The sequence below is a fragment of the Streptomyces sp. NPDC048002 genome (genome assembly GCF_040653275.1).
In the GTDB taxonomy this organism is placed as follows: domain Bacteria; phylum Actinomycetota; class Actinomycetes; order Streptomycetales; family Streptomycetaceae; genus Streptomyces.
The window spans coordinates 112,873-170,543 of the sequence record NZ_JBEZNL010000009.1 but is presented as its reverse complement, the minus strand read 5'-3'; the positions used below and the strand labels follow the sequence as shown (position 1 = coordinate 170,543).

Sequence of the window (57,671 nt, the reverse complement as noted above, 5' to 3'; positions counted from 1 at the left end):
CGGGGCCGGGTGAGCCGCGGGTCGGACGTCAGCCGGACCTCCGCGGTCACGGTGGCGTACTGGCGGGCCAGCTCGGGCACCGGTCCACGCCGCAGGTCGGCGCCGTGCAGCCCGGCCGAGAGGGCGGCCCCGGCCACGCAGAGCAGTACGGCAGCGACCGCCGTCCGGGGCCGCGTCCGCAGCAGGACGAGCGCGAGGACCAGGGCCACCACCACGACACCGGCCCACCAGCCGGCCGGCGCGCCCGGCAGCAGTGCGGCCGTCACCCACGCGGCGAGCGCGGGCGGCACCAGACGCAGGTCCACCGGTCCGTCCAGACGCGGATGGGAGGCCCCGAGCCGCTTCCCGGACGCGGCGTGCACCTCGGGCCGAGGGGGAGCGGCGTGCGCCTCCGGCTCACCCGAGGCGACGCGCACCCGAAGCCCACCCGGAGCAACTCGCATCCCCGGCCCACCCGGAGCAACTCGCATCCCCGGCCCTCCCGGGGTGCCCCGCGCCCGAGCCCCACCCGAAGCAGCGTCCGCCGCCGCCCAGCCCGGAGCAGCACCCGCCCCCGGCCCGCCCGGAGCGACACGCGACCCCGGCCCGCCCGAAGCGACACCCGCCCCCGGCCCGCCCGAAGCGGCGTGCGACCCTGGCCCGCCCAGGGCGACGCCCGGCCGAGACCCACCCGCAGCGACGCGCACCCCCGGCCCGCTCGAAGCAGCGTCCGCCCCCGCCCCACCCGGAGTGAGCCCGCCGCTCATGGCCGGACCAGGGTGCGCAACTCGGCGTAGCGTCGCTCGCCGATGCCGTTCACCTCACGGAGTTGCTCCACCGAGCGGAAGCCGCCACTGCGGGTGCGGTGGTCGATGATGTGCTGGGCCAGCACCGGACCCACACCCGGCAACGTGTCGAGCTGCTCGGCCGTGGCCGTGTTCAGGGAGACCGGCGCGGCGGGACCCGCCCCGGGGAAACCCGGTGGCACGGACGTGCCCGGTGGCCCGGCGGCGCCCTGCGCCGCTGCCGACGCCCCCACGAGCACCTGCTCGCCGTCGACGAGGAAGCGGGCCCGGTTGAGCCCGTCCGTGCTGGTGCCGGGGCGCACCCCGCCCGCCGCGCGGAGCGCGTCCTCGACCCGGGAGCCCGCGGGCAGCCGGTGGACACCGGGCTCCCGCACCTTGCCGCCGACATCCACCACGATCTCGGCACCGGCACCGGCGACAACCGCACCACCGGCACCGGCTACACCCGCCCCGCCGGCCTCCCCGGTCCCGTCCGTGAGAGCCCCCGCTCCCGCTCCCGCCTCCCCGTTCTCGGGCAGGACGGCGGTCCCCTCCGCCAACAGCTCCCCCGCCCGCACCACTTCGGGCGCCCGCACCTCCTGAGTACGCCCGCTCCAGAAGTGCTGTGCGGCGAAGCCCGCGGCCGCGACGAGCAGCACCGAGAGCGCGGCGACGCTCCGCCGCTCCAGCCCGCACCGGGTCTGCACCCACAACGGAAGCCGCTCACGCAGCGCTAGCCCCAGTCTCCCGCGCGGGCCGCTCGCCGGACCGTCGATGGGCGGGTCCTCCTCCGGGCCGACAGGAGACACCGCGGGAGCCCGCTCGGTGGGGCCCGGATCTCCGTACCGATCCTCCAGAGGCGGACCCTTGCCCGACTCCCCCTCCGTCTGGGCCCGTTCACCAAAGATCGCCTCCGCGCGCCGGCGCAGTTCGCCGTCCGGGGCCCGGCGCCGCCCCGGTCGGCCGCCGGGGCGGGAACGGCGGTGCCGGGTGCGGACGTCGGAGCGGGGGCCGCGGCCCGGCCCACTGGTCGCGGCAACGGAACGTGTGCGTGATCGAAGTGCCATATGCCGAGGATGGAACACTCCACCCATCGGCGATGATCTTGGTCAATTCCCGTGGACGCCCCACCGGTTGTGGACAACTCGGTCACCCGCACGAGTGGAGGACTCGGACGAACCACCCTTGTCACAAAAGGCCCCCCTCACCGGGGCGAGACCACGACCCCCAGCAATCCGGGCCCGGTGTGCGCGCCGATCACCGCGCCCACCTCGCTGACATGCAGGTCGGCCAGCCCCCGCACCCGCGTGCGCAGCCGGTCGGCCAGTGCCGACGCCCGGTCCGGGGCGGCCAGATGGTGCACCGCGATGTCGACCTGGGCGCCGCCCGCCCGGTCCGCGGCGATCTCCTCCAGCCGGGCGATGGCCTTGGACGCCGTGCGCACCTTCTCCAGCGGCTCGATCCGGCCGCCGTTGAGCTGGAGCAGCGGCTTCACCGCGAGCGCCGAGCCGAGCAGCGCCTGGGCCGCGCCGATCCGCCCGCCGCGGCGGAGGTAGTCGAGGGTGTCGACGTAGAAGTAGGCGGAGGTGCCGGCGGCCCGCTTCTCGGCTGCCGTGACGGCCTCGTCCACCGTGCCGCCCGACTCCGCCACCTCGGCGGCGGCCAGCGCGCAGAAGCCGAGCGCCATCGCGATCATCCCGGTGTCCACCACCCGCACCGGTACGGGCGCCTCCCGGGCGGCGAGCACCGCGGCGTCGTAGGTGCCGGACAGCTCCGCGGACAGGTGCAGCGAGACGATGCCGGAGGCGCCGGTTTCGGCCACCCTGCGGTAGGTCTCGGCGAACAGCTCGGGGCTGGGGCGCGAGGTGGTCACGGGGCGCCGCTTCTGAAGGGCCTGGGCCAGCGAGCGGGTCGAGATCTCGGTGCCCTCCTCCAGCGCCTCGTCGCCGAGGACCACGGTCAGGGGCACCGCGGTGATGCCGTGGCGCTCCATCGTCCGCGGCGGCAGGTAGGCCGTTGAATCGGTGACGATCGCGACATGGCGGGACATGAGCTGGAGGTTACCTGGCGTAGCGCCCTGGCGGCAGCCCGGCCCCTCTCACCTGGGCGGCCGTGGCCGGATCAAGTCGTGCTCTCGGGGCGGGGCTTCTTCTGCCAGGGGTAGGCCGGGCGCGGGTCGGGCGGGGTGATGGCCGGCTGGGTCGGTGCCTCGGCGGTCCGCCGCCGCGGCTCGTCGGGCCAGGTCTGGCGCGCGGTCGGCGCTTCGGCGGGCGGCGCCTCGGGCCACGGCGGAGGGGGCGTGGTGGCGGAGGCGGGCGGCTCCTCGGTCGTCCAGTGCCGCAGGGCGCCCGCCTCGACGTCGATCTGCGCGCTGAGCGAGTCGAGGTCGTCGTCCGCGAAGCGGCGGGCCCGGTCGCGGGCGGCCCAGCGCAGGGAGTCCGCGGAGGCGACGATCCGCTCGGTGCGCTCCCGCAGGCCGGGCAGTCGCTCGGTGAGGGTCGCCCGGTCCGGTTCGCTCTCCAGGCGGCGCATCTCGCCGTCCAGTTCGTGTCCGTGCGCGCTCAGCCGCTGGAAGAGGCCGAGGGACTCCTTCAGCGACTCGTCCTCGGCCGCGCCCGCGTGCAGCGCGTCCTGGGTGGCCCGCATCGAGGTGCGCAGCTTCAGCCGCAGCTGGGCCAGCTCGCCCGCCGGGCCGAGCTGGGCGAGGGACTTGGCGCGCAGGGTGTGGTCCTCGACCGTGCGGCGGGCCTGGGTGATCGTACGGTCCACACCGCGCTTGGCGGCGCCCACCGCCTTCACGGTGACGTACGCCCCGGCCGCCACGAAGAGCACGAAGAGCAGGGCGACGACGGCGATCACTGCTTCCACGAAGCTCCTCCTCGGACCCGGCGCGGCACACACCGCGCCGCTCTTCCAAGGTAAACGCTGCAAGCAGGCCCGGAGTTCCGACGGAACCCCGAACCTGCCCGTAGGGGACGCCCCGGAGACACCTCCCCGAGGAAGCCCCGGGCCGCACCCCGCCGACGCCCCCGCTACCGCCCCGGGCCACACCCCGCCGACGCCCCCGCTACCGCCCCGGCTACGCCGTAACGATGTTCACCAGCTTCGGCGCCCGCACGATCACCTTGCGGATGCCCGCGCCGTCCAGCGCCGCCACGACCTTGTCGTCGGCCAGCGCCACCTTCTCCAGCTCCTCCTCGGAGATGGCCGGCGGCACCTCCAGCCGGGCCCTGACCTTGCCCTTGATCTGCACCACGCAGGTCACCGTCTCGTCCACGACGTACGCCGGGTCGGCGACCGGGAAGTCCCGGTGGACCACCGAGTCCTGGTGGCCCAGCCTGCGCCACAGCTCCTCGGCGATGTGCGGGGCCAGCGGGGCAACCAGCAGCACCAGCGCCTCGGCGACCGGACGCGACACCGCGCCGCCCGCCTTGGTCAGGTGGTTGTTCAGCTCGGTGACCTTGGCGATGGCGGTGTTGAAGCGCATGCCCTCCAGGTCGCCGCGGACCCCGTCGATCGCCTTGTGCAGCGCACGCAGCGTGTCCTCGTCGGGCTCGGCGTCGACGACCGTGGCCTCACCGGTGGCCTCGTCGACGACGTTGCGCCACAGCCGCTGCAGCAGCCGGAACTGGCCCACCACCGCGCGCGTGTCCCACGGCCGCGAGACGTCCAGCGGGCCCATGGCCATCTCGTACAGGCGCAGGGTGTCCGCGCCGTACTCGGCGCAGATCTCGTCCGGAGTGACCGCGTTCTTCAGGGACTTGCCCATCTTGCCCAGCAGCCGGGAGACCTGCTCGCCCGCGTAGTAGTAGCCGCCGTCGCGCTCCTCCACCTCGGCGGCCGGCACGGCGATGCCGCGGCTGTCGCGGTACACGTAGGCCTGGATCATGCCCTGGTTGAACAGCTTGTGGAACGGCTCCGCGGAGGAGACGTGCCCCAGGTCGAACAGGACCTTGGACCAGAAACGCGCGTACAGCAGGTGCAGCACCGCGTGCTCGGCGCCGCCGACGTACAGGTCGACACCGCCGTGCGGCTGCCCCTCGCGCGGGCCCATCCAGTACCGCTCGATCTCCGGGTCGACCAGCTGCTCGGAGTTGTGCGGGTCCAGGTAGCGCAGCTCGTACCAGCAGGAACCGGCCCAGTTGGGCATGGTGTTGGTCTCGCGGCGGTACTTCTTCGGGCCGTCGCCCAGGTCCAGCGTGACGTTGACCCAGTCCTCGTTGCGGGACAGCGGCGTCTCCGGCTGGGTGTCGGCGTCGTCCGGGTCGAAGGTGCGCGGCGAGTAGTCCTCGACCTCGGGCAGCTCCAGCGGCAGCATCGACTCCGGCAGCGCGTGCGCGACGCCGTCCTCGTCGTAGACGATCGGGAAGGGCTCGCCCCAGTAGCGCTGGCGGCTGAACAGCCAGTCGCGCAGCCGGAAGTTGACGGTGCCGCGGCCGTGGCCGGTGCGCTCCAGCCACTCGGTGATGCGGGCCTTGGCCTCGACGACCGGCAGGCCGTCCAGGGAGACGCCGTCACCGGCGGAGTTGATGATCTTCGCGTCGTAGGACGCGAAGGCGTCCTCCCACGTCGAGGTGTCGGTGCCGCGCCCGTCGGTCGGCTCGACGATGCAGGTGATCGGCAGCTCGAAGGCGCGCGCGAACTCGAAGTCGCGCTGGTCGCCCGCCGGGACGGCCATGATCGCGCCGGTGCCGTATCCCATCAGCACGTAGTCGGCGATGAAGACCGGCACCCGCTCGCCGTTGACCGGGTTGGTGGCGTACGCGCCGATGAAGACGCCGGTCTTGTCCTTGGCCTCGGCCTGCCGCTCGACGTCGGACTTGGCGGCGGCCTGCGCGCGGTAGGCGGCGACGGCCTCGGCCGGGGTGGCGTGACCGCCGGTCCATACCTCGTGGGTGCCCTCGGGCCAGGCGTCCGGGGTGAACTTCTCCACCATCGGGTGCTCGGGCGCCAGCACCATGTAGGTCGCGCCGAACAGGGTGTCGGGGCGGGTGGTGAAGACGGTGATGTGCTCGCCGTCGATCGGGAAGTCGACGCGGGCGCCCTCGGAGCGGCCGATCCAGTTGCGCTGCTGCAGCTTGATGGCCTCGGGCCAGTCCAGCTCCTCCAGGTCGTCCAGCAGCCGGTCGGCGTAGGCCGTGATGCGCATGTTCCACTGGCGCAGCTTGGCCTTGAAGACGGGGTAGTTGCCGCGCTCGGAGCGGCCGTCGGCGGTGACCTCCTCGTTGGCCAGCACGGTGCCCAGGCCGGGGCACCAGTTCACCGGCGCCTCGGAGGCGTAGGCCAGGCGGTACTCGCTCAGCACGTCGGCGCGCTCGCCGGCGGTCAGCTCGTTCCAGGAACGGCCGCCGGGCACACCGCGCTCACCGCTCTCGAACTGGGCGACCAGTTCGGCGACCGGGCGGGCCTTCCCCGCCTCGTCGTCGTACCAGGAGTTGAAGATCTGCAGGAAGATCCACTGGGTCCACTTGTAGTACTCGGGGTCGATCGTGGCGAACGACCGGCGCTTGTCGTGGCCCAGGCCCAGCCGGCGCAGCTGGGCCTTCATGTTCTCGATGTTCGCCTCGGTGGACACGCGCGGGTGCGTGCCGGTCTGCACGGCGTACTGCTCGGCGGGCAGGCCGAAGGCGTCGAAGCCCAGGGTGTGCAGGACGTTGTGGCCGGTCATCCGCTGGAAGCGGGCGAAGACGTCGGTGGCGATGTAGCCCAGGGGGTGGCCGACGTGCAGGCCCGCGCCGGAGGGGTACGGGAACATGTCCATGATGAACTTCTTGGGCCTGTCCACCAGGGCGGGATCGCCCGCCAGGTCACCCGTTCCGGGGTTCGGCGCCGCGTAGGTGCCGTCGGCGTCCCAGACGTCCTGCCAGCGTGCCTCGATGTCCGCGGCCATGGCGGCCGTGTAGCGGTGCGGCGCGGCCACCTCGGCGGCGGCAGCGGGGTTCGTCTCGCTCATGATCCTCAAAGCTCCATCGATCGTCTCTGCCAGCGGCTGCGATTCCCGAGAAACGAAAAATCCCCTCGCACAGGAGGGGACGCCGCGCCGATGCCGGCCACTCTTCACGACGGTGGCCGGGATTGATCAGCGCGGCTCGCTAAGCAGAAGGCGTACGGCACGCATGGCGTCAGGGTACCGCAGCGCTTGAGCACGCTGCGACGCGCTTACGTATGACACCTCGGCGCGTGGCACCACGCGTCCCGGTCCCCCATGGAGCACTCCGGTTCACACCCGACAACACCTCGAGCAAGGCCGACACTTACTCGGCGTAACAACAGCTAGCAGGACATCGCACCCAGCGCACAGCCCTTTGATAACAACGCAATAACTCAAACCTCGTACCCCCCGGTAGGGCGCCGCCTAAAGTGCAGCAACGGGACCGCCTTCCCGAACGTTCGGAGTTGCCCCCATGAATCCTCCCCTTCACCGCAGCTCACCCCCCGGGCCGACCAGGTCGGCCCGGGGGGCCGCGAGGGCTGCCGCCCCGCAGTCCATACCCTCCGGCGTGACACCGGGGGGTACACGGTGACGACGGACAGCACGGCAGACGACACACTCCTGCACTTCCTCAACTTCGGCGCCGGCGTCCTGTCCCTCGTCTGCCTCACCTGCTCGGTGATCTGGGGGCTGGTGGCCCAGGACCGGATGATCCTCGTCACCCGCCAGCGGCTGGCCGCCCAGGGCGTGCACCGGGTGCTGGCGATTGCCTCCATCGCCTTCCTCGTCGTCCACATCGTGACCAAGCTGGCGCTGGAGCACACCATCTGGATCGCCGCGGTGATCCCCTTCGGGCTCCTCCTCGCGGGCGGCGACCAGGTCACCGGGAACGCCTTCCTGATCGGCCTCGGCACCCTGGCGGCCATGCTCATGATCTTCGTGGGGGTGACCGGCGCGCTGCGCAACCGCTTCGCGTCCCCGGCTCCCGTGGCGGCGCGCTGGCGCGCCATGCACATGCTGGCCTACCCGGCCTGGTGCGCGGCGCTGGTGCACGGTCTGCTGGCGGGCCGCTCCGCCAAGCCGATCTTCGTCATCATGTACTGCCTGTGCCTGGTCGGCGTCGGCGCCGCCCTGGCCCTGCGGGCGGCTCCCCGCCCGGTGAAGCGCAGGATCGCGGACCGCATAGCGACCCTCCTCGGGACCTCCGGGGAGCGCTCGGCCCGCGAGGAGCTGGACGCCAGCCGCGCCCGGATGAACGAGAGCACCGGCTCACTGCCCGGCTACGAGCCCCAGCGCGGCCCGCGCCGCGCCGAACCGCCGGCCGCCGAACCGGCGAACGGCTTCGCCGCCGCGTACCGCGCCGTCAACACACCTCCGCGCCCCCAGCAGTCCTTCGCCGAGCAGTCCTTCACCGACGACCGGACCGCGCGGATGGACCTGCCGCTGGACATGCAGCCCACCGAGGCGATGCCACGCATGGACAGTGGCGGCAGCACCTCCGGAAGCTGGCCGATCCCGATGCCCCCGCCCGTCGGCGAGGCGCCCCCGTCGGCCTACGACCCCCTCACCGACACCGGATACAACATCCCGACCTACGGCAATTCGGGCACCGGCGGGTACGGCGGGAGTGATGTGTACGACACCGGTGAGTCGAATCCGCTCTACGGCACGTACAACCCCAACGACACGTACAACAGCGGTCCCGCCAATGAACCACCCCCCGGTGAGTCCTTCGACGCACCGGGTTCGGGCGAACCTTGGAACATGCCTTCCGGAGGCTATAGGTGAACGAGGCCCTGCCCGACGTACCCGAAGTCCGCGTGGTCGGCCTTCCCCAGCTCACGTCGGGCTTCGACCTTGTCGAACGACTCGATCTGCCCATGCACCTGAAGGTGCACGGGCCGCTCGAACCGATGGGCGGCGAGCAGCTCGCGCAGCTCGCCGAACGCATCAGCCTGAAGGGCCGCGGCGGCGCGGGCTTCCCCTTCCACAAGAAGCTGCGCTCGGTCGCCGAATCGGCGATCAAGCGCGGTGTCCGGCCGGTCGTCGTCGTCAACGGAAGCGAGGACGAACCGGCCTGCCGCAAGGACACGGTGCTCATCAACCGTGCCCCGCATCTCATCCTGGACGGCGCGCTGCTGTGCGCCGAGGCCCTCGGTGCCCGCACGCTCGTGGTGGGGGTCACCAGGGAGTCGACGCAGCGCTCCATGGAGGCCGCGCTCGCCGAGCGCGGCCTGAGCAACGGCCGCCGCTCGGCGCTGCGCGCCCGCGTGCAGCGCAATCCCGTACGCATGGTGACCGGCGCGGCGGCCTCGCTGATCCGGTCCATCGACGGCGGCCCGGCGATCCCGCCCGGCCGCAAGATCAGCGCCTCGAAGAGCGGCGTGGGCGGCGCGCCGACCCTGCTGTCGAACGCCGAGACCTTCGCCCAGCTCGCCATCGCCGCCCGCATCGGCCCGGAGCGCTACGGCAACACCGGCCTCTACGACGAGCCCGGCACCGTGATGCTCACCGTCTCCGGCGCGGTGGCCCGCCCGATGGTCATCGAGGTGCCCACGGGCGTCCCGCTGCGCTACGTCCTGCAACTGGCCGGCGCGCCGCCGGTCCCGCAGGGCGTGCTGACCGGCGGCTACCACGGCAAGTGGATCGACGCGGCGACCGTCAACGAGGCGGTCGTCTCGCGCAACTCGCTGGACGCGGTGGGCGGTTCACTGGGCGCGGGCGCGATTCTGCCGATCACCCAGAACACCTGTCCGCTGGGTGAGTCGCTGCGGGTGGCGCAGTGGCTGGCCGAGGAGAGCGCGGGCCAGTGCGGCCCCTGCTACCTCGGCCTGCCGGCCGCGGCGCGCGGCCTGGAGGACATCCTCAACGGCGGCGGACCCGCCGCCCTGGAGGCGGTGAAGCAGGTCGCGAAGAACGTCAAGCGGCGCGGCGCCTGTTCGCACCCGGACGGCTCGGCGATGTTCCTCGAATCGACCATCAAGGCGTTCACCGACGACCTGGCCGCCCATGTCCTCGGCAACGGCTGCGGACGGCCCGTGGAGGGCGTTCTGCCGCTCTTCGAGGGGGGCAGGGCGCCGACCGGCATCCCCGGCGGCGGCGAGTCGGAGGAGAACGGCCCCAGCCGCCAGAAGATCTACGTCGACTGGACGCTGTGCCGCGGCCACGGCCTGTGCGCGGACATCCTTCCGGAGGTCTTCGAGCTCGGCGCCGACGGCTTCCCCACCGTCGCGCAGGCCCAAGTGCCGCGCTACGCGGAGGCGAAGGCGCTCCGCGCGGTCCGCCGCTGCCCCGCGCTCGCCCTGCGCCTGGAGGACCAGACGGAGCGCGCCCCGGCCCGCAACAACCTGCCGGTGCTCTCCCAGGGCCGCAGCCGCCGCGCCCTGGGCCGCTGAGGCGGCGACCCCGCACCACAGGGCCGTCCGGAACCCCGGGCGGCCCTGGGACGTCGTAGGCACCGCACACGCAAAAGATCCCGCCGGGTCGTCATGACCCGGCGGGATCTCACTGTGGAGCTAAGGAGAATTGAACTCCTGACCTCCTGCATGCCATGCAGGCGCTCTACCAACTGAGCTATAGCCCCTTGCTTTGGTCCGCCCGGTTTCCCCGGCGGCGACGCCAACATTACCGGTCGACCCCGCGCACCACCAAATCGTTTCCACCGGAGAGAATTTCGGCATGAAATGTCGGATTCGGCGCGGTGGCACGACGAGGCCGCAACGGGTGCCGTGACGGGCCCGCGACGAACGTCAGGCCGTGACGAAGGAGTAGAAGCGCTTGAGCGTGCAGTGCTCTTCGAGCAGCCGGCCGTAGATCGGTTCGCCCTCGAGTTCGCGGTACGTCTCGATGGGGTCGCCTTTTATGATCAGCGCCCGTGCGCATTCCTCGCACCAGTACTGATAGTCCGGATTGACCGGTTCCATGTCGCGGACGATCGGCGTGCCGCTGCCGCACCAATCACACTTCCGCCTGTGCGCACCCATCGATCAGCTCCAGCTGTGGCCGCAGGCCGTGCACACGTAGGAGATGCCACCGTTGTCACCGAGGACCTGGGCGACATGGACGGAGCCGCAGGAAGGGCAGCTGAGGCGGGTGACCGTGTCCCGTGTCCGGCTTGCGTCGGAGAGGTGGCCGACCTCTCCGAGGATGCTCGCAGGCATCACTGCTCCCTCCCGTCGGGCCGCGCCCCCTTCCGGCCGTTTGATTCTGCCACGGCCGGGCCAATACGGTCAGCGACGCCTCAGTACCAGTCGGGACACAGCGCGCCTCCACAGAGGTATACGCCTCCCGGGTCCCAAGTGACTCAAGGCCCTTCGGCATCAGTGTGCACGAAAAATCCCACCCCCCGGAGGGGATGGGATCCTGATCGTCGAAAGTCGATCTGTGGAGCTAAGGAGAATTGAACTCCTGACCTCCTGCATGCCATGCAGGCGCTCTACCAACTGAGCTATAGCCCCTTGTCCCACGCGACCTGAGTCACATGGTGTTTCGCCCCGCTCGGCGGGGCGAACAAGAAGAACTTTAGCCTGCGACCTGCCGGAAAGTGAAATCCGGGCTCCGGACGCTCCCGGACGGTCAGTCGTCGTCGCCGAGCACCGGCTCCGGCAGGGTGCCGGCGTTGTGCTCCAGCAGCCGCCAGCCGCGGGCGCCCTCGCCGAGGACGGACCAGCAGCAGTTGGAGAGGCCGCCGAGGCTCTCCCAGTGGTCCGGCTCCAGACCGAGCAGCCGGCCGATGGTGGTGCGGATCGTGCCGCCGTGGCTGACCACCACGAGGGTGCCGTCGTCGGGCAGCTTCTCCGCGTGCCCGAGGACCACCGGGGCGGCCCGGTCGGCGACCTCGGTCTCCAGCTCGCCACCGCCGCGGCGGACCGGCTCACCGCGCTTCCACGCGGCGTACTCCTCGCCGTGGCGGGCGATGATCTCGTCATGCGTGAGCCCCTGCCACACGCCCGCGTAGGTCTCCCGCAGCCCCCCGTCGTGCGCGACGTCCAGACCGGTCAGCGCGGCCAGCTCGGCGGCCGTGTGGGCGGCCCGCCGGAGGTCGGAGGCGACGATGGCGTCGGGCCCCAGCGAGGCGAGCAGCCGGGCGGCGCGACGGGCCTGCGCGACGCCGGTCTCGGTGAGGGCGACGTCGGTGGTGCCCTGGAAGCGGCGCTCGACGTTCCAGGAGGTCTGGCCGTGGCGCCACAGGATCACCCGGCGGCCGCGGCCGGGACGGCCGGCCGCGGGCCCGCCGGCGGCGCTCACCGCCAGTCCCCGCTCGGCTCGGCCGCGTCCTCGGCCGCCTGGAGCTTGGCGTGCTCCTCGGCCTTGCCGCGGGTGGCCTTGGCGTCCTCGGGCAGCTCCAGCTCGGGGCAGTCCTTCCACAGCCGCTCCAGGGCGTAGAAGACCCGCTCCTCGCTGTGCTGGACGTGGACGACGATGTCGACGTAGTCGAGCAGGACCCAGCGGGCCTCGCGGTCGCCCTCGCGGCGGACCGGCTTGGCGCCGAGCTCCTTGTTCAGCCGCTCCTCGATCTCGTCGACGATCGACTTGACCTGGCGGTCGTTGGGCGCGGAGGCCAGCAGGAAGGCGTCGGTGATCGACAGCACGTCGCTGACGTCGTAGGCGATGATGTCGTGCGCGAGCTTGTCGGCCGCCGCCTGTGCGGCGGTGGTGATGAGCTCGATGGAACGGTCAGTGGCGGTCACTACAAGGCTTTCCGTCGGCGGTCACTAGGACTCAAGGGTCTCACGACCGCCGACGGCACCCCACGTGATTGTTCCCGCCCCGGGCCCGGGCCCCGGCCCGGGACTACGGCGTGTAGTCCTGGCCGAGGATCACCGAGACGTTCGCGTTCGAGGTGACCTTGCCCTTCGACACTGCGCCGGTGGGCAGGCCCAGGGTCTTGGCGACCTCGGTGGCGTCCGCCTTGTCCGCCGCGTCCGTGTAGACGACCTTCGAGGCGGCCTGGGCCGCGCCGGCCGTGCCGCCGTCCAGGAAGGTGAAGCCGCCGTTGAGCAGCACCACCCGGGCCTTCTCCGTGTTGTCCTTCACACCGGTGGCGTTCTGCAGCGAGACCCGCACGGCCGCGTCCTGGTCGGGGCTCTTCGCGGTGCCGCCGAGGACGTCCTTGACCACGCTGGCGCTGGTCTCGGCGCTCAGTGTGCCGTCGCCCTGCACCGGCAGCAGCGCCGTCTTGTGGTCCCCGCCCTTGGCGAGGTCGGCCAGCTCGGCGAGGAAGGTGCCGAGGTCCTTGTCGGTCATCGACGGGTCGAGGATCTGCTGGAGCGTCTGCACGGTGACCGTGGCGGCCTGCGCGTCGGAGGACAGCTTGCGCAGTACGCCCTGCATGACCTGGCCGAACCGCTCCAGCTGGGCGTTCTGGGCCTCGCCGGAGCCGCGGTAGGTGGCGTAGGCGACGGCCATCTTGCCGCTGAGGGTCTGGTCCTCGCCCTTGTTGACCAGCGGCGCCGCGCCCTTGGACTTGGCGGACGGGTCGGGCACGTCGGTGTCGGTGTCGACGTCGATGTTGCCGACGAGGTCGACGAGGTTCTGGAGGTAGGGCGTGTCCAGCCGCCAGGTGCCCTGGATCTCGGTGCCGAGGACGGTGTCCAGCGCCTCGCGGGTGCCGGCCGAGCCGTCGTCCTCGACGGACTTGGCGAGGGTGGTCGTGGTGCCGTCGTCGCCGGTCAGGGAGAGCGAGTTGGGCAGCAGGACGGTGGTGGCCTGCTGGGTGGTGGTGTTGTCGACGAGCAGGGCCGTCGCGGTGTCGCCGCTCTTGGTGTCGTGCAGGTGGACGACGACGACGTCCCGCTTCTGGGCGCCGACGGCGGTGGCCGTGCCGGTCTTCTCCTCGGCGGAGGAGAGCCCCGGCAGCTTCCCCGCGTACCAGAGGTAGCCGACGCCGCCGACGGCGCACAGGGCCAGTACGACGACCAGGGCGACGATCCGGCTGCGGGCCCGGCGCCGGGCCTCCTCGCGGCGCTCGGTGCGGTTCTCGGTGAACGCCAGCCAGTCGATGACGTCCTCGGAGTCGCCGTCCGGCTCCTCCACGAAGGCGAACTGCTCGGTGCGGTAGTCCCGTTCCTCCGCCCGCGGCGGCGCCTGCGGCTCCTCGGCGGGCCCGGCCTGCTGCGGGATGTAGGCGGTCTGCTCGGCGACCCGCGGCTGCTGCCCGCTGGTGGCGGCCGTGCCGTAGGGGTCGTGGGCGGGGGCGGTGCCGCCCGTGCCGTAGGGGTCGTAGCCGTCGTACGGCGGGACCGGCTGCTGCTGCCCGGTCGCGTACGGGTCGTAGCCGTACCCCTGCTGTGCGTAAGGGTCGTAGGGCTGCTGAGGGGGCTGCTGCGGCGGGACCTGTCGGTAGACCGGCTGCCCGTACTCGTCGTAGCCGACGAGTTCCCACTGCTGGTCGGACCCGTACCCCGCGTCGTATCGGTCGTTCACCGGTGCCCCTCTCGGCTCACTCGCCGCGGTACAGCTCGCGCTTGTCGATATAGCGCACGACCCCGTCCGGCACCAGATACCAGACCGGGTCGCCCTTGGCGACTCTCGCACGGCAGTCTGTGGAGGAGATGGCCAGGGCGGGAACCTCGACGAGCGAGACACCGCCCTCCGGGAGTCCGGGGTCGGCCAGGTGGTGGCCGGGCCGGGTGACCCCGATGAAGTGCGCGAGGGAGAACAGCTCTTCCGTGTCCCGCCAGGTCAGGATCTGACCGAGGGCGTCGGCGCCGGTGATGAAGAAGAGGTCGGTGTCGGGGTTGAGCGCCTTCAGGTCGCGCAACGTGTCCGCGGTGTACGTCGGGCCGCCGCGGTCGATGTCGATCCGGCTCACCGAGAACTGCGGGTTCTCGGCGGTCGCGATCACCGTCATCAGGTAGCGGTCCTCGGCCGGGGTGACCTGGCGGTGGCTCTTCTGCCACGGCTGCCCGGTCGGGACGAACACCACCTCGTCCAGGTGGAACTGCGCGGCGACCTCACTGGCCGCCACGAGGTGCCCGTGGTGGATCGGGTCGAACGTTCCGCCCATGACGCCGAGCCGGCGCTTGCCGGGATTCGACGGGCCGTTGCCGGGGCCGGTAGGCATGTCCTGCTCTCCCATGCGTGCAGACCCTACCGGCCCGGCCCGTGGGCCACCGTCGCCGGACCTCCGGGTATCAACCGGACCTCCGGATCAGCGGTCGCGGTTGAAGCGCGTGGTGATCCACAGCAGGAGCATCAGGATGACGAAGGCCGCGCCGCCGGTCACCAGCGGTTCGAGGCTCTCGTGGTTGCCGCCGTGCTCTCCGCCCTCGGAGGCGAGGGTGGCCAACTGGGCAGCGGTGCTCTGGAAGCTCATCTTCGGCAGGACCTTCGGGTGTGGGCGGGATAAAGGTGTCGGCTCATCGTAAGCGGGCGGCTCCGCAGCGATCACGCCGACTCCGCCGTTGGGGCCGCGCGCGCCGCACCGGCCCCGCGCCGAGGCAACTTATCCGGCGCCTCATTCGTCCTTCGACTTGTACCCCCGCAACAGGAACCACGCGGTCAGGACAGAGCCCAGGACCATCACGATCAGGATCACGCGGAGCAGTTTCCCCGCCCCTTGCGTCTCGGCCGCGCGCGCGGCCTCGGTCAGCCAGGCGGCCGGGGGGTTGTGCTCCATGACGTGGGACTCCTTCGCTGTGCTGCCCGTCCAAGGTAACTCCGCGGTCGTGTCTGACCATTCCCGTCGTCGCCCGGAGGGCGGCGCCGCGGCGTCAGGTGCGTGCTCCCGGCGTGCCGGGCGCGGGCCCTCGGACTGGTGTCCGTGGGTCTGTGCCCGGTGCGGCGAGAGTGCGTGCATGACGCCGCGGGGCAGACGGGAATGGTCAGACACGGCCTAGGCTGGAGCCTGCTCCGGGGGCCCGCAGGGGCCGCAGACGGCCACAGAGACGCACATGGGGGATCACATGTCCGACGACGGCCACCAGCACAACGGGCACGAGAAGGTGCCGAGCAGGCAGCGCAGGCGCTTCCCCGGGATCTCCTCGCGTGCGTACGAGCACCCCGCCGACCGCAGCGCCCTGGTGGCGCTGCGCAAGCTGAGCGGATTCGACACCGTCTTCAAGGCGCTCAGCGGTCTGCTGCCCGAGCGCAGCCTCCGGCTGCTGTTCCTCTCCGACTCGGTGCGCGTCTCCGACCAGCAGTTCGCGCACCTCAACGACATGCTGCGGGACGCCTGCTACATCCTGGACCTGGAGAAGGTCCCGCCGATGTACGTCACCCAGGACCCGAAGCCGAACGCGATGTGCATCGGCCTGGACGAGCCGATCATCGTGGTGACGACCGGGCTGGTCGAGCTGCTCGACGAGGAGGAGATGCGGGCGGTCGTCGGGCACGAGGTCGGGCACGCGCTGTCCGGGCACGCCGTGTACCGGACCATCCTGCTGTTCCTGACCAACCTCGCCCTCCGGGTCGCCTGGATCCCGCTGGGCTCGGTGGCGATCATGGCGATCGTGACCGCGCTGCGCGAGTGGTTCCGCAAGTCGGAGCTGTCCGCGGACCGGGCCGGGCTGCTGGTCGGCCAGGATCTGACCGCGTCTATGCGCGGCCTGATGAAGATCGCGGGCGGCAACCACCTGCACGAGATGAACGTGGACGCGTTCCTCGCCCAGGCCGAGGAGTACGAGAAGTCGGGCGACCTGCGCGACTCGGTGCTGAAGATCCTGAACGTGCTGCCCCGCTCCCACCCCTTCACCGCCGTGCGGGCCGCCGAGCTGAAGAAGTGGGCGGAGTCCCGGGACCACCAGCGGATCATGGACGGCCACTACCCGCGCCGGACGGAGGACAAGGACACCTCGGTCACGGACTCCTTCCGCGAGTCCGCCTCGCACTACGCCACGCATGTGAAGTCGTCGAAGGACCCGCTGATGAAGCTGGTCACCGACATCGCGGGCGGGGCGGGCGACCTGGGCGGCCGGGTCCGGCGGGGCTTCGGGGGCTTCGCCTCGTCCGCGCCGGGGGACGGCGGCTCCGAGGACCGGCCGCCGAAGGACGCTCCGCGCGACAGGGACCGACGCGACGAGGACTGAGCGGAGGGCTCACACCCTGGGCTGGGCGCTCTCCGCGAGGGATCCGCACAGCGCCATGGCGTCGCCCGTCGCGTACGGGTCCGTGCCGGCCGGGCCGCCCGCCTTGGCGGTCTGGCCGGCCAGCAGCGGGCGCAGCCGGTTCGCGGCGTCGTCGGCGCAGGACAGCGGGCCCGCCTGGACGGAGGAGACGATCAGCTGGGTCTGGCTCATCCGCAGGTCGTCGTGGTCGAAGCGGAAGTGCAGCTCTCGGCGGACGGTGAAGAGGGAGGCCCGCGCCCCGTCCCCGGAGTCGGCCGGCCTGAGCGCGTAGACGAAGGTGTGGTCCGCGGTGACCTCCAGGGTGGCGGAGTCGGTCTCGGCGGCCGCGAGGGTGCCCTGGACCCGGATCCTGCGGTCGGCGAGCTCGACGCTGCCGGGGTCGAAGCGGACCAGCCAGCCGGTCGGGGCGTGCCTGCCGTCCGCCGCCGGGTGGTCGAAGCTCCGGTCGAACTGGTCGAGCTGGTCGGGGTCGATCAGCACCCGCACGGGCCGGACCTGCTCGCCGAGGATCACCTCGGGGTAGAGCGAGGAGCGGACGATGTAGTCCTTGGCGATGCTGAGCGCGTTGACGACCTGGCTGTCGGAGAAGTGGGCGGTGCGCCGGGTGGCGGGCAGCGGCACGCCCTCGGCGCCGATCCGGTACTGGGCGGCGGGGCTGCGGGCGAAGAGCGCCTCGGTGTCGGCGGAGCCCGGCACCTTCTCGGGCGGGGCGAGCGGGATCACGGTCATCCGGGCCGCTTCCACGGGCTCGGGGCCCGGCGGGTCCTGGTAGGGGTGGCGTACGCCCATGTAGACCGCGGTGCCGAAGGCGACGGCGATCAGCAGGACCAGGACCAGCGCCTGCCGGGACAGGCCCCGGCGCAGCGGCGGGCGGCGCCGGACGGCCGGCGCGTGGTCGTCGATGCGTTCCTGGGCGGAGAACTCCTGGAGCCGGGCAGCGCGGATGAACGACTCGTCGAAGACGACGGATCGGTACTCGTCCTCGCCACCGCCGGGTCCGCCCTCGGGGGTCCCCTCAGGTGGGTTTCCAGGCCCGCCCATATCTTCAGGGTAGGTCGCCGGAAGGCCGGGTAAACGCCCCGCTGTATGACAAGTTCTGACAGGTTCTCACCAGGAATGGCGGGTTCCGGCCAGACTCCGTTCAGGGCGTGCGCGGCACGGCCGATATGGCCGGCTGGGAGTGGTCGGCGGAGGCCGAGGGCGCTCCCGCCCCGCCCTGTTCCACCCCGGTCGTGGCGGGCGGCGGAACCTGGTCCCGGCTGCCGGAGGAGGCACCCCGGTAGACCGCGGTGAAGGCCAGTGCGACCATCCCGATGCCCATCACCAGGGCGAGCATCCAGGCGACGGGGCGGTGCCAGCGGGCGACCTGCTTGCCGTAGGGGCCCGGGGCTCCGTAGCGGCCTTCGAGGACGTCGTCGTCCGGGTCGTCGAGGTCGGCGTCGGAGCGGTAGCCGGCGGAGTCGTCGGGGCCGTACCCGTCGTCGTAGCGCTCGGCGCGGTGGCGGGTCCGGCGGGCCTCCGCCTCGGACGCCTCGGCTCTCGCCTGGGCGGCGGCCAGGAGGCGCTCGACGGCGGTCGGCTCGTGCAGGGTGGCCGCCGCCACGAAGGCCTCGTCGAAGACCACGGAGGCGAACTCTTCGTCCGACACCCCGCGGTCGTGGTCGTTGTCGGGATCCCAGCCGTCAGGGAACGGCGTACCCCCCACGTCCTCCGGCACGGATCCAGAGTAGACCTGGGGGGTCAATTTGGGCAGACGGTACGGAAATTCATCCGCCCTGTGAGACACCGCGCGGGCGGTGTCCGGCCGGTTCGGGCCGGTCAGCGGCGGATGTGTCCGTCGCCGGTCACGATGTACTTCGTGCTGGTCAGCTCGGGCAGGCCCATCGGGCCGCGGGCGTGCAGCTTCTGGGTGGAGATGCCGATCTCGGCGCCGAAGCCGAACTGGCCGCCGTCCGTGAACCGGGTCGAGGCGTTGACGGCGACGGTGGTGGAGTCGACCAGCTGGGTGAAGCGGCGGGCGGCCTGCTGCGAGGTGGTCACGATCGCCTCGGTGTGGCCGGAGGTCCACAGCCGGATGTGCTCGACGGCCCTGTCCAGGGAGTCCACGACGGCCGCGGCGATGTCGTGGGAGAGGTACTCCGTCTCCCAGTCCTCGGGGGTCGCCTCCACCACGGTCGCCCGGGAGTCCTTGGCGTGGGCCATCACCCGGTCGTCGGCGTGCACGGTGACCCCGGCGTCCGCGAGGGCGTCCAGGGCCCGCGGCAGGAACTCGGCGGCGATGTCCTGGTGGACCAGCAGGGTCTCGGCGGCGTTGCAGACGCTGACCCGGTGCGCCTTGGAGTTGACCAGGATGTCCACGGCCATGTCGAGGTCGGCCTGCGCGTCGACGTAGACGTGGCAGTTGCCGGTGCCGGTCTCGATCACCGGGACGGTGGACTCGTTGACGACCGTACGGATCAGCGAGGCGCCGCCGCGCGGGATGAGCACGTCGACCAGGCCCCGGGCCCGCATCAGCTCGCGCACGCTCTCGCGGCTCTGGCCGGGCACCAGCTGCACGGCGTCGGCGGGCAGCCCGGCGCCGCCGACGGCGTCCCGGATCACCCGGACGAGGGCGGAGTTCGACTCGTAGGCGGAGGCGGAGCCGCGCAGCAGGACGGCGTTGCCGGACTTCAGGCAGAGGGCGGCGGCGTCCACCGTGACGTTCGGGCGGGCCTCGTAGATGATGCCGACGACGCCGAGCGGCACCCGGACCTGGCGCAGGTCGATGCCGTTGGGCAGGGTGGAGCCTCGGACCACCTCGCCGACCGGGTCGGGCAGCGCGACGACGTCCCGGACGTCGGAGGCGATGGCCCGGACCCGCTCCGGGGTGAGCGTCAGCCGGTCGACGATCGCCTCGCTGGTGCCGGCCTCGCGGGCGGCGGCGATGTCCTTGGCGTTCGCCTCGACGATGTCACTCGTCCGGACCTCCAGGGCGTCCGCGATGGCGAGCAGCGCGTCGTCCTTGGCGGCCCGCGGAAGCGGCGCGAGGTCGGCGGCGGCGGCCTTGGCGCGGTAGGCGGCCTGGGTGACCGGGGTCATCGAGTCGTACGGCGAGAGCGTGGTCATGAGGGAAGGGTAGTGCGCCCCGGGAGGCCGTTCACCGGACGTCCCACACCGCGAGACAAGCCGTCCGAAGGTGACGCAAAAGGGGTCCTCCAGGGTGGCTCGACGGTTCGGGTCGCCCCGGCACCGGCGGCTCAGTAGGGATGGACGCCGACCGGGGTGGCCGGGAGCGGGCCGTAGCCCTCGGCGATGCGCTGGTGGTAGGTCTCGCGGCCGATGACCTCCAGGCCGACGATCTCCCACGGCGGCAGGCCCGCGCTCTGCCGGTGCTCGCCCCACAGCCGCAGCGCGACGGCGGCCGCGTCGTGCAGGTCCCGGGCCTCCTCCCAGTAGCGGATCTCCGCGTGGTCGTTGGCGTAGCGGCTGGTCAGCAGGAAGGGGTGGTCGTGGGCGAGCTGCTCAAGGGCCCGCCGGACCTCCTTCAGCGGGGCCTCCTCGCCGGAGACGCTGAGCGTGACGTGCCACAGCCGGGGCAGTTCGGCGGGTTCTCCGCCGCCGGCCCGCGCACCGGTCGCGACGCTGGTCAGGGCGCGCTCCTCGCCGGCCGCTCGGGAGGAGGGGCGGCCGACCCCACCGCCGGACGCCGCCGCCCCAGGGCGCACTCGTCTCACGACGGCCTCCTTCGTCCCACGGTCGAGCACTGCTCGGCGGTTTGTTTCCTCGAGACAAAGTTGAGCAGGCCGCAAGCGCGTCTGTGGCGGTTTTGCGGAACGTCCACCTCAGGGCGACCTCCCGGCCGGGGCGTTCACCCTGTTTTCGGACGGGTGTCAGGGCCCGGGTGCCGGGGCCCCGCATGCGGGGCTCTGGCGTCAGGGCTCCAGGAGCACCAGGTCGTCCCGGTGGACCACCTCGCGCTCGTAGGCCGGGCCCAGCTCGCGGGCCAGTTCGTGCGTGGAGCGCCCGATGAGCTGAGGGATCTCCCTGGCGTCGAAGCTGACCAGCCCGCGGGCGACCGCGCGCCCGGCGCCGTCGCGCAGTTCGACGGGGTCGCCCGCGCTGAACTCGCCCTCCACGGAGGCGATCCCGGCCGGCAGGAGCGACTTGCGGCGCTCCACGACAGCCCGCACCGCGCCGTCGTCGAGGGTCAGCGAGCCCTGCGGAGTGGAGGCGTGCTGGAGCCACAGCAGCCGGTCGGCGGAGCGCTTGCCGGTGGCGTGGAAGTACGTGCCGGTGTCGCCGCCCGCGAGCGCCTCGGCCGCGTGGACGGCGCTGGTGAGCACCACGGGGATGCCGGCGGCGGCCGCGATCCGGGCGGCCTCGACCTTGGTGACCATGCCGCCGGTGCCGACCCCGGCCTTGCCCGCGCTGCCGATCTCCACGTGCGCCAGGTCCTCGGGGCCGCGCACCTCCGCTATCCGCGAGGTGCCGGGCCGGCTGGGGTCGCCGTCGTAGACGCCGTCCACGTCGGAGAGCAGGACCAGCAGGTCGGCGCGGACCAGGTGGGCGACGAGGGCGGCGAGGCGGTCGTTGTCGCCGAAGCGGATCTCGTCGGTGGCGACGGTGTCGTTCTCGTTGACGACCGGGAGGGCGCCCATCGCGAGGAGCTTGTCGAGGGTGCGCGAGGCGTTGCGGTGGTGGGCCCGGCGGCTCATGTCGTCGGAGGTGAGCAGCACCTGGCCGACGCGGACGCCGTAGCGGGCCAGGGAGGCGGTGTAGCGGGCCACCAGCAGACCCTGGCCGACGCTCGCGGCGGCCTGCTGGCGGGCCAGGTCCTTGGGCCGGCGGCGCAGCCCGAGGGGGGCGAGCCCGGCCGCGATGGCCCCGGAGGAAACGAGAACAATCTCACGTTCCCCGCCGCTGCGGCTCTTCGCCAGGACGTCCACGAGGGCGTCCACGCGGTCCGCGTCGAGCCCTCCGGAGGCGGTCGTCAGGGACGAGGAACCCACTTTGACGACGACCCTGCGCGCCTCGGTCACGGCCTGCCTTGCGCCTGTCACCTGCTATTCCGTCCCCTCGCACGCCCTCGCACGTCGACTGTCCCGCAATCTACGCGAAGCGTGCGGTCCCTCGCGCATCGTCCCAGAGCCCGGACAGCGGGACGGTAGCCGCCCCCTCACGGTGCGCGCACGCCGAAAAGGTTGTACTGACCGCTTATAGAAAAGAACGCCCAGGGGAATTTAGTCTGACGTTTGTGTCATCGAATGTTCCCCCCGCGCGGCGCATCCTCCTCAGATCGGGGAAGAGCCCCTACGACGCCGTCCCCGTGGAAGAAGCTCTCCACCGCGACGTCATCGCCACCAACTCCGGCAACCTGATCTTCAGCGACGCCACTCACAAGCTCCTCGAACTGCCGGGCACCGAGGTCGTGTCCAACGGCATCAGGACCAACGTGCAGGCCGCGGGGAGGATCAACGAGCAGTACGACGCGTTCGTCGTCCCGCTCGCCAACGCGTTCCGTCCGTCGTTCGAGCCGATGCTGGACCGCCTGACCCGGCTGATCTCCAAGCTGCGGATACCCGTGGTCGTGGTCGGCGTCGGTGCCCAGACCGGCCTCAACTACGACCCCGCGCGGCTGAAGCCGATGGAGCCGTCGGTGCGTGCCTTCGTCTCCGCGGTCCTCGACCGCAGCGCCTCGATCGGCGTGCGCGGCGAGTTCACCGAGCAGTACCTCAAGGACATGGGCTTCCGGGACGTCGAGCTGATCGGCTGCCCGTCGATGTTCATGTACGGCAAGGACCTCACGGTCACCAAGCGGGTCCCGGAGCTGACCGCCGACTCGCGTATCGCGGTCAACGGCTCGCACAGCGCGGTGCAGAACCAGGGCATGGACCGGGTCATCGCCGCCGCCCACGAGCGCTACCCGAACCTGCGCTACATCGGCCAGAACCTCAGCGACGCCGTGCAGCTGCACTGGCGGGACGTGTCCGGCCCCAACGGCCGCATCAAGGCGATGCCGACCCATCCGGACCACCCGATGTACCGGGAGGACAAGGCGCGCGTCTACATCGACCCGATCACCTGGATCGACGATCTGCGCGAGTTCGACTACTCCTTCGGCTCCCGCATCCACGGCAACATCGCGGCGCTGCTCGCCGGCACCCCCGCGACGGTGCTGTGCAGCGACTCGCGGACGCTGGAGCTGTGCCGGTACTTCGACATCCCGCACCAGCGGATCGACCAGCTCGCCAAGGGCGAGGTCGTGGACCCGGCGCGGCTGTACGCCGAGGCCGACTTCGGCCCGCTGGTCGACGGCCACCACGAGCGGTTCGAGCGCTTCACCGGGTTCCTGGACCGCAACGGCCTGCAGAACACCTTCACCCACGGCGACGGCGGTGCCGCGTTCGAGGAGCGCATGCGCTCGCTGTCCTTCCCGGCCGGCATCCGCCCCTGGAACGACGCCGACCCGGTCGCCATGGCCACTCGCTTCGGCTGGCTCCAGAGCCGCATCGCCAAGCTGACCGCGGACAACGCCAAGCTGAAGCAGGAGGTCGCCAAGAACGGCACGAAGAGCACGAAGGCCACGGCCACCGAGACCGTGCAGCCCTCCGTGTACCGCCGGGCCCGCCGGGTGGTCGGCCGCCCGCTGCGCAAGGCGCTCCAGTCGGGCAAGCAGTAGCCCCCGGCTAGCTGCCGTTCTCTCCGTAGGTCTCCGGACGACACCCGCGTGTCGTCCGGAGGCAGGCGGGCGTTAACCCCTTCGCCCCCCTGCGCCGACCCTGGAGTGACCGCAGTGCCCGTACCCCTCCTCCGCCCGCGCCGCCTCGGAATCCCGGCGCGGGCGCCCGTGGCCGCCCTGCTGGCGGGCGCGCTCTGCGCCCAGGCCGTGGCCGCCCTGCTCCCCCACGTGCCGCTGCTGATCGCCTCCACGGTCCTCTGCCTGGCCCTGGAGGGCGTCCTGCACCGCTGGCAGCGCGGTCTGCTGCCGCTGTTCGCCAAGGCGCACCTGGACATCACCGTGCGCCACGTGCTGCGGGACCTGTTGCTGGTGGTGGCCCTGCTCAGGCTCGGCGGACAGGAACGGGAGTCGTCCTACGCCCCGCTGGTGGCCGCGCTGCTCGGCTGCTACGCGCTGCACTGCGCGATCCAGGCCGTCTCGGTCCTGGTCCGCCGCACCCGCACCCTGCCGGTCGTGACCCGGAACATCGACGCCTCCGCGCTGCGCCTGTCCCCCGCCCCGCCGGTGCTGCTGCGCCGTCCCGGCCCCCGGCTCCTGGTGCACGGCCTGCCGGCGACGGCCGGTCTGCTGGCCACCGCGGCCACCGCCGACCACCGGTTCGCCGCCCTCGGCCTGGCACTCGCCCTGGGTCTGGCCGTCCTGGGCCTGTGCGCCCTGCTGCTGCGGCTGCTGCCGGGCCGGCGCCCGGCGGGCGAGCGGGAGGCCCTGGAGTGGCTGGACGGGTGGCTGGCGGAGTACCGGCCGACCGTGGGCCTGTACTTCTCCGGCGGCACGTCCTCGGCGTACCAGGCGAACATGTGGCTGGAGCCGCTGTCCCGGCTCCAGGGGCGGCCGCTGATCGTGCTGCGCGAGCGGTTCATGGTCCAGAAGCTCGCGGCGACCGACGTACCCGTGATCTGTCTGCCGAAGGTCTCCACGCTGATGCGTCTGGAGCAGTCCACGCTCCAGGTGCTGATCCACCCCTCGAACTCCGGCAAGACCTCCCAGGTGCTGCGCATCCCCACGCTGAAGCACACCTTCGTCAACCACGGGGAGAGCGACAAGCTGTCGTCCTGCAATCCCTACGCCAAGGCGTACGACGAGGTCTGGGTGGCCGGTCCGGCGGCGCGCGAGCGGTACGCGCTGGCCGAGGTGGGCGTGGAGGACAAGGACGTCGTGGAGATCGGCCGCCCGCAGCTGGACGCCGTGGAGCCGTACGCGGGTCCGCCGCGGGGGGCGTACACGACGGTGCTGTACGCGCCGACCTGGGAGGGCTGGGACGGCAACCCCGGGAACACCTCGGTGGTCGAGGCGGGCGAGAACCTGGTGCGGGCGCTGCTGGCGGACCCGGGGGTGCGGCTGCTGTACAAGCCGCATCCGCTGACCGGGTCGGTGGATGCCCGTGCGGGTGCGGCGGACCTGCGGATCCGGGAGCTGGTGCGCGCGGCGAACCGGGGGCGTTCGGGTCCGCGGCCCGACGGCGCGGGCGAACTCGCCCGGCGCACCGCCGAGTTGGACCGGCTGACGGCGACCGCCTTCCGGGCCGGCGCCGACCAGGTCGAGCGGATGCTCGCGCAGTCGGCGCCCGAGCCGGGGCGGGCGCGGGCGGTGGCTCGGGCCACGGCCGCCTGGGAGGCGGCCTACTGGGACTCGCTGCCCGAGTGGGAGCACCAGATCGTGCTGGGCCCGCGGCCCACCCTGTTCTCCTGCTTCAACCGCTCGCACCTGCTGATCAGCGATGTCTCCAGTGTGGTCAGCGACTTCCTGGTGAGCGAGAAGCCGTACGCGGTGGCCAACACCAGCGGGCTCGCGGAGGACGTGTTCCGCGAGACCTTCCCGACCGTGCGGGCGGCGACCGTACTGACCCCGGACGCGGCCGGGACGGCGGAGCTGCTGGCGGCGGTGCGCGATCCGGCGAAGGACACACTCGCCCCGGCACGGGCCGAGTTGAAGCGTCATCTGCTGGGCCCGGACGAGCCGTCCGCCCAGGAGCGCTTCGACGCGGCGGTCCTGGCGCTCGGTTCGGCGGCCGAGGAACGCAGGGCCCGGACCATCCCGGGCCAGCGGCTCAGCGCGTCGCCGGAACCCGCCGCATCCGGCGGACCTTCCGCAGCACCCGGCGCATGAAGTAGTCGGTGCCGCCCTCCCGGAACCCGGGCACGCCGCGGGCCTCCCGGGGCTCGGCCAGATAGACGGAGTCCGGTATCCCGGCGTCGGCGTCCCGGAAGTACGGGTACTCCAGGTACACCCGGCGGCCCTTCTTCTCCAGGAGGGCAGCCGGTTCCCTCTTGGCCTTCACGAACCCGGCGACCTCCAGCAGGCGTTCGTACTGCCGCCCCGCCAGCAGGTGCATCCGCAGCCGTTCCTCGACCCGCAGGCGCTGGGCGACGCCCTCGTTCCAGTGCTCCGCCAGCAGCGGCGCGGCCAGTTCGTACTTGTGGCGCCGGACCTTCTCGCCGTCCTTGAGCAGCTTGGGGCCGAACTGCGGCAGCAGGGTGACGACGAAGGGGCGGACCATGAGGACGTCGCGCCGGGGTCCGGGCGGGACCATCTCGGCTATCAGGCGCATCAGGGCGCGCGCGGAGTCGAAGCGCAGGGCGTACCCCCCGCTCCTGGTGACGTGCTTGCCGTCCTCCCGGCCCACCAGGTAGTAGCAGGTGTAGTCGGCGATCAGCGTGACGCCGTCGGCGCGCAGGTACGCCTCCATGGTGAACAGCGCGTCCTCGCCGGTCCACAGGGACTCGTCGAAGCGCATGCCGTGCCGGGTGAGCAGCTCGCGGCGGAACAGCTTCTGCGCGCTCAGCGTGAACTTGATGTTCGAGGAGTAGACGTCGGTGCGTTCGATGCTCCGGCCCCACATCGACTGCGGTGGCTTGCGGTTGACGCCCTCGACCCGGCCGACGACCACGTCCGTGCCGTTGCGGTCGGCCGCGGCGACCATCCGTTCCAGGGCCTCGGTGCCGAGCCGGTCGTCGGCGTCGAGGAAGAAGACGTAGCGCCCGGCGGCCTTGCCGAGTCCGACGTTGCGCGGGCCGCTGGGGCCGCCGGAGTTGTCCTGCCGGATCACCGTCACCGGCATGGGCGCGCGGGCCGCGAACTCCTCCAGGTACTCCCCCGTGCCGTCGGTCGAACCGTCGTCCACGGCTATGACCTCGATCCGCGCCGGGTCGAGGGTCTGCGACGCGACGGACTCCAGGCACGCGACCAGATAAGGCATCGCTTCGTAAGCCCCGATGACGACGCTCACGTCCGGCTGCGCCACGGTCACGTTTCCCCCTAGTAAACGGAAGTTTTCTCCCGTAATTCCTTTTCGCAACCTGTAAGACGGTTGAGTCGGGAAGGCGGTTGCCCGGTCGCGAGCGATCAGTGACTCACATCACGGTACGTAGGGGGCGTGAAAAGCGTTCGGCCCCCGAGGAGTTGAACTCCTCGGGGGCCGAACGGCCGTGTTCGAGCGCGGGTCAGCCGGTGAGTTCCGCCGACTCCGCGGACTCCGTGTTCGCCGTCCGCGCCTCCTGGCCGAGGTTGCGGGTGTCGGCCTTCAGCGCGAGGTTCGCGACCGCGGTGTTGAACTGCACGATGGAGGCCGGCTCGTCGGGACCGAGCAGGTACCGCTTCAGCTCACCGCGGTCCTCGGCCAGCGGGTCGGCGGACGGGTCGCGGACCGCGTCCAGCAGCTCGCCCAGCCGGTCCGCGTTATTGGCCAGGATCACCGCGGCGCGCACGGCGGTGTTCTGCCGCTTGAACTCCTCCTCGCCCAGCTCGGCGGAGTCGGTGACCGCGTACGGCTTGCCGCTCGCGATGAAGTCGGAGACCACGCTGGAGATGTCCGAGACCATCGCGTCGGAGACGTTGAAGCAGTCGTACAGCCGCGGCTCGGCGCCCTCGATCACCCGGTGCTCGTGGGAGCCGAAGGACCGCCAGTACGCCTCGTTCCACTCCGCGCGCAGCCGGGCGACCTCCTCGTGCCGGGCGACGTCCACCACGCCGTCACGGGTGGCCTCGGCCTCGTCGCCGCGCTCCTTGCCGTTGCCCGACAGCTCGGCCAGGCGCAGTTCGATCCGGGCCAGGTCGGCCTTGGCCGCGGAGCGGGCGGCGCCGTCGGCGGCGAAGCGGGCGTCGGCGGCGCGCTCGGCGCCGGCCTTCTCCACCAGCGCGGTGATCCGCAGGTGCGCGGCCTTCGCGGCGGGGCTGACGGTGCCGGTGAAGGGGTGCGGCTTGTACAGGACGCGGACCGGCGGGTCCGCCTTCACCAGGCGCTTCACGATGTTCTCGCCGGCCAGCACGATCGAGGTGTTGCCCGGGTTGCCGTCCCAGCCCTCCCAGGTGGGCGCGTACAGCACGGTCGGCATCCGGCCCTCGGGCACGCCCTGCCAGGTCTGGATGGGCGCCAGCTGCGGGCGGCCCACCTCGGCGATGTCGTCGTCACGGACGCCGACGTCCGCTATGGCGTACCGGTCGCGGCCCGCGCGGCCGGCGGTCCACACCTCGTCGTAGACCTTGCTGAAGGGGTTGACGCTGGCCAGCTTGTCGCTGTCGCCGTGGCCGATGAAGACGTGCTTCATGGTGGGCACGCGCAGCAGGTGGATGTTCTTGCCGACGTTCGCCGCGTAGAGCGCGACCCGCACCGTGGTCAGGTCCATGTTCATCAGGTGCACCCCTCCGGGCACGCAGATGACGGGGACCGTGGTCGGCGCGAGGTTGCTCAGGATGACCCGCTCGCGCAGGATGATCAGCGGCTTGGAGTCGAGCTGCTCCATCGTCTCCAGCCACATGTTGACCTGGTAGGCGGAGTCCTTGGAGCCGGAGAAGTAGAGCACCGTCCCGGGGCGGTACTCCAGCAGCCAGTCGTCGAGGGCGGCGAGCACCCGGTCGGCGTTCGGCGGGATCTTCGCGCCGCGGATGTAGGGCACCAGCGCGAGGACGTACAGGCAGCCCAGGAGCAGGGTGACACCGATACCGAGGAACCCGGCGAGCGGCTCGTCCAGGGCGGCGGAGACGAGTATGCCGACCACCGCGGCCAGGTCGAGGTGGAGCATCTTCTCGGCGGAGCGGTCCAGCAGCGCGCGCGACGGGGCGTCCGGGATGCGGATGCGCGAGGCCAGGTCGACGTTGCGGGTCGCGACCGGCATCCGGCGGCGGTTGCGGATCAGGGTGACCAGCGCGCCGTGCGGGGCCTGGAGACCGTAGAAGGCGATGAAGCCGGCGACGGCCGCGTAGTAGACCAGGTTGTCCGAGAGTTCCAGCCGGGCCAGCAGCAGGATCAGGAGCAGCTGCCGGATGAGGAAGCGGATCGAGAGTCCGGCGCGCACCTTGCTCAGGCGGTTGACCAGGTAGCTGCCCTTGCGGTGCAGATAGTGGTCCGCCAGGTACGTGACGGCGGCCGCGGCCGCGAAGGCGGGGACGCTCGGCACGAGCGCGGCCACCATGAGGCAGGGGTAGCCCAGCATCATGAGGACCGCCGCGGCCAGCTCGGCCGCGCTGCCCACCCGGGCGACGCGTATAGCGGTGGAGATCACGGATAAACCTGCTCTGGGAGGGGTTGCCGGTCTGAGGAACAACGGCCGAAGGACTCAGGCCCCTGTGAATTCTTCGTGAATGAAGAAACGCAGAGGCCTGAAATCCGTAAGGCTTATTAACTGTTGATTATGCCACGCCGTCCTGACGGTCCAGCACACTGGCCAGGGCCGCCTCGAAGCCGGAGGCCTGTCCCGCGGCGGCCGTCGGGTCCTGCTGGCGGACATCGATCACATGTCCGGTCAGCTCGGAGAGCAGCACGTCGAGCGAGGTACGGGCGACCGCCTCGGACGACAGCAGCGTACCCGTCGGCTCCTGTCCGAAGGCCTTGGTGCGCATCGGCGTGGCGGTGCGCTCGGGGTTGATGCAGTTCACCCGGATGCCGTCGCCGGCCCACTCGTCGGAGAGCGCCTGGGTGAGGTTGACCATGGCGGCCTTGGTGGAGGAGTACAGGCTGTACTCGGCGCGGCCGCGGGTGTAGCTGCTGGAGGTGTAGAGCAGCAGCTGGCCCTTGGTCTCGGCGAGGTACTTGTACGAGGAGCGGGCGATCTGCACCGGCGCCAGGTAGTTGACCTTCAGCGCCTCCTCGATGGTGGCGTTGTCGGTCTCGGCGAGCTTGCCGATGCGCAGCACACCGGCGGTGTTGACGACGTAGTCGATGCGGCCCGTCTCGGCGTAGGCCTTGGACAGCGCGTCGTCGACCTCCTCCGGGTTCTCCACGTGGGTGCCGGTGGTGGAGCGGCCGAGGGCGTAGACCTTGGCGCCGTAGGACTCGGCCAGCTCGGCGATGTCCTTGCCGATGCCGTAGGAGCCGCCGAAGACGACGACGGTCTTGCCGGTCAGCAGCTCGCGGTAGGCCTCCTCGGAGACCTGCTCCGGGGCGGCGGTGGAGGCCAGCTGGAACAGCTTGTCGGCGATGAAGACGTCGACGGGCTGGGTGACCTTCATGTTGTACTCGTCGCCCGCGACCACGTGGATCGGCACGTCCGGCAGGTACTTCAGCACCACCGAGCAGTCGTCGGTGGCCTGGAAGTTCGGGTCGCCGGCCGCGACCTCGTAGGCCCGCTTGATCGTGGACAGCTTGAAGGCCTGCGGGGTCTGGCCGCGGCGCAGCCGGGAGCGGTCCGGGATCTCGGTGATGAACTCGCCGTCCTCGCCGTGGGTGCGCGTCACGATGATCGTGTCGGCGGACGGGATGGCGACGTCCACGGCGCTGAAGCGCTCCAGGGCGACGACACAGTCGTCGATCACGCGCTGTGACAGCAGCGGGCGCACGGCGTCGTGGAAGAGGACGTTGCGGTCCTCACCCTCCGCGAGGCCCTCGCCGAGCGCCGCGATGGCGCGCTCGGTGGTCTCGTTGCGGGTGGAGCCACCCTCGATGATCTTGGTGACCTTGGTGAACCCGGCCTTGGCCACGATCTTCTCGATGTCGGGCACATAGCCCGGCGCCATCAGCACGATGACGTCGTCGATCGAGTCCGCCTTCTCGAAGGTGGTCAGGGTGTGCTCGATGACTGCCTTGCCGGCGATCTTCAGCAGCTGCTTGGGGATCGAGAGACCCACACGCTGACCGGTACCGCCGGCCAGGATCACTGCGGTGGTACGGGGCTTGGCTATGTGCTGGGACACAGGTGACCTACCTTGTGGCGACTGGGAACTCGGAAATGGTCCCACTTCGGGTAACCGCAGTGCAAGGTGAGCGACCTCCGCCGCATATGTGCGCGCAACCTGTCATTCACCTTGCACTCCTGGTGACGGTCGGAATGCCCGCTCGGTTCCCGGAGGAATTGCTCGATGTAGCTGTGAGTAACCGCACAGCCCTCAGCGGCGGCGCAGTTTCTTCAGACAGCGATGCCCGAGCACCTTCACCAGTTCCATGGACGAGGTCTGGTGAACCGTGCGCGACTTCACCGGCGCGGTGTTGCGCACCGGTGCCGCCGCGGCGGCGGCCAGCGCTCCGTACAGCGCCTGCGCGGCCACCTCGGGGGCGATGCGCGGCTCGGGGCCGGTACGCGCGGGAGGCTTGGGCACGGCGGACAGCACGGCCGGGTCGCCCAGCACCCGGACGCCCATGGCGGCGATCCGCCCGGCCATCTCGGCGCCGATCTCCGCGGCCGCCTCCACCGCCCACTGCGGGGTGCTGATCTTCACGTCGTCCGGACCGGGCGCGCACGCGTTCTTCATATGCATGACGGCGCCATATCGGATGAGCTGAGAATAGAGTTCTTCCGGCAGCTCATTCCCGCGGAATTCCACATTGAGATTCCGCAGCATTTCGGTCTCGGCGAGGGTGAGCGACCGGTTGGCGGTGTCCGGAACCTCCTGGAGCAGATCTCCGGGGAGTCCGAGCAGCGCCTCGAAGGTGCGCATCAGGCCGCCGCGGTCCCGGTCGTCGACCACGACGACGGTGACCCGGTCCGCGCCCACGGCCCGGACCCAGCGCTCGACCAGCCGGTCGTGCCGGTGCCGCCGCCAGAAGCTGGGGTTGGGCTTCTCGTACGGCGCCTTGCGGAGCATGTGCTCCAGCCAGCTCTCGTAGCCCATGCGCAGCCCGTTCTGCACGTACTGCTGCCACTGCGAGGGCATGATCCTCGCCAGCGGGCGCAGGGTGACCAGCACGTGCACCCGCTCGCCGCCGAGATCCTCGACGATTCGGGCGATCGTCTCGTCGTCGGGGGCGTCGGCGAAGAACTCGCTGCTGATCACCGAGGTGCGGCGGCCGGTGGCGGCGACCTGGCCGACCAGCGTCTCCCAGTGCCGTTCGGTGGGTTTGCTGTTGCCCATCATCCCGGGGCGCTCGCACACGGCCAGCGCGGCCGACATGGGATGCCGGCTGGTGGCGGGGAAGTCCACGCCGTGCGCCGCCATCGCGTCCTTGGCCGCGAACAGGGCGCCCTGGATCGAGGTGGTCCCGGTCTTGTGGGGGCCGATGTGCAGCAGCCGGGTCCCGGCAGGCAGCGGCGCGATCCCGCTGTTGGCCGGGACTTCATCTCTCGTACAGTCCGTCTCCATGGTTAAGTGACGGTAAGACCTGTTCCTGAGGGTTGGCTAAGAGCTGTACGGCGGTGTGACGAGCGCCACTCAGACCAGTTCCACGCCGGGGCGCCCCGCCTCCACCCGCAGCCGGGCCAGCGTGCTCGGTACGGCCGTCCGCGACCGGACCGTGTCCACCACTCTGACCTGCGCGTCGATACCGTCGCGGCGGATGTCGAAGAGGTGGTAGCCGCGGTGCGCGTCGAGCAGTTTCCAGTGCGGGTTGTCCGCCCGGCGCGGGTCCCACTCCTTGCGGAACGCCTCCTGGTCCTGGTCGCCGTTGCTGGAGATCGACGTGCCGACGAACTCCGCGCCGACGACGGCCGACCCGGGGTCGGCGAAGTCCTCCTTCAGGTCGCTGACCATCGTCAGATGGCGGTCGCCGGTGAGCACCACCGGGTTGCGCACACCGCGGAACTCCCCGAGGAACTCGTTGCGCTCGGCCTGGTAGCCGTCCCAGGCGTCGTAGAACCACTGCTTGCCCTCGCCGACCAGCAGATCGGTCTCGGCCATCATGATCTGCGAGGCGACGAGGTTCCAGCGGGCGGGCGAGTCGCGCAGCCCGTCCAGCAGCCACCGCTTCTGCGCGGCGCCGAGCATGGTGCGCGCGGGGTCCATGGCGCCGGCCTGGCCGGTCGCCTGATCGCTGCGGTACTGGCGGGTGTCGAGCACGTTGAGCCGGGCCAGCCGGCCGAACTCCAGGCGGCGGTGCATCCGGATGTGCGGCCCGTTCGGGACGGCCGTGGCCCGCACCGGCATGTGCTCGTAGTACGCCTGGTAGGCGGCCGTCAGCCGGGCCACGAACGCCTCGTGCTGCTGCTTGTCCGGGTCCTGCGGGATCTCACCGGCGAAGTCGTTGTCGACCTCGTGGTCGTCGAAGGTCACCACGAAGGGGGCGCCCGCGTGCATCGCCGCGAGATCGGGGTCGCCGCGGTACTGCGCGTACCGGTTGCGGTACTGCTCCAGGGTGTACGGCTCCCCCGTCCCCTCGTGCCGGCGCAGGGCCGTCGCCGAGGGCACCGACTCGTAGATGTAGTCACCGACGAACAGCACCGCGTCCGGGTCCTGGGCCAGCATGTCGGCGTACGGGGTGAAGTAGCCGTGCTGCCAGTTCTGGCAGGAGGCGAGCGCGAGGCGCAGTTCGCCTCCCGAGCTGTGCGGGTGGGGCGCGGTACGGGTGCGGCCCACGGGCGAGATACGGCCGCCGGCGCGGAAGCGGTACCAGTAGCGGCGGCCGGGGCGCAGGCCGCGTACGTCGACATGGACGCTGTGCCCGTACTCGGGCCGGGCCTGGGCGGTGCCGCGGCGCACGACTCTGCGCAGCCGCTCGTCCTCGGCCAGCTCCCACTGCACCGGTACGACGGTGGCGGGCATGCCACCGCCGTTCAGGGGGTCGGGGGCGAGCCGGGTCCAGAGCACGACGCCGTCGGGCAGCGGGTCTCCGGAGGCCACGCCGAGACCGAACACGCCCTCGGGCAGGGACGTCTCGGCGGCGCGGGCGGTGGCGGGCAGCCACAGCTGCGCGGAGGCGGCGGCGCCGAGCACCGCGGCGCCCGCGGTCAGAAAGCCACGGCGGTCGGCGGATCCTGTGCTGGTCGTCGCTGGGGTCATCGGCGAACTCCCTTGCGTCGCGGGCCCTTCGGACTCCTGGAAGCTCACGCTTCCGGACGGTCCGACCGCTGAATCCCGGGGTTCGCGTGCATGACAAATAGACAGACAACAGAAGACCCGTCGCGGCACGGTCATCACACAAGGAAAGTGATCTTGCCACAACGGGTCCCTGAAACCGCCTCACTGACACCCGGTCAGTCGCGGGGGCGCGGCGTCACTGCGGGAAACGGTCCCCGAACCGCGAGTCGGCCGCCGGCATGCCGAAGGAACCGCCGCCGAAGGAGCGGACCCCGTGGTCCGAGAACAGCCAGACACCCCCGGCCCAGTCGTTCTCCCCGACGGCGGACACGACCGGCTCGACCAGCCCGTCCCCGTCGCCGTCCACCAGGTCGGTACGGCTGCCGAAGCGGTCGTTCGACTCGGCGGCGCCCGGGACCCCCGCACTGGCCTGGCTGAACACCACGGTGCCCGCCCCGGTGGGACCGTCCGGGCCACCCGGCAGGACCGCCACGTTGCCGGCGTCGGTGAGGCCGCCGAAGTCCTCGCTCGGATTGCCCGCCACGATGTCGCCGTACCCGTCGCCGTCGACGTCGCCCACCGAGACGAACCCGCCGAACCGGTCGCCCGTCTCCTCCGCGCCCGGCACCCCGGGCGTGTCCTGGTCGATCAGGCGCGCGGAGCCGCCGTCGAGGACCAGGATCTCGCTGGTGCCGCCGGTGACGATCTCGTCCCGCCCGTCGCCGTCGACGTCACCGACCGCGAGGGACTCGTCCCAGGGGTCCTTGGCCTGGAAGGTCGTCACGGCGGTCGGCGGAAGCAGCCCCGAGGCGCTGCCGCGGGCCACGGTCACCTCGTACCGGAAGCGGTGCTCCGTGTTCGACTCGTACTCACGGGCCAGCGTCACCACGTCGGTGATGCCGTCGCCGTCCGTGTCCCCGGAGGCGACGGCCGTCCGCTCGTCGGTGAGGATGAACGGGGCCTTCCGCTGCGCCGAGGCGGCCCGGCCGTCCCGCCCGAAGGGGCCGAACCGCACGTCGTCCTGCCGGGCCAGGTCCTGGTGTCCGTCCCCGTCGAAGTCCCCGGCGACGGTGATGCTGCCCTGGTAGCGGGAGGTGGTCAGCGCGGGCAGCACCTTGCCGGAGGTGAAGGGCTTCGGGCCGCCCCAAAGGATGGTGCGGTGGCCGTCCCGGGCGATCCCGTCCTGGGTCCACTGCTCGTTGTCGGTCTCGACCAGCAGATCGGGGTAGCCGTCGCCGTCGTAGTCGCCGACGGTGAGATGGGCGCCGAACATGTCGTGGTACTCGACGCCGCCCGGGATGCCCGGGGACGCCTGGCTGTAGACCTTCCTGGTGCCGGGGCCCCGCGCGGAGCCGTAGACCACCGCGATGTACCCGGCGCGCTTCTTGCCCGCCACGGTCCCGACCGGGACGCCGGTGACCTGGTCCTCGTAGCCGTCGCCGTTGAAGTCCTGGGTCAGGGCGGGGTGTTGGGCGTGGGCGAGGGATGGTGGTGCCGTGAGGGTCGCGCCCAGCAGGGCGAGGACGACGACCGAACCACGTCGTACGGACACGTCGGCTCCGGGGATCGAGGGATGGACGAGGCAGCGCGGACGAGGATCCTGATCCTCGTCCGCGCTGCCCGGTACGACTCGCCGGGCGGGGCGTTGGTTGCCCCGCCGTACGCCCCGGCTTCCCTCGTGGTTAACCCTCGAAGGGCTCGAAGCCGTCGAACTCCCGCTCGCTCTCGTCCCGTTCGGCCTGCTTGTCCCGGCGGCGCTGGGCCGCGGGGCGCGGGGCCTCGAACCGGTGGTCCTCACCGCGCCGGCCGAGCATCTCGGCGCCCGCCATGACGGTCGGCTCCCAGTCGAAGACGACGGCGTTCTCCTCGGGGCCGATGGCGACACCGTCGCCGGCCCGGGCGCCCGCCTTCATCAACTGCTCCTCGACACCGAGGCGGTTGAGGCGGTCGGCGAGGTAGCCGACGGCCTCGTCGTTGTTGAAGTCGGTCTGCCGCACCCAGCGTTCGGGCTTCTCGCCGCGCACCCGGAACAGGCCGTCGTCCTCGCGGACCACGGTGAAGCCCGAGTCGTCCACGGCCTTGGGCCGGATGACGATCCGGGTCGCCTCCTCCTTCGGCTTCGCGGCGCGCGCCCGGCCCACCAGGTCGGCGAGCGCGAAGGACAGCTCCTTCAGGCCGAGGTGCGCGACCGCGGAGACCTCGAAGACGCGGTAGCCGCGCTCCTCCAGCTCCGGCCGCACCATCTCGGCGAGGTCCCTGCCGTCCGTGACGTCGATCTTGTTCAGGACCACGATCCGCGGCCGGTTGTCCAGGCCGCCGTACTCCTTCAGCTCCGCCTCGATGATGTCGAGGTCGGAGACCGGGTCGCGGTCGGACTCCAGCGTGGCCGTGTCCAGCACGTGCACCAGCACGGAGCAGCGCTCCACGTGCCGCAGGAACTCCAGGCCCAGGCCCTTGCCCTGGCTGGCGCCCGGGATCAGACCGGGCACGTCCGCGATGGTGTACACGGTCGAACCGGCGGTCACCACACCGAGGTTGGGCACCAGCGTGGTGAACGGGTAGTCGGCGATCTTCGGCTTGGCCGCGCTGAGCACGGAGATCAGCGAGGACTTGCCGGCGCTCGGGTAGCCCACCAGCGCCACGTCGGCGACGGTCTTCAGCTCCAGCACGATGTCCTGGAGGTCCCCGGGCACCCCGAGCAGCGCGAAGCCGGGCGCCTTGCGGCGGGCGGAGGCGAGGGCCGCGTTGCCGAGGCCGCCCCGGCCGCCCTGCGCGGCGACGAAGGAGGTGCCGTGGCCGACGAGGTCGGCGAGGACGTTGCCCGCCCGGTCGAGGACGACGGTGCCGTCCGGCACGGGGAGGACCAGATCCTGCCCGTCCTTGCCGGACCGGTTGCCGCCCTCACCGGGCTTGCCGTTGGTGGCCTTGCGGTGCGGGGAGTGGTGGTAGTCGAGCAGCGTGGTGATCGACTGGTCGACGGTGAGGATCACGTCCCCGCCGCGTCCGCCGTTCCCGCCGTCGGGTCCGCCGAGCGGCTTGAACTTCTCACGGTGGACGGAGGCACAGCCGTGGCCTCCGCTACCCGCGGCGACGTGCAGCTCGACGCGGTCCACGAAGGTGGTCATGTTTCAGTGCCTCCTGGAGATCCCCCCGGCCGTCTGCCGGGGGCGTACGGGTACTACCCATGTCAACACGCGAAAGGCGGACCCGCCTTCCCGACCGGGAAGTGAGGTCCGCCTCGCGAAAAAGCTTCCGATCAGGCGACCGGAACGATGTTCACGACCTTGCGGCCACGGTGGGTGCCGAACTGCACCGCACCGGCGTTCAGCGCGAACAGCGTGTCGTCGCCGCCACGGCCGACGCCCGCGCCGGGGTGGAAGTGGGTGCCGCGCTGGCGGACCAGGATCTCACCCGCGCTGACGACCTGACCGCCGAAGCGCTTCACGCCGAGGCGCTGAGCGTTGGAGTCACGACCGTTGCGGGTGGACGATGCGCCCTTCTTGTGTGCCATCTCTCCTCAGTCCCTTACTTCGCAGCCGCGGGGATCTCAGTGACCTTGATCGCCGTGTACTGCTGGCGGTGGCCCTGACGACGGCGGTAGCCGGTCTTGTTCTTGTAGCGAAGGATGTCGATCTTGACGCCCTTGTGGTGGTCCACGACCTCGGCCTGGACCTTGATGCCGGCCAGAACCCACGGGTCGCTGGTCACGGAGTCGCCGTCGACAACGAGCAGGGTCGAGAGCTCGACCGTGTCGCCAACCTTGGCAGTGGAAATCTTGTCAACCTCAACGATGTCGCCGACAGCAACCTTGTGCTGGCGACCACCGCTGCGCACGATGGCGTACACGCGGATCTCACTCTCTCGCTCGGGAACGGCACCCCCGCAGTCCAGCCGCCCGCACAACGCGAACGGCCTCTCCCAGCCACTCGTGCCCGGGAGGAAGAGGTTTACGGGGATGTGGCACGTCAGTGGACACGCCGACGGTCAAGGTTACGGGGCGGCGGCCGAACGGGTCAAACCGGGCCGGGCCCCAGGGGTGTGCGGCCCGTCACGCGAACCGCACACCCCCTCTTTCGATCAGCCCTCGTCGGTGGAGGCCGAGACGGTGGGCAGCGCCTGCTGCGCCGCCGCCGCGGTCTTCTTCGACGCGGTCTTCTTGGCGGCCGTGGCGGTCTTGGCCGCCTTCTTGGCCGTCGTCTTCTTGGCGGCCGTCTTGGTGGCCGCGGTCTTCTTGGTGGCGGCCTTCTTGGCGGTCGCCTTCTTCGCCGTCCTGCGGGCGGCGGTCTTCTTGGCCGGAGCCTCGACCGGGGCCTCCTCCGCCTCGGGCGCGGCGGCCTCCGCGGCCTCCGTCGCCGCAGGGACGACCACCACGGCCGTCTCCTCGGACGCGGTGGGCGCGGTGGCCTTGCGCACCGCGCGACGGCGCGGACGGGCCGGTGCGGCGCTCTCGGCGGACGCCTCGACGACCGGCTCGGCGGCGGGCGCCTCGGCCTCCGGGGCGGCGGCCGGCTCGGGCGCCGGCTCGCTGCTGACGGTCACCACGGCGGCCTCGGCACCCTCGGGCGCCGACACCTTGCGGGTCGCACGACGACGCGTACGGCCCTTCGGCGCGGCCTCCGCGACCTCCGCGGTCTCCGCGGTCTCCGCGGTCTCCTCCGCGACGGCGGGCGCGGCCTCGACGACCGCGTCCTCCACGGCGGCGGGCGCCGCCTTCGCCTCGGCGGCCGGCTCCGGAGCGACCGGACGCGCGGCCTCCTCGGCGGTCACGTGCTGGGCGGTCGGCGCCGCGGCCTTCGGGGCTGCCGCGGCCTTCGGGGCACCCGCCGGAGCGGAGGCCCGACGGCCGGCCCGACGCCGGGTGCGGCCACCGCGGGCGACCGCGGCCTCCGCCTCGGCGACGCTGCTGTACAGCTCCTCGTCCGCGGTGAACTCCGGCGCGGGCAGCGCGACCGGCTCGGCGACCTCGGCCGCCACCTCGGCGACGGTCTCCGTCTCCGGCTCGACCGGCTCGGCGGTCTCCACCGCGCTCGCCGCGGCCTCGTGGCCGTGCTCGTGCGTGTGTTCCTGCCCGTCGCCGCCGCGCCCGCGCTTCTTGCGCTTGCCGCCGCCACCGGCGGCCGTCGGCTGCTCCATGTGCACGATGACACCGCGGCCGTTGCAGTGGACGCAGGTCTCGGAGAACGACTCCAGCAGGCCCTGGCCGACCCGCTTGCGGGTCATCTGCACCAGACCCAGCGAGGTGACCTCGGCGACCTGGTGCTTGGTGCGGTCCCGGCCCAGGCACTCCAGCAGGCGCCGCAGCACCAGGTCCCGGTTGGACTCCAGCACCATGTCGATGAAGTCGATCACGATGATGCCGCCGAGGTCGCGCAGCCGCAGCTGACGCACGATCTCCTCGGCCGCCTCCAGGTTGTTCCTGGTGACCGTCTCCTCCAGGTTGCCGCCCTGGCCGGTGAACTTGCCGGTGTTGACGTCGACGACGACCATCGCCTCGGTCCGGTCGATCACCAGCGAACCGCCGCTGGGCAGCCAGACCTTGCGGTCCAGCGCCTTGGCGAGCTGCTCGTCGATCCGGTACGTGGCGAAGACGTCGACCTCGGAGGTCCACTTCGACAGCCGCTCGGCGAGATCGGGGGCGACGTGCGAGACGTACCCGTGGATCGTCGACCAGGCGTCGTCACCGCTGACGACGACCTTGGAGAAGTCCTCGTTGAAGATGTCCCGCACGACCCGGACGGTCATGTCCGGCTCGCCGTAGAGCAGCGTGGGGGCGTTGCCGCTCTTGGCCTTCTTCTGGATCTCCTCCCACTGCGCCTGGAGCCGCTCGACGTCGCGGCGCAGCTCGTCCTCGCTCGCGCCCTCGGCGGCGGTGCGCACGATGACGCCCGCGTCCTCGGGGACGATCTTCTTGAGGATGGTCTTCAGCCGCGCCCGCTCGGTGTCCGGCAGCTTGCGGCTGATACCGGTCATCGACCCCTCGGGGACGTAGACCAGGTAGCGGCCCGGCAGGGAGACCTGGCTGGTCAGGCGTGCGCCCTTGTGGCCGATCGGGTCCTTGGTGACCTGCACCAGGACCGACTGGCCGGACTTCAGGGCGGACTCGATGCGGCGCGGCCCGTTGGCCATGCCCAGCGCCTCGAAGTTGACCTCACCGGCGTAGAGCACGGCGTTGCGGCCCTTGCCGATGTCGATGAAGGCGGCCTCCATCGAGGGCAGGACGTTCTGCACCTTGCCGAGGTAGACGTTGCCGACGTACGAGGTCGACTGCTCCTTGTTGACGTAGTGCTCCACGAGCACGTTGTCCTCAAGGACACCGATCTGCGTACGGTCGCCGTGCTGGCGGACCACCATCACGCGCTCGACGGCCTCACGGCGGGCCAGGAACTCCGCCTCGGTGATGATCGGCACCCGGCGGCGGCCCTGCTCGCGGCCCTCGCGGCGGCGCTGCTTCTTCGCCTCCAGACGGGTCGAGCCCTTGATGGACTGCACCTCGTCCGACGGCTCGGCCTTCGCCCGCGGCTCGCGCACCTTGACGACGGTGCGCTCCGGGTCGTCGGCCGACGCCTCGGACTCGGAGGAGGAGTCCCCGGCCCGGCGACGGCGCCGACGACGGCGACGGCTGCTGGACGTGGAGCCACCGGACTCCTCGCCCTCGGCCTCCTCGGCGTCCTCTTCCTCCTGCTCGGCGGTGTCCTCGGCGTCCTGCGCCGCCTGGGCGGCGGCCTCGTCGGACCCGTCGTCCCCGGACTCGGCGTCGGAGTCGGCGGACTCACCGCGACGACGGCGACGGCCACCGCGGCGACGGCGGCGGCGCGCCCCGGTCTCCTCGGCCTCGTCGCCCTCGACGGCGTCCTCGGCCGAGTCCTCGGCGTCCTCGTCGGCCTCGTCCTCGGCGGCGGGCTGCTCGGCACGCACCTCGGCACGGACCTCGCGGGCCTCGCGGGTCTCGGTCTCCTCCGCGTGGGCGGCGCCGCGACGGCGGCGACGGCGGCGGGAGCCGGTCTGCTCCTCGGGCAGCTCCTCGGTCTCCTCCGGCTCCTCGGCCACGTCCGAGGCGACGGCGGCGGCCTCGGCCGCGGCGCGCTCCGGCGTCTGGAACCTGGGCTCGGCGAAGACGGGCTGCTGGAAGACGGCGACGGCGGGGCGCGCCGGGCGGCGCGGGGCGTCCTCGTCCTCGGCGGCTTCCTTCCGGGCGGCCTTGGCCGGCTCGGAGAAGCCGGTGGCGGCCTTGCGCACGACCCGGCGGCGGCGACGGGGGCCGGCGTCCTCGGTCTCGGGCTGCTCGGCCACGGGCGCCTCGACGGCGGGGGCCTCGACGGCCGGCTCGGGCGTCGCGTTCTCGGGCGTCGCGTTCTCGTCGGCAGGGGTCACGCTCGCCTCCACGTTCTCGGGCGCCCCGGCGGGCGCGGACACGCGACGCGTGGCACGTCGGCGGGTACGGCGGGGGGTGCCGTCCTCCTCGGACGCGGCCGGGGTCTCCTCGGCGGGAGCCTCGGTGGCGGACGCGGCGGGGGCCGGCTCGGCGGTCTCGGCGGCGGGGGCGGCGGTCTCGGCAGCCTCCGCCGGCTCGGGCGCGGACACCTTGCGGGTGGCGCGGCGGCGGGTACGGCCCTTCGGCGCGGCGTCCTCGGCCGGCTGCTCCACCGGAGCGACGGCGGGCACGGGGGCCTCCGCCTCGACGGGGGCGGCGGTCTCGGCCGCCTCAGCCGGCTCGGGCGCGGACACCTTGCGGGTGGCGCGGCGGCGGGGGCGGCGCGGGGCGGCGTCCTCCACGGCAGCGGCGGCGGAGGCGGCCTCGACGCCCTCGGTGGCGGGCGCCGGCTCCTCGGCGGAACCGGTCGCGGGCACGATGGTCTCGGCGGCCTCGGCCGACACGGGTGCGCCGGCGGGCGCGGACGCCCGGCGGACCACACGGCGACGCGTACGGCCGGCGGCGGGGGCTTCCTCGGCGACGGCGGCACCGGCCTCCTCGGCCGCGGTGGCCTCGTCGGTCTCGGTGACCTCGTCGGCCGCGTCGGTCTCCGGGGTGACGGTCTCCTCGACCTGGGGCTCAGCGGCCTCGGCCTGCTCCGTCGCGGCGTCCGGTATGGCCGGCGCGGTCCCGGCCGCGGCCTCGGGCCCGGTCGGCGGACCCGCGGGGCGGGACGCTGCCCGGCGCCGACGACGCGGCGGCAGGGTGTCGCTGGGGGTATTCGATTCGGAACCCTCAGTGGGGTCGGTCGGTTCGAGCATGCGGGCGTTTCTCCCGTCAGGCTCCCGGGCGCCGCGCATGGTCCGGCGAAGTGCCGGTGACGTCCGCGGCTCGCGTCGTGCGCGACTGCCGCCGTCCGGGGCGCGGGCGCCGCACGGGAGCTCTCTGTGTCCTGTCTCGCCGGTTCCGTACGCCGAATGCGTACGGCCTGGCGAAAGTCTTCTGGTCGGTGCGCTGCCCGACCCAGGTGGCTCCCGAGTACGAGGGCGGCGCTACGACGTCCGTCCCTTCGCGGGACCTCCCTTACGCCGGCGCCTTCGCGGCGGCAGCGGATCCGGCCGTGTGGGCCGTCGCCGCCTCGCGGTCAGGTGCGAGCGGGTCGGTCACCGTGCCGGTCTCTTCATCGAGCAGCCCCTGCGCCAGCCTGGTCACCGCAGCGGGGACCGGCGGCGCCAGGTCGGCCACGGCGCGGAGACCGGACAGGACGTCGTCGGGTCGAACGGCAGGCGTCACGTGCCGAACAACCAGCCGCAGTATCGCACAGGGCTGGTCGGTCGGCCTATCAGCCGTCGAACTGTGCGTTTCAAGATCGACGACCGCCGGCCGGGCGTCGAAGGTACGGACACCGTTCTTGGTCATCCGCTGGACCTCGACGGACTCCGCGGCGTTGAACGCGGCGACCGCGCGCTCCGCTTCCGCGGGGTCCACGCCCTCCAGCCGCAGCTCCCACTCGGAAGCCGTCAGCCGGTCGGCGAGCCCGGAGGTACGGGCCTCGACCGCGTCGACGACGTCGAGCCCGGGGGGCAGCGACTCGTCGAGCAGGTCCCTGAGCTGGTCCGGGTCCCGCGGCGCGGTGAGCGCGATCTCCAGGTACTCCGCCTCACTGCCCGTGCCGGTGGGTGCGGCATTGGCGTACGACACCTTCGGATGCGGCGTGAACCCCGCCGAGTACGCCATGGGCACCTCGGCGCGGCGCAGCGCACGCTCGAAGGCGCGCTGGAAGTCTCGGTGGCTGGTGAACCTCAGGCGGCCGCGCTTGGTGTAGCGCAGTCGGATGCGCTGCACCGCGGGTGCGGGCGGCGGGCCTTCGGGCTGTCGCTTGCCCAGTGTCGTTCAGTCCTTAGTGAGAGCGGTCGTACTGCTACCAAGAGTACGTGTCTCGGCGCCGAGCGGTTCCCGTCGGGCCACCGCTTCCCGCTTTCGGGGCTCCCCGAACAGCAGCCACCGTACCTCGGCCCGTGCCTGTCGTACCGACTCCCGGGCCGAGGCGAGCGCCTGGCGGGTGGCCCGCCCCACGGCGCGCCCGGCCTCTGCGCAGGGCCGCAGCACGGCGTCCCGCACGACATGACCGACCGGGGTGAGGACGCTGCGGTACACCCAGCGGAGCGGCTCCACGACGGTCCACCGGAAGAGGGTCGCGAGGAACCGCCCGACCGCCAGCGAGATCCGTCCGGCGACCCGCCAGGCGTGCCCGAGCGCGCCCCAGACCTCCCGCCCCACGAGGGCGAGCACCCGGCCCGCCGGCACGAGCACCCACCGCCACAGGGCCCCCAGGGGCAGCACGACCAGCACCCGCACGGTCCAGTACAGACAGAACCCGACCCCTCGCCCGACCCACATCAGACCGTGCCCCAGGGGCGTCAGCACCCACCGGTACACCCAGAGGGCCGGCACCACCAGCAGATACCGCACGAGCCAGGCGGCACCCGTGTACGTCCATCCGCCGAGCGCGGCCAGCCCCGCCCCGACACCCCGCAGCACCCACATGCAGGCCCGCCCGACCGGCGCGAGCACCTGCGCGTACAGCCACTCCAGGCCCGCCAGAATCCCCCGCCCGACCCACACCAGGGCATGCCCCGACGGCGTCAGCACCCACCGGTACACCCACCCGAGCGGCACCACGACAAGGACGTTGCCGAGCCAGAGGAGTACGCGTCCGAGGGGCACCAGCACATACCGCCACAGCCCCACGAGGGGCCACACGAACAACGCCCGCCCGGTCCACAGCAGAGCCCTGCCGAGCGGCCGCAGCACGGTGTCGTTCAGGAACCGTCCCCCGACGACGAACGCGTCCCACACCATCCGCACCGGCAGCACCAACACCAGCACGACGATCCGCACCGGCAGCCGGACGGCGACGACGAGACACCCCTCCGGCTGCCTGACCTCGGGCAACGACTTCTCCGTCTCCATACCGGACATGACGCACCCACGCCTCCCCCGGATGCCCACCCGGTGTTGCAAAGCCGTCACGGCCCGGCGGACACGAGGAGAGCCCCTACCCGACCCGGAAAGGGGCTCTCGTCAGCTCTCGCTCAGCCGCACCCGGCCTCAGGCACCGTCCTCAGTGCACATGCCCGGCACCGGCGGGCGCCGGCGCGGCGTTCTTCACCGCGAGAGGCAGCAGCTTCTTGCCGGTCGGGCCGATTTGGATGCTCGTGTGCATCTGCGGACAGCCAACACCCCGCACCTGCGCCAAGCACTCTCGGCAGCGCTGGAGCGTTCATTCCGGCCTCGCCGGTGATTTCTGCTCGCCGGAGGATCGTGCGCGGCGTCAGGAGTCGATGTCGGCAGCCGAGTACGGGCGGGGGAGGTCGCCGCTCCGCTCGGCAGTCATGGCGGGGAAGAGGCGCTGCACGGCTGCAACGATGGCCGCTCGCCGCGCGGACAGAAAACGCGCACGCTCAATCTCGTCACCGGGCACCAGGTCGGTCTGCCCCGCCCAGGACATGGCCAACTGGTTGACGAACACGAGGATGTCGGCCGGGTCCCATGCCGGGTCGAGGTGCCCGGCCGTCTGTGCCTTCCGCAGTTGCTCGGTCTTGTGACGCACGGTGGCCCGGATCGGATCGTCCGGGGCAGCCGGCCTGCCGTCGCCCAGTTCCAGGCGTCCCCAGTTCATCAGGCGCAGGCGCTCGGGGTGGGCCGTGAAGTAGTCGTGGACCCGTCCGGCGTACCCGGGGAGATCTGTGGGGTCCAGGCGGGTGGCCTCGGCGACTGCGGTCAGCTCGTGGGCGGCGACCGTCGCGTACAGGTCTTCCTTACTGCGGAAGTAGGCGTAGAGGCGTTCCTTGCTGGTGCGTGCCGACTTGGCGATGCGCTCGATCCGGGCTCCGGCGATCCCGTGCCGGGAGAACTCGGCCGTGGCCGCCGTGACGATGCGGTCACGGGCGGAGTCTGCTCCGGTCGAGGGGGTCATGCATTCAATCTACCTGGCCGAACCGTTTGGTTTGCCCGAGGCGCGACCTGGACGTACGGTAAAACCGAACAGTTTGGTTTGGAACGAGGGAGCATCTTGTGGAGACCAGGACACTGGGCACCCAGGGCCTGACCGCGTCGGCGATCGGCTACGGCGCCATGGGCACCGCGGTCGGCTACGGCCCGACGGACGACACCGAGTCGATCGCCGCGATCCGCCGCGCGCACGAACTCGGCGTGACCCACTTCGACACCGCCGAGATGTACGGCTGGGGCGAGGGCGAGAAGCTGCTCGGCAATGCCCTCGCGCCGATCCGCAACGAGGTCACCATCGCGACGAAGTTCGGCCTCACCCCCACCTACGGGCAGGACTCACGGCCCGAGCACATTCGCGAGGTCGTCGACAACAGCCTCCGCAACCTGGGCGTGGACGTCATCGACGTGCTCTACCAGCACTTCCCCGACCCGAACGTCCCGATCGAGGACGTGGTGGGCGTGATGAAGGAGTACGTCGACGCAGGCAAGGTGAAGTACCTCGGCCTGTCCAACGCCGGCGAAGACGTCATTCGCCGCGCACACGCCGTGCACCCGATCTCCGTTCTGCAGAGCGAGTACTCGCTCTTCGCCCGGGAGGTGGAGTCGCTCCTGCCCGTTCTGGAAGAACTCGGCATCGGGTTCGTCGCCTACTCGCCACTCGCCCGCGGGTTCCTCAGCGGAGCCGTCCAGTCCCGCGAGCACTACGCCGCCGACGACTTCCGCCAGCGCATCGCCTGGTGGGACCCGGAGAACTTCGACGCCAACGTCGCCATGACCAGCGAGCTGACCAAGTTCGCCGAGAGCAAGGGCGCCACCCTCTCGCAGTTGGCGCTGGCGTGGCTGCTCGCGCAGAAGGACTACATCGTCCCGATCCCGGGCTCTCGTAACCCCGTCCGCGTCGCTCAGAACATCGCCGCGGCGAACCTCACACTCAACGCCGACGACCTCGCCCACATCGCCGACATCGCCCCCCACGGCGGCAAGGGTGGGCGCCTGAGCTGACGCCCGATCGGCGATGTCTGGGCCACGGTCTACCAAGGCCATGGCCGAAGGCTCAGCGAACGGCAATGAGCCCCCTTCCACTCACGGAAGGGGGCTCATCTTGTCCGTACGGCGCCTCAGCGAGGTCTGAGCGCTCAGACCCACTCCACCTCTGAGTGGATACCCGAGGGCTCCGCGGAGCCCGGCAGAGGTGTGGCCGCAGAGGGCACACACCGGGCCGACGACCGTCGAAGACCTGAAGCCCCGACGGCAGCCAGCACGGCGACCACCTCTTCGTCGCTTGCCTCAGCCAGGACCGCAATCACTCGATCGAGCGCCCCGCCCACCTCAGTGGGAGTGACCGCTCGGCGCCGGCGCCGCGTTCGTGACCGCGAGGGGCAGCAGCTTCTTGCCGGTCGGTCCGATTTGGATGCTCGTGTCCATCTGCGGGCACACCCCGCAGTCGAAGCACGGTGTCCAGCGGCAGTCCTCGACCTCGGTCTCGTCGAGGGCGTCCTGCCAGTCCTCCCAGAGCCAGTCCTTGTCCAGGCCGGAGTCCAGGTGGTCCCAGGGCAGGACCTCCTCGTAGCCGCGCTCGCGGGTGGTGTACCAGTCGACGTCCACGCCGAAGGGGGCCAGCGCCTTGTCCGCGCAGGCCATCCAGCGGTCGTAGGAGAAGTGCTCGCGCCAGCCGTCGAAGCGGCCGCCGTCCTCGTAGACCGCGCGGATGACGGAGCCGATGCGGCGGTCGCCGCGGGAGAGCAGGCCCTCGACGATGCCGGGCTTGCCGTCGTGGTAGCGGAAGCCGATCGAGCGGCCGTACTTCTTGTCGCCGCGGATCTTGTCCCGGAGCTTCTCCAGGCGCGCGTCCGTGTCCTCGGCGGAGAGCTGGGGCGCCCACTGGAAGGGGGTGTGCGGCTTGGGGACGAAACCGCCGATGGAGACCGTGCAGCGGATGTCGCCGGAGCCGGAGACCTCGCGACCCTTGGCGATCACGTTCATCGCCATGTCGGCGATCTGGAGGACGTCGTCGTCGGTCTCGGTGGGCAGGCCGCACATGAAGTACAGCTTCACCTGGCGCCAGCCGTTGCCGTAGGCGGTGGCGACCGTGCGGATCAGGTCCTCCTCCGAGACCATCTTGTTGATGACCTTGCGCATGCGCTCGCTGCCGCCCTCGGGGGCGAAGGTGAGACCGGAGCGGCGGCCGTTGCGGGTCAGCTCGTTGGCGAGGTCGACGTTGAAGGCGTCCACGCGGGTCGAGGGCAGGGAGAGGCCGATCTTGTCCTCTTCGTACCGGTCCGCGAGGCCCTTGGCGATGTCGCCGATCTCGGAGTGGTCGGCGCTGGACAGGGACAGGAGGCCGACCTCCTCGAAGCCGGTCGCCTTCAGGCCCTTGTCGACCATCTCGCCGATGCCGGTGATCGACCGCTCCCGCACCGGGCGGGTGATCATGCCCGCCTGGCAGAAGCGGCAGCCCCGGGTGCAGCCGCGGAAGATCTCCACGGACATGCGCTCGTGGACGGTCTCGGCGAGCGGGACCAGCGGCTGCTTGGGGTAGGGCCACTCGTCGAGGTCCATGACGGTGTGCTTGGAGACCCGCCAGGGCACGCCGGAGCGGTTGGGCACGACGCGGCCGATCCGGCCGTCCGGGAGGTACTCGACGTCGTAGAAGGCCGGGATGTACACCCCGCCCGTCTTCGACAGCCGCAGGAGGACCTCCTCGCGGCCGCCGGGGCGGCCCTCGGCCTTCCACTCCCGGATGATCCTGGTCATGTCCAGGACCGCCTGCTCGCCGTCGCCGATGACGGCGGCGTCGATGAAGTCGGCGATCGGCTCGGGGTTGAAGGCGGCGTGGCCGCCGGCCAGGACGATCGGGTCGTCGACCGTGCGGTCCTTGGACTCCAGCGGGATGCCCGCGAGATCCAGCGCGGTGAGCATGTTGGTGTAGCCGAGTTCGGTGGAGAAGCTCAGGCCGAACACGTCGAACTCGCCGACCGGGCGGTGGCTGTCCACCGTGAACTGCGGGACGTCGTGCTCCCGCATCAGGGCCTCCAGATCCGGCCACACGCTGTAGGTGCGCTCGGCGAGGACGCCCTCCTGCTCGTTGAGGACCTCGTAGAGGATCATGACGCCCTGGTTGGGCAGGCCGACCTCGTAGGCGTCGGGGTACATGAGCGCCCAGCGGACGTCGCAGCTCTCCCACGGCTTGACCGTGGAGTTGAGCTCGCCGCCCACGTACTGGATCGGCTTCTGCACATGCGGGAGCAGGGCTTCGAGCTGCGGGAACACCGACGCAGCGACTTCGGCAGGCATCTCGCGTACCTTCACGGGCTGGACTGAACGGACAGGGGTGACCATTCAGCGTAACCCGATCGCGGGCACCCCCTGACCGCCCGCCGGGTTCAGAGCACCTCGGCGGCGTCCTTGATCCCGTCCCAGAAGCCCGGCAGCTCGGCCTCCACGGTCGCGGCCCGCCGTTCCTCGCGCCCGTACAGCAGCCCGTAGGTGAAGGCGCTCTCCCCGGCCGCGTGCGCCACGGCGGACAGCTCGCGCAGGGTGCCGCGGGCCATCACGCTGTCCTGGTGCTCGCCGAGCAGGGTCTGGAGGGACTTCATGGACTTGACCAGGTCCTTGGCGGGCCGGCCGAGGGCGGGGACGGCGGCCTCCGCCGCGTAGCGGGTGCGCTTGGTCTTCTTGCGCGCCTCGTGGATGGCGATGTCCCGGTCGTCGCCGGGGGTGAGTTCCAGCGCCTCCTCGACCAAGGCGGTGACCTTGCCGAAGTCCTTCCGCACGGCCTTGGGCAGCGCCTTGCCGGGGTCGTCCGCGGCGTCCTTGCGCAGCGGGGGCTCGGCGATCACGGCGTCCAGGGCCTTGAGCAGCGCCAGGTAGCGGTCGGAGTCTAGGACTCCGATCAGTCTGCCGCTCGCCCCGCCGGGGCGGTCCCCGGCCCAGCGGGCGAGCCGCTCCGCGACCGGGCCGGAGACCAGGGCGGTGGGTACCTCGGCGAGGGCCGCGCCGAGTCGTTCGTTGAGCACCTCGCGGTCCCGGTCCACGCCCAGTTCGCCGGCGAGCCACTTCAGCTCGTCGCCGATCGGGTCGGTGACGGCGCGGTCCAGGACTCGGCGGTAGGACTTGAAGGTGCTGCGGGTGCGGCGGGTGGCGACGCGCATGCTGTGGACGGAGTCCTCCACGTCGCGCCGTACGGCCGGGTCGAGTTCCACGATGGCGTCCCGCTGGGCGCGCAGATAGGCGAGGACGTGGTCGCCGGCGGTGACGGGGTCGGCGACGGCCTTCGTCTTCGTCTTCGCCCGGCGCTTGCGCTCGGGGGCGGTCTCGGCGAGGGCCCTGGCCAGTTTGGAGGCCGAGCCGGAGGGGCGTACGCCCGCCTTGCGCAGCCGCTTCTCGACCTTGTCGAGGAAGGCGGGGTCGCCGTCGTCGGCGAGTTCGACCTCGATCTCGCTCCACTGGGCGGCGGCGCCGGTGCCGAGCCGCTCGGCGCGTACGGCGTCCACGGATACCTCGGCGAGCAGGCTTCCGTCGGCGTCGACCAGGTGGCGGACATCGCGGTCGGAGCGGAGGCGGACCAGCGGGACGAGGGCGTGGCCGCGGACGCGGGCGCGGACCAGGCCGCCGAGTTCGTCCGGGAGTGTGTCGGAGAGGGGGGCGCGGATCTCGTCGCGGACACCGGCGGAGACGGGGAGTTTGAGATGCCAGCCCGCGTCGGATCCGCCGGTGCGGCGGCGCAGGGTGATCGAGGCCGCCGCGAGGCGTTCGTCCTCGGTGTCGTAGTAGGTGGCGTCGAGCTGTGCCACACCCTTGTCGATGACGGCCGCGACCCCGGCGACGCCGGTCAGGTCGGGCAGTCCGCTCTCGTCGGACTCGTACTTCCGCTCGATCTCGCGCTTGGTGTCCGCCATGCACCGAATCTAATCGGTGTCATGGCGGTACGACAGGGCTACTGGAGCCAAACCGCAGGGAAACGGGGGTGTCCGGCGGCCGGACACGGCTCAGGCGGACATGGGTCGTTGCACTCGGATCGACTGGAGCAGGCCCACCGCCACCCAGACCGAGAACATCGAGGATCCGCCGTAGGAGACGAACGGCAGGGGCAGACCGGTGACCGGCATGATGCCGAGGGTCATCCCGATGTTCTCGAAGGCCTGGAAGGCGAACCAGGCGACGATTCCGGCCGCGACGATGGTGCCGTACAGCTCGGTCGTCTCCCGGGCGATCCGGCAGGCCCGCCAGAGGAGGACGCCGAGCAGGACGATGATCAGGCCGCCGCCGACGAAGCCCAGCTCCTCCCCCGCCACCGTGAAGACGAAGTCGGTCTGCTGCTCCGGCACGAACTGGCCGGTGGTCTGGGAGCCGTTGAACAGTCCCGAGCCGGTCAGTCCGCCGGAGCCGATGGCGATGCGGGCCTGGTTGGTGTTGTAGCCGACGCCGGCCGGGTCGAGGCTGGGGTTGGCGAAGGCGGCGAAGCGGGCGATCTGGTAGTCGTCCAGGATGTGCAGCTGCCAGACGGCGACGGCGCCGATCGCGCCCGCCGACAGCAGCCCGAACACCCAGCGGTTGGAGGCGCCGGAGGCCAGTAGCACGCCGAGCACGATGACCACCATGACCATGACCGAGCCGAGGTCGGGCATGAGCAGCACGATCATCATGGGGACCGCGGCCAGGCCCAGCGCCTGGAGCACGGTGCGGTGGTCGGGGTAGGGCTTGTCGCCCGCGTCGACCCGGGCGGCGAGCAGCATCGCCATGCCGAGGATGATCGTGACCTTCACGAACTCCGAGGGCTGGAGGGAGAAGCCGCCGCCGAGCACGATCCAGGAGTGGGCGCCGTTGACCGTGGAGCCGAGCGGGGTGAGCACCAGCAGGATCAGGAAGACCGAGGCGCCGTAGAGGACGGGGACCGCGGTGCGCAGGGTGCGGTGGCCGAGCCAGACCGTGCCGATCATCAGCGCGAGGCCGATGCCGGTGTTCAGCAGGTGCCGGAGCAGGAAGTAGTACTGGTCGCCCTGGTTGATCTCGGTGCGGTTGCGGGTGGCGGAGAAGACCAGGATCGAGCCGATCAGGGACAGCGAGAGCGCCGCCAGCAGTATCGGCCAGTCGAGCCGGCGGGCGAGGGAGTCCCGGGCGAACAGGCGGGTCCAGCCGCCCCGATCGGGTCCGTACCCGGAGATGTGGAAGCTGTTGGCGCCAGTCACGTCGTCAGCCTCCTCGCACGCCGTCGGCGGCGGCGTGTCTCACGGTTCTCCGTCGTCGGTGTGGACACCGTCGCGGCCTGCTGCTGCTCGTCCGGCTCGGGTGCGCCCTCCTGGCTGGCGCGCTGGTCCTTCGCCGGGTCCTTGGCGATCTTCGGGGAGACGATCGAGCCGTCGGCCTGGATCTTCGGCAGCGTCTTCTGCGGGGTGGGCAGCAGGGCGTTCTTCTTGTCGATGGTGCCGTCGTCCGCGACGCCGTAGAGGGCGTCGTATATGTTGCGCACGGCCGGGCCGGAGGCCCCGGAGCCCGTACCACCCTGGGAGATCGTCATGACGATCGCGTAGTCCTCGGTGTACGTGGCGAACCAGGAGGTCGTCTGCTTGCCGTAGACCTCGGCGGTACCGGTCTTGGCGTGCATGGGGATCTCGTCCTGCGGCCAGCCGCCGAACCGCCAGGCGGCGGTACCGCGGGTGGCGACGCCTTCGAGGGCGTCGTCCATCTGGGCGAGGGTCTTCTTGCTGACCGGGAGCTTGCCGTGGGCCTTCGGCTCGATCTCGGTGACCTGCTTGCCGTCGGCGCTGACGACGGCCTTGCCGACGGTCGGGTCGTACAGGGTGCCGCCGTTGGAGATGGCGGCGTAGATGGTGGCCATCTGGATGGGGGTCACCAGGGTGTCGCCCTGGCCGATGGAGTAGTTGATCTCGTCACCGGCGCGCATCTTGTTGCCTTCGAGGCAGTTCTCGTACGCGATCTGCTCGACGTAGGAGCCGCCCTTCTTGCCGGTCTTGCACCAGCCGTCCTTGTTGGCCTCCCAGTAGGACTGCTTCCACTCGCGGTCGGGGACCCGGCCGGTGACCTCGTTGGGCAGGTCGATGCCGGTCTCGGCGCCGAGGCCGAACTGGTGGGCGGCCTTGTAGAAGTAGTCCTTCGGCTGGCCCTTCTTGGGGTTGATGCCGCCGTCCTTCTTCCACTCGTTGTGGGCGAGGGAGTAGTAGACGGTGTCGCAGGAGACCTCCAGGGCCCGGCCGAGGTCGATCGAACCGTGGTTCTGGGACTCGAAGTTCTTGAAGACCTGGCCGCCGACGGAGTAGGAGCTGGAGCAGTTGTAGCCGCCGTCGAAGTCGTAGCCCGCCTCCACCGCGGCGGCCGTGGAGACCACCTTGAAGATCGAGCCGGGGGCTGCCTGGCCCTGGGTGGCGCGGTTGAGCAGGGGGTAGTTGGAGGACTTGCCGGTGAGCTTCTTGTAGTCCTTGGCGGAGATGCCGCCGACCCACGCGTTGGGGTCGTAGTCGGGGTTGGACGCCATGGCGACGACCCGGCCGGTCTTGGCCTCCATCACGACGACGGCGCCCGCGTCCGCCTTGTACCGCTCCTGGGTGTTGCGGTCCCATTCCAGGCGGGCGGCCTTCATGGCCTCGTTCAGCTCGTACTCGGCGACGCGCTGGACGCGGGCGTCGATGCTGGTGACGAGGTTGGCGCCGGGCTGGGCGGCGTCCGCCTCGGCCTCGCCGATGACGCGGCCGAGGTTGTCGACCTCGTAGCGGGTGACGCCGGCCTTGCCGCGCAGCTCCTTGTCGTACTGGCGCTCCAGGCCGGAGCGGCCGACCTGGTCGGAGCGCAGGTAGGGCGAGTCGGTGTCCTGGGCCTTGGTGAGCTCCTCGTCGGTGACCGGGGAGAGGTAGCCGAGGACCTGGGCGGTGTTGGAGCCGCCGGGGCCGGCGTAGCGGCGGACGGCCTGCGGTTCCGCGGTGATGCCGGGGAAGTCCTCGGCGCGTTCGCGGATCTGGAGGGCCTGCTTGGCGGTGGCCTCGTCGGTGATGGGGATGGGCTGGTACGGCGAGCCGTTCCAGCAGGGCTGGGGGGTCTCGGCGTCGCAGAGCCGGACCTTCTCCTGCACGTCCTTGGGCTTCATGCCGAGGACGCCGGCGAGCTTGGTGAGGACGGCGACGCCGTCGTCCTTCATCTTCAGCAGTTCGGTGCGGGAGGCGGAGACGACCAGCCGGGTCTCGTTGTCGGCGAGCGGCACGCCGCGCGCGTCGAGGATGGAGCCGCGCACGGCCGGGTCGACGACCTGCTGCACGTGGTTGCCGGAGGCCTCCTTGGCATATTCGGCGCCCTCGCGGATCTGGAGGTACCACAGGCGTCCGCCGAGGGTGCCGAGGAGGGAGAGCACGAGGATCTGGATGACGACGAGTCGGATCTGGACCCGTGGGGTCCGCCCGGTCTCGGGGATGTTGGTCACTGTGGCTGCCGCCCCCTCTCAGTGCGCCGACGTGTGTGCGCGTACGAATGATGAACGGCCGACCTGTGAGGCCGCGTTCCGCCCTGTCGAACCCGTTCGGGTGAACTCGGGGGCGCTCACAGGCGCTTGACCCCCTTGATCCGTCCGGCCCGGGTGGTGCGGGAACGCGCCGCCTTGACCTTCAGTCCGCCCAGTCCGCCGCGCTGGCTGCCGATGCGCAGTCCGGTGCCGCCGGAGAGCCAGCCGCTGGAGATGTCGGACTTCGGGGCCGAGGCACCCGCCTCGGCGAGGGGGTCGTTCTCGGCGCGCCGGGCCAGTGCCATGATCCCGGGGACCACGAAGGGGGCGAGCAGCAGGTCGTAGAGCGCGGCCGTGAACAGCAGGCTCGTCAGGCCCACGTGGCGGGCGGCGGTGTCGCCGACGAGGGCGCCGACCCCGGCGTAGAGCAGGGTGGAGCCGATGGCGGCGGCGACCACGACGAGCATGGGTCCGGTGGCCGACTTCAGCCGGCCGTTCTCCGGCTTGATCAGTCCGGCCAGGTAGCCGATGACGCAGAGCACCAGGGCGTAGCGGCCGGCCGCGTGGTCGGCGGGCGGGGCGAGGTCGGCGAGCAGACCGGCGCCGAAGCCGATCAGGGCGCCGCCGACATGGCCGTAGACCATGGCCAGGCCGAGGACCGTCAGCAGGAGCAGGTCGGGGACGGCGCCGGGCAGATGGAGCCGGGCCAGCACGCTGACCTGGAGCATCAGGGCGACGACGACGAGCGAGGAGGAGAGCAGGATCCGGTTGACGCGCATGGGACTTCAGCTCCTACTGCTCTTCTTGCGGGTACTGGCCGTCGAGGGGCTGGCCGGACGGGGTGACGGTGACCGTCACGGTCGGCGTGGGCTTCGGCTTGGGCTTGTCGGGGAGCACCGTGTCGCGCGGGTCCTTCTGGGGCGCCTCCACGACGACGCCGACGATGTCGAGCTTGGTGAAGCTGACGTACGGCGTGACGTAGAGGGTGCGGGTGAGGTCGCCGCCGGAGGGGTCGACGCGGGAGACCACGCCGACCGGGACGCCGGGCACGAAGGGCCTGTCGGCCTGTGAGCCGAAGGTGACGAGCCGGTCGCCGCGCTTGATCTGGGCCTTGCCGTTGAGCAGTTCGACGCGCAGTGGCCGGTCGCCCTGGCCGGAGGCGAAGCCGAGTTCGTCGTTGCCCTCCATACGGGTGCCGACGGTGAAGTCGGGGTCGTTGGCGAGCAGCACGGTCGCGGTGTTGGGGCCGACCGTGGTGACCCGTCCGACGAGGCCGTCGCCGTTGAGGACGGTCATGTCGCGCCGGAGGCCGTCGTTGGCGCCGGCGTCGATGGTGATGGTCCAGGAGAAGCCCTGGGCCGCTCCTATCGCGATGACCTCGGCGCCCTTGATGCCGTACTGGCCGGCGCCCGCGACCTTCAGCATCTTGTCGAGCTGCCTGAGTCTGCTGCTGTTGCGGTCGTCGCTGCCGAGTCTGGCCTTGAGAGCGGCGTTCTCCTTCTCCAGCGCGGCGATCCGGTCGTGCCGTTCACCGGAGTCGCGGATCGCGGAGACCGCGTTGCCGACGGGGTCGACCGCGGCCGAGACGCCGTTCTCGATCGGGCCGAAGACCGTGGCCGCGGCCTGGCGGGCACCGTCGACCGGCGAGTCCTCCCCACCGCGGATGTCGACCGTGATCAGCGCGAACGCTACGGCGACCAGCAGCACCAGGAGCAGCCGGCTCTCTCGTGTGTCCCTCACGTGCGGCGGCCGTGCCCTTCCTCATAGGAATTCGGGAAGCCCCAGGGAAACCCGAGGGGCTGCTTTTGGGAGCTTATGCCTCTATATCAACGATCCGCCGTACGAGAGGAGATCGTCTCGTACGGCGGAATCGAAGAGTTACGTCATCTGCGCGGCTGGGCGTCCAGGACCTGCTGGAGCGCCTCGAACTCCTCGACGCACTTGCCGGAGCCGAGCGCCACGCTGTCGAGGGGGTCCTCGGCGATGTGGATCGGCATGCCGGTCTCCCGGCGCAGCCGCTCGTCGAGGCCGCGCAGCAGGGCGCCGCCGCCGGTCAGGACGATGCCGCGGTCCATGATGTCGCCGGACAGCTCCGGGGGGCACTTGTCGAGGGTCGTCTTCACCGCGTCCACGATGGCGTTGACGGGTTCCTCGATGGCCTTGCGCACCTCGGCGGCGGAGATGACGACGGTCTTGGGCAGCCCGGAGACGAGGTCCCGGCCGCGGATCTCGGTGTGCTCGTCGGAGTCGAGGTCGTACGCCGAACCGATCGTGATCTTGATCTGCTCGGCCGTGCGCTCACCCAGCAGGAGCGAGTACTCCTTCTTGATGTGCTGGATGATCGCGTTGTCCAGTTCGTCGCCCGCGACGCGGATGGACTGGGCGGTGACGATGCCGCCGAGGGAGATGACCGCGACCTCCGTGGTGCCGCCGCCGATGTCCACCACCATGTTGCCCGTGGCCTCGTGGACCGGCAGGCCGGAACCGATGGCCGCGGCCATGGGCTCCTCGATGATGTGCACCTGGCGGGCGCCGGCCTGGGACGACGCCTCGATGACGGCGCGGCGCTCGACGCCCGTGATGCCCGAGGGCACACAGACGACGACCCGCGGACGGGCGAGGTACCGCCGCTTGTGGATCTTCAGGATGAAGTAGCGGAGCATCCGCTCGGTGATCTCGAAGTCGGCGATCACACCGTCCTTCAGCGGGCGGACGGCAACGATGTTGCCGGGGGTGCGCCCGATCATCTTCTTCGCCTCGGCGCCGACCGCGAGGATGCCACCGGTGTTCGTGTTGATCGCGACGACGGACGGCTCGTTGAGTACGATCCCGCGACCCCTGACGTACACCAGCGTGTTGGCGGTCCCGAGGTCGACAGCCATGTCACGGCCGATGAACGACATTGAGTTCCCCATCAGGATTCGTCTGGCCTTCCCGCTGGCTTTTGAGGGCTTTTCAGGTCGGCGAGGTGGGTGCAGTGACGTGAAGGCTTCCATCGTAGACGCGCCTTCGCGAACACGGCGTGAGGGTCCTTCGCCATTGTCAGCAGATCATGTGCCGGTTCGCTCCTGGAGACGAGCGTTCGGGGTCTCACGTTCCCCCATACGCCCCGCATATGCCAGAAAGTCCGGGGGCTTTGCCCCCGGGCTCTCTCAGCTGCGGCTCTTCCTCAGGCGCGGCCGGGGAAGAAAATCTTCACCTCGCGCTCCGCGGACTCCTCGGAGTCGGAGGCGTGGATGAGGTTCTCACGGACGATCACACCGAAGTCGCCGCGGATGGAACCGGGCGCGGCGGCGATCGGGTCGGTCGGACCGGCGAGCGCGCGCACGCCCTCGATGACCCGCTCGCCCTCGACGATCAGCGCGACGACGGGACCGGAGGCCATGAACTCCACCAGCGGCTCGTAGAAGGGCTTGCCCTTGTGCTCGCCGTAGTGCTGCTCCAGCGTGTCCTGGTCCAGCGTGCGCAGTTCCAGCGCGGTGATCGCCCAGCCCGCCTTGCGCTCGATGCGGCCGATGATCTCGCCGGTCAGGCCACGACGGACGGCGTCGGGCTTGAGCAGGACGAGGGTGCGCTGGGTCACGACGGGCTCCTTGGTGCCTCAGGGTGTGCGGGTAGACGAGGTTACCCGGCGTGTCCGGGCGCCTGTCACGCAGCGTCAGGTGTAGGGGCCTCGGCCTGCGCGGCGAACCTGGCCTTCGCCTCGTCGATCTTCCGGCCGTAGTGCACGGACGCCCACCACAGGGTCGCGAAGGCCAGGCCGAGCACGAACATCGTCGGCACGACGAAGCCGGAGGCGATCAGCAGCACCTGGAGCGCCCAGCCGAGGGCGACGCCGCCGGGCCGGGTGACCATGCCGCACAGCACCAGGGACAGGAACATCCCGATCCCGCTGACCGTCCACACCGTCGTCATGGACAGGTCGGGATCCTTCATGGCGACCAGACCGGCGAAGCCGATCACGAAGAACTCGCCGATCAGGGTCGACGCGCAGAGCGTACGCATGCTTGAAAACCTCAGCCCTTCCCGAGCAGCAGCCGGGCCTCGCCGACCGTGATGACGGAACCCGTCACGAGCACACCGCCACCGGTGAACTCGCCCTCCTCCTCGGCCAGCGTGATCGCGGCCTCCAGCGCGTCCGGCAGCCGCGGCTCGACCTGC

47 protein-coding genes and 2 tRNA genes (2 of these 49 only partly in view) are annotated in these 57,671 nt (G+C 71.4%); 6 read left to right on the top strand and 43 right to left on the bottom strand.

Annotated elements, in window-relative coordinates:
- The 5 genes from AB0E07_RS15045 to leuS all read right to left on the bottom strand — a co-directional run.
- Window positions 1-362: the beginning of a ComEC/Rec2 family competence protein gene (locus AB0E07_RS15045; RefSeq protein ID WP_362250809.1), read on the bottom strand. 2,062 nt of this gene lie to the left of the window's left edge; 362 of the gene's 2,424 nt are visible here — the first part of the coding sequence; the start codon lies at window positions 360-362; its stop codon lies off the left edge, out of view.
- 380 nt (window positions 363-742) lie between these two features.
- Window positions 743-1,831: a ComEA family DNA-binding protein gene (locus AB0E07_RS15040; RefSeq protein ID WP_362250655.1), complete on the bottom strand. Its 1,089-nt coding sequence runs from the start codon at window positions 1,829-1,831 to the stop codon at window positions 743-745.
- Between the two features lie 137 nt (window positions 1,832-1,968).
- Complete coding sequence (locus tag AB0E07_RS15035; RefSeq protein WP_362250652.1) at window positions 1,969-2,814, bottom strand: DegV family protein; 846 nt, start codon at window positions 2,812-2,814, stop codon at window positions 1,969-1,971.
- Window positions 2,815-2,885: 71 nt separating this feature from the next.
- The gene (locus AB0E07_RS15030; RefSeq protein ID WP_362250649.1) at window positions 2,886-3,632 is read right to left on the bottom strand and encodes a hypothetical protein; all 747 of its coding nucleotides are present in this window, start codon (window positions 3,630-3,632) and stop codon (window positions 2,886-2,888) included.
- Between the two features lie 211 nt (window positions 3,633-3,843).
- Window positions 3,844-6,717 (bottom strand): leucine--tRNA ligase, encoded by a 2,874-nt coding sequence (gene leuS, locus AB0E07_RS15025; protein ID WP_362250646.1) that lies wholly within the window; start codon window positions 6,715-6,717, stop codon window positions 3,844-3,846.
- Between the two features lie 567 nt (window positions 6,718-7,284).
- Between leuS and AB0E07_RS15020 the strand changes: the two genes are divergently transcribed.
- Together AB0E07_RS15020 and AB0E07_RS15015 are read left to right on the top strand one after the other, a co-directional pair.
- Window positions 7,285-8,484: a cytochrome b/b6 domain-containing protein gene (locus tag AB0E07_RS15020; RefSeq protein WP_362250643.1), complete on the top strand. Its 1,200-nt coding sequence runs from the start codon at window positions 7,285-7,287 to the stop codon at window positions 8,482-8,484.
- Window positions 8,481-10,091: an NADH-ubiquinone oxidoreductase-F iron-sulfur binding region domain-containing protein gene (locus tag AB0E07_RS15015; RefSeq protein ID WP_362250639.1), complete on the top strand. Its 1,611-nt coding sequence runs from the start codon at window positions 8,481-8,483 to the stop codon at window positions 10,089-10,091. Before AB0E07_RS15020 ends, AB0E07_RS15015 begins: the two co-directional genes overlap by 4 nt.
- A 115-nt stretch (window positions 10,092-10,206) precedes the next feature.
- Here AB0E07_RS15015 and AB0E07_RS15010 read toward each other — a convergent pair.
- The 10 genes from AB0E07_RS15010 to AB0E07_RS14965 form a co-directional block, all read right to left on the bottom strand.
- Window positions 10,207-10,279 (bottom strand) — tRNA-Ala (locus AB0E07_RS15010).
- A 166-nt stretch (window positions 10,280-10,445) separates the two neighbouring features.
- Window positions 10,446-10,679 carry a hypothetical protein gene (locus tag AB0E07_RS15005; RefSeq protein ID WP_003976229.1) on the bottom strand — a complete coding sequence of 78 codons (234 nt, stop codon included), beginning with the start codon at window positions 10,677-10,679 and terminating at the stop codon, window positions 10,446-10,448.
- Between the two features lie 3 nt (window positions 10,680-10,682).
- Entirely contained in the window at window positions 10,683-10,856 is a 174-nt protein-coding gene (locus AB0E07_RS15000; protein WP_362250636.1) for a hypothetical protein, read from the bottom strand.
- 224 nt (window positions 10,857-11,080) lie between these two features.
- Window positions 11,081-11,153: transfer RNA gene (locus tag AB0E07_RS14995), tRNA-Ala, on the bottom strand.
- A gap of 118 nt (window positions 11,154-11,271) precedes the next feature.
- On the bottom strand, window positions 11,272-11,949 hold the full coding sequence (locus AB0E07_RS14990) for a histidine phosphatase family protein (RefSeq protein WP_362250806.1): 678 nt from the start codon (window positions 11,947-11,949) through the stop codon (window positions 11,272-11,274).
- Window positions 11,940-12,386 carry a ribosome silencing factor gene (gene rsfS / locus AB0E07_RS14985; protein ID WP_362250633.1) on the bottom strand — a complete coding sequence of 149 codons (447 nt, stop codon included), beginning with the start codon at window positions 12,384-12,386 and terminating at the stop codon, window positions 11,940-11,942. The genes AB0E07_RS14990 and rsfS overlap by 10 nt, the downstream gene beginning before the upstream one ends.
- A gap of 103 nt (window positions 12,387-12,489) precedes the next feature.
- A complete protein-coding gene (locus AB0E07_RS14980) occupies window positions 12,490-14,121 on the bottom strand; it encodes a LytR C-terminal domain-containing protein (protein WP_362250631.1) in 1,632 nt (543 codons plus the stop codon).
- A gap of 16 nt (window positions 14,122-14,137) precedes the next feature.
- Entirely contained in the window at window positions 14,138-14,776 is a 639-nt protein-coding gene (gene nadD / locus AB0E07_RS14975) for a nicotinate-nucleotide adenylyltransferase (RefSeq protein ID WP_362250628.1), read from the bottom strand.
- Between the two features lie 72 nt (window positions 14,777-14,848).
- Window positions 14,849-15,013, bottom strand: a complete 165-nt coding sequence (locus tag AB0E07_RS14970) for a hypothetical protein (protein ID WP_362250625.1) — start codon at window positions 15,011-15,013, stop codon at window positions 14,849-14,851.
- Between the two features lie 141 nt (window positions 15,014-15,154).
- Entirely contained in the window at window positions 15,155-15,316 is a 162-nt protein-coding gene (locus AB0E07_RS14965; RefSeq protein WP_362250622.1) for a hypothetical protein, read from the bottom strand.
- A 286-nt stretch (window positions 15,317-15,602) separates the two neighbouring features.
- Between AB0E07_RS14965 and AB0E07_RS14960 the strand changes: the two genes are divergently transcribed.
- A complete protein-coding gene (locus tag AB0E07_RS14960; protein ID WP_362250803.1) occupies window positions 15,603-16,724 on the top strand; it encodes a M48 family metallopeptidase in 1,122 nt (373 codons plus the stop codon).
- Window positions 16,725-16,733: 9 nt separating this feature from the next.
- On the opposite strand, the gene AB0E07_RS14955 is transcribed toward AB0E07_RS14960, so the two are convergent.
- The 5 genes from AB0E07_RS14955 to proB form a co-directional block, all read right to left on the bottom strand.
- Complete coding sequence (locus AB0E07_RS14955) at window positions 16,734-17,804, bottom strand: hypothetical protein (protein ID WP_362250619.1); 1,071 nt, start codon at window positions 17,802-17,804, stop codon at window positions 16,734-16,736.
- Window positions 17,805-17,904: 100 nt separating this feature from the next.
- Window positions 17,905-18,507: a hypothetical protein gene (locus AB0E07_RS14950; protein WP_362250616.1), complete on the bottom strand. Its 603-nt coding sequence runs from the start codon at window positions 18,505-18,507 to the stop codon at window positions 17,905-17,907.
- Window positions 18,508-18,581: 74 nt separating this feature from the next.
- Window positions 18,582-19,868 (bottom strand): glutamate-5-semialdehyde dehydrogenase, encoded by a 1,287-nt coding sequence (locus AB0E07_RS14945; protein ID WP_362250614.1) that lies wholly within the window; start codon window positions 19,866-19,868, stop codon window positions 18,582-18,584.
- 131 nt (window positions 19,869-19,999) lie between these two features.
- Window positions 20,000-20,467: a hypothetical protein gene (locus AB0E07_RS14940; protein ID WP_362250799.1), complete on the bottom strand. Its 468-nt coding sequence runs from the start codon at window positions 20,465-20,467 to the stop codon at window positions 20,000-20,002.
- Between the two features lie 207 nt (window positions 20,468-20,674).
- The gene (proB, locus tag AB0E07_RS14935; RefSeq protein ID WP_362250611.1) at window positions 20,675-21,802 is read right to left on the bottom strand and encodes a glutamate 5-kinase; all 1,128 of its coding nucleotides are present in this window, start codon (window positions 21,800-21,802) and stop codon (window positions 20,675-20,677) included.
- Between the two features lie 266 nt (window positions 21,803-22,068).
- Here proB and AB0E07_RS14930 point away from each other — a divergent pair, with 266 nt between their 5' ends.
- Together AB0E07_RS14930 and AB0E07_RS14925 are read left to right on the top strand one after the other, a co-directional pair.
- Complete coding sequence (locus tag AB0E07_RS14930) at window positions 22,069-23,421, top strand: polysaccharide pyruvyl transferase family protein (RefSeq protein WP_362250607.1); 1,353 nt, start codon at window positions 22,069-22,071, stop codon at window positions 23,419-23,421.
- A 114-nt stretch (window positions 23,422-23,535) separates the two neighbouring features.
- Window positions 23,536-25,587 (top strand): hypothetical protein, encoded by a 2,052-nt coding sequence (locus AB0E07_RS14925; protein ID WP_362250605.1) that lies wholly within the window; start codon window positions 23,536-23,538, stop codon window positions 25,585-25,587.
- Here the strand turns inward: AB0E07_RS14925 and AB0E07_RS14920 are convergent.
- The 13 genes from AB0E07_RS14920 to AB0E07_RS14860 form a co-directional block, all read right to left on the bottom strand.
- On the bottom strand, window positions 25,529-26,728 hold the full coding sequence (locus AB0E07_RS14920; protein WP_362250602.1) for a glycosyltransferase family 2 protein: 1,200 nt from the start codon (window positions 26,726-26,728) through the stop codon (window positions 25,529-25,531). The genes AB0E07_RS14925 and AB0E07_RS14920 overlap by 59 nt on opposite strands.
- A 193-nt stretch (window positions 26,729-26,921) precedes the next feature.
- Complete coding sequence (locus tag AB0E07_RS14915) at window positions 26,922-28,979, bottom strand: hypothetical protein (RefSeq protein WP_362250598.1); 2,058 nt, start codon at window positions 28,977-28,979, stop codon at window positions 26,922-26,924.
- 127 nt (window positions 28,980-29,106) lie between these two features.
- The gene (locus AB0E07_RS14910) at window positions 29,107-30,606 is read right to left on the bottom strand and encodes a bifunctional cytidylyltransferase/SDR family oxidoreductase (RefSeq protein WP_362250595.1); all 1,500 of its coding nucleotides are present in this window, start codon (window positions 30,604-30,606) and stop codon (window positions 29,107-29,109) included.
- A gap of 192 nt (window positions 30,607-30,798) precedes the next feature.
- Window positions 30,799-31,989, bottom strand: a complete 1,191-nt coding sequence (locus AB0E07_RS14905) for a hypothetical protein (RefSeq protein ID WP_362250591.1) — start codon at window positions 31,987-31,989, stop codon at window positions 30,799-30,801.
- Window positions 31,990-32,058: 69 nt separating this feature from the next.
- The gene (locus tag AB0E07_RS14900) at window positions 32,059-33,621 is read right to left on the bottom strand and encodes an alkaline phosphatase D family protein (RefSeq protein ID WP_362250588.1); all 1,563 of its coding nucleotides are present in this window, start codon (window positions 33,619-33,621) and stop codon (window positions 32,059-32,061) included.
- A gap of 214 nt (window positions 33,622-33,835) precedes the next feature.
- Window positions 33,836-35,191: a VCBS repeat-containing protein gene (locus AB0E07_RS14895; protein ID WP_362250586.1), complete on the bottom strand. Its 1,356-nt coding sequence runs from the start codon at window positions 35,189-35,191 to the stop codon at window positions 33,836-33,838.
- Between the two features lie 130 nt (window positions 35,192-35,321).
- Window positions 35,322-36,764, bottom strand: coding sequence for a GTPase ObgE (gene obgE / locus AB0E07_RS14890; RefSeq protein ID WP_362250583.1), 1,443 nt, complete (start codon window positions 36,762-36,764; stop codon window positions 35,322-35,324).
- Window positions 36,765-36,895: 131 nt separating this feature from the next.
- A complete protein-coding gene (gene rpmA, locus AB0E07_RS14885) occupies window positions 36,896-37,150 on the bottom strand; it encodes a 50S ribosomal protein L27 (protein ID WP_004950923.1) in 255 nt (84 codons plus the stop codon).
- 14 nt (window positions 37,151-37,164) lie between these two features.
- The gene (gene rplU / locus AB0E07_RS14880) at window positions 37,165-37,485 is read right to left on the bottom strand and encodes a 50S ribosomal protein L21 (RefSeq protein WP_041819941.1); all 321 of its coding nucleotides are present in this window, start codon (window positions 37,483-37,485) and stop codon (window positions 37,165-37,167) included.
- Between the two features lie 231 nt (window positions 37,486-37,716).
- Window positions 37,717-41,871 (bottom strand): Rne/Rng family ribonuclease, encoded by a 4,155-nt coding sequence (locus AB0E07_RS14875; protein ID WP_362250578.1) that lies wholly within the window; start codon window positions 41,869-41,871, stop codon window positions 37,717-37,719.
- Between the two features lie 262 nt (window positions 41,872-42,133).
- Window positions 42,134-42,895, bottom strand: coding sequence for a TIGR03936 family radical SAM-associated protein (locus AB0E07_RS14870; RefSeq protein ID WP_362250576.1), 762 nt, complete (start codon window positions 42,893-42,895; stop codon window positions 42,134-42,136).
- Between the two features lie 48 nt (window positions 42,896-42,943).
- The gene (locus AB0E07_RS14865; protein ID WP_362250796.1) at window positions 42,944-44,023 is read right to left on the bottom strand and encodes a hypothetical protein; all 1,080 of its coding nucleotides are present in this window, start codon (window positions 44,021-44,023) and stop codon (window positions 42,944-42,946) included.
- A gap of 361 nt (window positions 44,024-44,384) precedes the next feature.
- Window positions 44,385-45,029, bottom strand: a complete 645-nt coding sequence (locus tag AB0E07_RS14860) for a TetR family transcriptional regulator (protein WP_362250573.1) — start codon at window positions 45,027-45,029, stop codon at window positions 44,385-44,387.
- A 98-nt stretch (window positions 45,030-45,127) separates the two neighbouring features.
- Between AB0E07_RS14860 and AB0E07_RS14855 the strand changes: the two genes are divergently transcribed.
- A complete protein-coding gene (locus tag AB0E07_RS14855; protein ID WP_362250570.1) occupies window positions 45,128-46,066 on the top strand; it encodes an aldo/keto reductase in 939 nt (312 codons plus the stop codon).
- A 327-nt stretch (window positions 46,067-46,393) separates the two neighbouring features.
- On the opposite strand, the gene AB0E07_RS14850 is transcribed toward AB0E07_RS14855, so the two are convergent.
- From AB0E07_RS14850 to AB0E07_RS14805, 10 genes are all read right to left on the bottom strand, one after another.
- The gene (locus AB0E07_RS14850) at window positions 46,394-48,358 is read right to left on the bottom strand and encodes a TIGR03960 family B12-binding radical SAM protein (protein WP_362250567.1); all 1,965 of its coding nucleotides are present in this window, start codon (window positions 48,356-48,358) and stop codon (window positions 46,394-46,396) included.
- 89 nt (window positions 48,359-48,447) lie between these two features.
- Window positions 48,448-49,962, bottom strand: a complete 1,515-nt coding sequence (locus AB0E07_RS14845; protein ID WP_362250564.1) for a CYTH and CHAD domain-containing protein — start codon at window positions 49,960-49,962, stop codon at window positions 48,448-48,450.
- Window positions 49,963-50,052: 90 nt separating this feature from the next.
- A complete protein-coding gene (rodA, locus tag AB0E07_RS14840; RefSeq protein ID WP_362250561.1) occupies window positions 50,053-51,252 on the bottom strand; it encodes a rod shape-determining protein RodA in 1,200 nt (399 codons plus the stop codon).
- A complete protein-coding gene (mrdA, locus tag AB0E07_RS14835; RefSeq protein WP_362250558.1) occupies window positions 51,249-53,492 on the bottom strand; it encodes a penicillin-binding protein 2 in 2,244 nt (747 codons plus the stop codon). Before mrdA ends, rodA begins: the two co-directional genes overlap by 4 nt.
- Before the next feature lie 116 nt (window positions 53,493-53,608).
- Entirely contained in the window at window positions 53,609-54,289 is a 681-nt protein-coding gene (mreD, locus tag AB0E07_RS14830; protein ID WP_362250555.1) for a rod shape-determining protein MreD, read from the bottom strand.
- Window positions 54,290-54,302: 13 nt separating this feature from the next.
- Window positions 54,303-55,250 carry a rod shape-determining protein MreC gene (gene mreC / locus AB0E07_RS14825; protein ID WP_362250552.1) on the bottom strand — a complete coding sequence of 316 codons (948 nt, stop codon included), beginning with the start codon at window positions 55,248-55,250 and terminating at the stop codon, window positions 54,303-54,305.
- Between the two features lie 143 nt (window positions 55,251-55,393).
- Complete coding sequence (locus AB0E07_RS14820; RefSeq protein ID WP_004001297.1) at window positions 55,394-56,413, bottom strand: rod shape-determining protein; 1,020 nt, start codon at window positions 56,411-56,413, stop codon at window positions 55,394-55,396.
- A gap of 266 nt (window positions 56,414-56,679) precedes the next feature.
- A complete protein-coding gene (ndk, locus tag AB0E07_RS14815; RefSeq protein WP_362250548.1) occupies window positions 56,680-57,093 on the bottom strand; it encodes a nucleoside-diphosphate kinase in 414 nt (137 codons plus the stop codon).
- Window positions 57,094-57,158: 65 nt separating this feature from the next.
- Window positions 57,159-57,515: a DUF4233 domain-containing protein gene (locus AB0E07_RS14810; RefSeq protein ID WP_362250545.1), complete on the bottom strand. Its 357-nt coding sequence runs from the start codon at window positions 57,513-57,515 to the stop codon at window positions 57,159-57,161.
- A gap of 11 nt (window positions 57,516-57,526) precedes the next feature.
- On the bottom strand, window positions 57,527-57,671 hold the 3' end of the coding sequence (locus AB0E07_RS14805; protein WP_362250542.1) for a folylpolyglutamate synthase/dihydrofolate synthase family protein. 1,340 nt of this gene lie beyond the right edge of the window; only the last 145 of its 1,485 coding nucleotides appear in the window; its start codon lies beyond the right edge, outside the window; its stop codon occupies window positions 57,527-57,529.

What these genes read in the sequence shown, in the direction of transcription:
- AB0E07_RS15040 (WP_362250655.1), bottom strand. Translation starts at nt 1,831, where the DNA reads ATGGCACTTCGATCACGCACACGTTCCGTTGCCGCGACCAGTGGGCCG.
- AB0E07_RS15035 (WP_362250652.1), bottom strand. Translation starts at nt 2,814, where the DNA reads ATGTCCCGCCATGTCGCGATCGTCACCGATTCAACGGCCTACCTGCCG.
- leuS (WP_362250646.1), bottom strand. Translation starts at nt 6,717, where the DNA reads ATGAGCGAGACGAACCCCGCTGCCGCCGCCGAGGTGGCCGCGCCGCAC.
- AB0E07_RS15005 (WP_003976229.1), bottom strand. Translation starts at nt 10,679, where the DNA reads ATGGGTGCGCACAGGCGGAAGTGTGATTGGTGCGGCAGCGGCACGCCG.
- AB0E07_RS15000 (WP_362250636.1), bottom strand. Translation starts at nt 10,856, where the DNA reads ATGCCTGCGAGCATCCTCGGAGAGGTCGGCCACCTCTCCGACGCAAGC.
- nadD (WP_362250628.1), bottom strand. Translation starts at nt 14,776, where the DNA reads ATGGGAGAGCAGGACATGCCTACCGGCCCCGGCAACGGCCCGTCGAAT.
- AB0E07_RS14970 (WP_362250625.1), bottom strand. Translation starts at nt 15,013, where the DNA reads ATGAGCTTCCAGAGCACCGCTGCCCAGTTGGCCACCCTCGCCTCCGAG.
- AB0E07_RS14965 (WP_362250622.1), bottom strand. Translation starts at nt 15,316, where the DNA reads ATGGAGCACAACCCCCCGGCCGCCTGGCTGACCGAGGCCGCGCGCGCG.
- AB0E07_RS14960 (WP_362250803.1), top strand. Translation starts at nt 15,603, where the DNA reads ATGTCCGACGACGGCCACCAGCACAACGGGCACGAGAAGGTGCCGAGC.
- AB0E07_RS14955 (WP_362250619.1), bottom strand. Translation starts at nt 17,804, where the DNA reads ATGGGCGGGCCTGGAAACCCACCTGAGGGGACCCCCGAGGGCGGACCC.
- AB0E07_RS14945 (WP_362250614.1), bottom strand. Translation starts at nt 19,868, where the DNA reads ATGACCACGCTCTCGCCGTACGACTCGATGACCCCGGTCACCCAGGCC.
- AB0E07_RS14905 (WP_362250591.1), bottom strand. Translation starts at nt 31,989, where the DNA reads ATGGAGACGGACTGTACGAGAGATGAAGTCCCGGCCAACAGCGGGATC.
- AB0E07_RS14900 (WP_362250588.1), bottom strand. Translation starts at nt 33,621, where the DNA reads ATGACCCCAGCGACGACCAGCACAGGATCCGCCGACCGCCGTGGCTTT.
- obgE (WP_362250583.1), bottom strand. Translation starts at nt 36,764, where the DNA reads ATGACCACCTTCGTGGACCGCGTCGAGCTGCACGTCGCCGCGGGTAGC.
- rpmA (WP_004950923.1), bottom strand. Translation starts at nt 37,150, where the DNA reads ATGGCACACAAGAAGGGCGCATCGTCCACCCGCAACGGTCGTGACTCC.
- AB0E07_RS14875 (WP_362250578.1), bottom strand. Translation starts at nt 41,871, where the DNA reads ATGCTCGAACCGACCGACCCCACTGAGGGTTCCGAATCGAATACCCCC.
- AB0E07_RS14865 (WP_362250796.1), bottom strand. Translation starts at nt 44,023, where the DNA reads ATGGAGACGGAGAAGTCGTTGCCCGAGGTCAGGCAGCCGGAGGGGTGT.
- AB0E07_RS14860 (WP_362250573.1), bottom strand. Translation starts at nt 45,029, where the DNA reads ATGACCCCCTCGACCGGAGCAGACTCCGCCCGTGACCGCATCGTCACG.
- AB0E07_RS14850 (WP_362250567.1), bottom strand. Translation starts at nt 48,358, where the DNA reads ATGCCTGCCGAAGTCGCTGCGTCGGTGTTCCCGCAGCTCGAAGCCCTG.
- AB0E07_RS14845 (WP_362250564.1), bottom strand. Translation starts at nt 49,962, where the DNA reads ATGGCGGACACCAAGCGCGAGATCGAGCGGAAGTACGAGTCCGACGAG.
- mreD (WP_362250555.1), bottom strand. Translation starts at nt 54,289, where the DNA reads ATGCGCGTCAACCGGATCCTGCTCTCCTCCTCGCTCGTCGTCGTCGCC.
- AB0E07_RS14820 (WP_004001297.1), bottom strand. Translation starts at nt 56,413, where the DNA reads ATGTCGTTCATCGGCCGTGACATGGCTGTCGACCTCGGGACCGCCAAC.
- AB0E07_RS14810 (WP_362250545.1), bottom strand. Translation starts at nt 57,515, where the DNA reads ATGCGTACGCTCTGCGCGTCGACCCTGATCGGCGAGTTCTTCGTGATC.